The sequence below is a fragment of the Novosphingobium sp. ST904 genome, assembly GCF_001298105.1.
Lineage (GTDB): Bacteria > Pseudomonadota > Alphaproteobacteria > Sphingomonadales > Sphingomonadaceae > Novosphingobium.
In genome coordinates this window covers 1-52,869 of sequence record NZ_LGJH01000157.1, presented here as the reverse complement: position 1 = coordinate 52,869, position 52,869 = coordinate 1, and the positions used below count along the sequence as shown (strand labels likewise).

Sequence of the window (52,869 nt, the reverse complement as noted above, 5' to 3'; positions counted from 1 at the left end):
AGGCTCTTGCGGTAACGTCCGAGGCTGCGGAGACGGCGCAGAATGCCGCGGCGGCTGAGGCGTGGCGCATGAACGGCGGCGACTGGCGCCGCTTTCTCTCGGCCTATTGCGCCACTTTCGTGGCTGCGCTGGCCTTCATTGCCTGACCGGACAGAACGGCACCTGAAGGGTGCTGAACGGAACCTGCGGGCAGTTCAGGCCGGCAGGGCGGCGCGCTCGGCACGGTAGAGCAGGAAACCGAGCCAGGCCGAGGCGCCGCAGCTGATCGCCACCACGACGAGCTGCAACACAACCGGCAGTCCGAGCAGCGACATCAGCCCCGTGGCCATGGCGCCGACCACCATCGCACCCGAATTGACGATGTTGTTCGCCGCGATCGTGCGGGCCGTCTGCGACTTGTCGACGAAGGTGGTGAGGAACGCGTAGAGCGGCACCACGAACATGCCGCCGCACACCGCAATGCCGAGCAGCGTCAGCAGCAGTGGCACCGCCAGCGGCTGGACCACGAAGACCGCGACGTTCATCAGCGCTTCGGGACCGTCGTGCGGCGGCCAGATCGAGCAGACTTCCTGGAAGGCGACCAGGAACACGCCCATGCCGATCACCGAAAGCGGAGACCAGCGGGCCGAGACGGTGCCCTTGAGCAGCGCATTGATCGCCACCGAGCCGATCGCCACGCCGACCGAGAAGATCACCAGGAACAGGCTGGCCACTTCCTTGCTGGCGTTGAGGATGTTCTTGGTAAGCGGCGGGAACTGCACGAACAGCACCGTGCCGATGGCCCAGAAGAAGCTGATCGCGCAGATCGCCAGGAACACGCGGCGATCCTGCATCGTCGTGCGCACGAGATTGATGGAGGAGCGCACGACATGGTAGTCGATCGGCTCCAGCTTTCCGAGCGGAGGAGCAGGGGGAACCTGTCGCCCGGCGAGATAGCCGATGGCGGCGATCACCACGACGGTCACGGCGGCGATGTCCACCCTGATCCAGCCCGCCACGATCGTGCCCGCCAGCACCGCGATGTAAGTGCCTGCCTCCACGAGGCCGGTGCCGGAAAGCACTTCGCCTTCGCGCAGGTGCTGCGGCAGGATCGCGTACTTGATCGGCCCGAAGAAGGTGGAGTGGATGCCCATCGCGAACAGCGCCAGCAGCATCAGCGGGATGGCGGTGGTGTGAAGGGCAATGCCCTTCCATGCCAGCGCGAGGCCTGCGCCGCCCACCAGCATGATGAAGATCTCGCACAGCTTGACGATGCGGATGATCCTGGACTTGTCGCGCATGTCGGCCATCTGGCCCGCCAGCGCGGAAAGCAGGAAGAAGGGGATCACGAAGATGCCGGAAGCGAGCGCGCTGAACCGCGCCTCGGCGGCCTCCGAGTTGTAGACGCCGTACACCACGAACAGCACCATGGCGTTCTTGAACAGGTTGTCGTTGAACGCGCCGAGCAACTGGGTGACGAACAAGGGCAGGAATCTCCTGGCCCGGATGAGTTGGGTCGTCGTTGTCATGTCGGAAAAATTCGGCGGCCTCGCTTCATCGTTGCCGCGACACTTAATGCGGTGGGGCGAGGGCACAACCCCTTGAGGCGTTTTTTGCCGCCCGGCAGCGTTCTTCCGCGCCGGTGCGAAATCGTCCGGAAACAATCGGGCCCGGGAATCGGGCCATGCGAATGGGCGCGCCGGAAGGGCCGGGCTATTGGCAAGGCGGCGGGGCCTTGCTAGAAAAACGCAGCGGGATCAAGCAACCTCCCGACCAGGCGTCACCGCCCAAGCGTTGCCTTGTTGTCCGTGCTTGCGCGGACGGAAAGGCGCAGGGCAGGGTGGCGAACTCCATGACGAACTCCGTGAAATCCCATTCCGCGAACAGGCCGGAGTTTTCCGAGCTTCTCCGGGTCTTCGCGCGCATCGGTTTCCTCAGTTTCGGGGGACCGGCCGGGCAGATCGCGCTCATGCACCGCGAACTGGTGGACGGGCGGGAATGGGTGAGCGAGGAGCAGTTCCTTCACGCTCTCAACTTCTGCCACCTCCTGCCCGGGCCGGAGGCGCAGCAACTGGCGACATGGATCGGGTGGAAGCTGCACGGCATGCGCGGCGGGCTGGCGGCGGGACTGTTGTTCGTGCTGCCCGGCGCTTTCGTGATCCTCGGGCTTTCGGTGCTCTACGCCTATGCCGCCCATCTCGGCTGGTTTGCGGCGCTGTTTCTGGGCATCAAGTCGGCGGTGCTGGCGGTGGTGGCGCAGGCCTTGCTGCGCATCGCCGGACGGGCGCTGAACACCGGGGTCAAGAAAGGGCTGGCGCTGGCGGCGTTCATCGCGCTGTTCTTCTTCGATCTTCCCTTTCCGCTGGTGGTGTTGGGGGCAGGCGCGCTGGGCATGGGCATAGCGGCCGTGCGGCCGGACCTGCTGGCGATCAGGGAGAACGGCGAGGTCGCCCCCGCCGCGCCGCGTCCGTGGAAGCAGAGCATCGGCGCCGTCTGCCTGTGGAGCGTGATCTGGGCCCTGCCGATGGCCGCCGTGCTGGTCACGCTGGGCACGGGCCATGTGCTCTGGCAGATCGGCGCGTTCTTCTCGCAACTGGCCGTGGTGACGTTCGGCGGGGCCTATGCGGTGCTGGCCTACATGGCCCAGCAGACCGTGCAGGGCTACGGCTGGCTTTCGGCGGGGGAGATGGCGGACGGGCTGGGGCTGGCGGAAACCACGCCGGGGCCGCTGATCATGGTGACGCAGTACGTCGGCTTTCTGGCCGCCTTCCGGGCACCGGCGCCGTTTACGCCGCTGGTCGCGGGCATGATCGGCGCCGCTCTGACGACATGGGTGACCTTCGCGCCCTGCTTCCTGTGGATCTTCGCCTTCGCGCCGTGGATAGAGCGGCTTGAGAACGCGCGGCGCATCAGGGGCGGACTGGCGGCGCTGACCGCGGCGGTGGTCGGCGTGATCGCCAACCTCTCGCTCTGGTTCCTGATCCATGTCCTTTTCAGCCGGGTGGGCGATGCGCGGATCGGGCCTCTGCGCCTTTACCTGCCGGACTGGGGAAGCTTCGACTGGCGTGCCGGACTGCTGGCGGCGCTCTCGGCAATCCTGATCTTCCGGCTGAAGCTGAATGTCATCAAGGTGCTGGCGATCGCGGCTCTTGGCGGGCTGCTGCTGGCCCGGCTGGGATGATGTTTCGCGCCGCCGGGCGATATCCTCGCCAGAAGCGCATTCTCAAAAGCGATCATCGCGGCTATGGGCAGGAAAGCATGCTGACCCTGCCGAACATTCTCACCCTCTCGCGCATCGTCACGATGCCCTTCCTGGCTTTCCTGCTGTGGTGGCCGAAATGGGAGTTCGGCTATGCGCTGGCCTTCGGCGTCTACTGCCTGATGGGCATCACCGACTATTTCGACGGCTATCTCGCGCGGTCGAGCGGGACGGTCTCGAAACTCGGCGTTTTCCTCGATCCCATCGCGGACAAGATCATGGTTGCCGCCGTGATCCTGGTGCTGACGGCGCAAGGCGTGCTGACCGGACCTTACGTGGGCGACATGCACGTGATCGCCGGGCTCATCATCCTCGTGCGCGAGATCGCGGTCTCGGGCCTGCGCGAATTCCTCGGCAGCCTGCAGGTCTCGGTTCCCGTCAGCCGCCTCGCCAAGTGGAAGACCACGTTCCAGCTCATCTCGCTCGGCGCGCTGATTCTCGGCGTGGCCACCCCGTGGTGGAACCTCGACGTGGGCGCGATCGAGATCAATATTCCGCACACCGTCGGCCTGACCACCCTGTGGGGCGCGGCCGTGCTTACGCTCATCACCGGGTGGGACTATCTGCGCGTCGGCCTCAAGCATATGGACTGAGGCGGCGGGCTCGCCGGTTCGGGCCTCGCGGCGCGATGCTGTCGCTGCATTGCAAAATCCGCCGTCTGACGTGAATTCGTTGCGTTTGGCGCAAGCGTGATCCTGCGGCAGGGCGGGCCACGTTCGGGGGGGCTCTTCATCAAGGACAATCCCATTACCGCGCCGCTTCGCCCTTTCACCGCCCGTTTCCGCAAGCCCTCTCCGGACGCGAATCCGCGCGGGGAGCGCCCGTTCGGCCGCGCGATGGTCTTCGCGCTGGCGGCTTCGGCAGGGCTGACGGTGGCCAATATCTATTACGGCCAGCCCATGCTCGGCCTGATGGAGCGCGAGGTTCCCGGCGCCGCGATCACTTATGTGCCCACCGCCACGCAGCTCGGCTATGCCGCCGGGCTGCTGCTGCTGGTGCCGCTGGGAGACCTGCTGGAGCGCAAGCGGCTGATCGTCACGCAGTGCCTCGCCCTCTCCGTGGCGCTTGCGCTGGTCGCACTGGCGCCGAGTGCGGGTGCCGTGCTTGCCGCCTCGCTGCTGGTGGGCCTGCTGGCCTCCGTCGCCCAGCAGATCGTGCCGCTGGCCGCCAATCTGGCCCCAGAGGACAAGCGCGGCGCGGTGGTCGGCACGGTGATGGCGGGCCTGCTCTGCGGCATCCTGCTCAGCCGGACACTGGCCGGTTTCGTGGGCGGGCACTTCGGCTGGCGCGCGATGTTCTGGCTGGCGGTGCCGCTGGCGCTGCTGACGGCGGGGCTGATGGCATGGCAGCTTCCGCGCAGCCGTCCGCAGCCGGGGGGGCTCGGCTGGCTCGGGCTCATGGCCTCGCTGCGCGATCTCTGGTGCGAATTCCCGGCGCTGCGGCTGGCGACGTTCACGCAGTGCACCCAGTTCGGCGTGTTCAGCGTGTTCTGGACGATTCTCGCGCTGCACCTTCAGGAGCCGCGCTTCGGGCTGGGCTCGGAAGTGGCGGGCCTGTTCGGCGTGCTTGGCGCGGCGGGCGTGCTGGCCGCGCCGATCGCGGGCCGTATCGCCGACCGGCGCGGCCCGCATCCGGTGATCGTGGCGGCCAGCGTGCTGACGCTGGCGTCATGGCTGGTCTTCGGGTTCTGGACCTCGATCGCCGGGCTGGTGGTCGGCGTGCTGCTGCTCGATTTCGCGATCCAGGCGAGCCAGATTTCCAACCAGAGCATCATCTACGCGCTGCGCCCCGAAGCGCGCTCGCGAATCAATACGGTCTACATGGCCTCGATGTTCCTCGCCGGCGCGGCCAGTTCGGGCGCGGCCACGGTGGCATGGCACAACTGGGGCTGGACTGGCGTGACGGTGCTGGGCACGGGAATCGCGGCGCTCGGACTGGCGCTGCAGACCTTGCGTGTGAAGAAGTAGGCAGCGCCAGGCGCCGCCTGTTCCCGCTAACCGGCGCGCAGTTCGTCCGCGAGCATGCGGAATTCGTCCCCGCGCGGAGAGTTCTTGCGCCAGACCAGCGCGATCTCGCGGTTGGCGTTGGGCGAGAGCAGGGGCCGCGCGACGACATTGGTGCCGTTGAGGATGCCCGCGTCGATCGCCATTTCCGGCAGCATCGTCAGCCCCAGGCCATTGTCGACCATCTGCACCAGCGTGTGCAGCGAAGTGCCGATCATCGTCGCCGAGGCGCGCAGTTCCGGCCGGTTGCAGGCGGCCAGCGCATGGTCCTTGAGGCAGTGCCCGTCTTCCAGCAGCAGCAGGCGATGCTCGTCTATGACTTCGGGACCGACCTCGGCAGGCGGATTGCGCGGGTCGTCGCTGGGGAAGGCGACGAAGAAGGCGTCGAGCTCGATCGTCTCCTTCTCGACCTCGCCGGTGGCATAGGGGAGCGCCAGCAGCACGCAGTCGGCGCGGCCGTGGTGCAGCGATTCGATGGCGGCCTGGCTCGGCTCTTCGCGCAGGAACAGCTTGAGGTTCGGACGTTCGCGGCGCAGGCGCGGCAGCATCCGGGGCAGCAGGAACGGCGCGATCGTGGGGATCACGCTCATGCGCACTTCGCCCGAGAGCGGCTTGCCGCTGGACTGCACGAGGTCGGAGAGTTCCTCCGTCTCGCGCAGGATGCGGTGGGCCTTGGCAACCACCGCATTGCCCAGCGGCGTGAAGCGTACCGCGCGCTTGGTGCGTTCCACCAGCGTCACGCCGAGCAGCGCCTCAAGGTCGCGCAGGCCCGCCGAAAGTGTGGACTGCGACACGAAACAGGCATCGGCGGCGCGGCCGAAATGCCCGTGTTCGTGCAGGGCGACGAGGTACTGGAGCTGCTTGAGCGTGGGCTGGTAGACGGTCACTCTTCCGTTGCCGCCCCGTCGGTGTCGCCGGCATCGTCGTCGGCTCCGGCGACCGGCTCGTCTTCGAGGCGGGTCATCTTGAGCTTGCCGTTCTCCACCGCGAAGGCGAGCTTGCCTTCCACCAGGGCCAGCGCATCGCGGCCGAACACTTCGTAGCGCCAGCCTTCGAGGATCGGCAGCTTCTTGCGCACGCCGGCGGCCAGCAGTTCAAGGTCTTCGCTGCGGGCGAGCAGGCGGGCGGCCACGTCGATCTCGCGCGCGCGGATCTTGAGCAGCAGCTTGAGCAGGTCGGCGACGAGCGAACCTTCCTTGCCCAGCGGCGCGCCCTTGGGGGTGCGCGGGGGCAGTTCGTCGTCCGAAAGCGGTTCCGCCCGGGCGATGGTGTTCATCAGGCGCTTGCCGATGTCGTTGTCCTTCCAGCCTTGCGAGAGGCCGCGCACCTTGGCGAGATCGGCCTGCTGCTTGGGCGGGTGGCTGGCGATGTCGGCCAGCGTTTCGTCACGGGCGATGCGGCCGCGCGGGATGTTCTTGCCCTGCGCTTCGTGTTCGCGCCATTCGGCGATGGCCTTGAGCCTGCCGAGCATGGCGGAATTGCGCCCCGCCGCCTTGATCCGCTTCCACGCCTGTGCGGGGTCGTTGCGGTAATGTTCGGGATCGGCGAGCTTTTCCATCTCCTGGTCCAGCCATTCGCCGCGCCCGGTCTTGATCAGGCGCTTGAGCATCTTGGGGAAGATCTTGGAGAGGTGGGTGACGTCGCCGATGGCATATTCGATCTGCCGCTCGGTCAGCGGGCGCGCGACCAGTCGGTGAAGCGTGCGCCCTTGTCGATGGTGAGGCCCATCCACGATTCGACGAGGTTGGAATAGCCGATCTGTTCCGACTGGCTGATCGCCATCATCGCGATCTGGGTGTCGAAGATCGGGTGCGGGGTGCGGCCGGTGAGGTTGAAGATGATCTCCACGTCCTGCCCGCCGGCGTGGAAGACCTTCAGGACTTCCTCGTTCGCGGTGAGCAGGTCGAGCAGGGGGGTCATGTCGAGCCCCTGCGCGAGCGGGTCGATCGCGGCCGCTTCCTCGGTATTGGCGATCTGCACCAGGCAGAGTTCGGGCCAATAGGTGTTCTCGCGCATGAATTCCGTGTCGACGGCCACGAAATCGGATTTCGCAAGGCGTTCGCACAGCGCGGCGAGCTCTTCGGTCTTTGTTATCAGCGGATGGATTTTCATTTCGAGCGTGGCGGTAACGCGAACAAGGCGGGGGATCAATGTTTCCCGGCCGTCAAATTCTCCGACAAATGACGATATTGCCTATTTCTTGCGCAGGAAGGGCGTCAGCAATCGATTTGCGAGGGTCTGGAGCAGGCTGGGCGCGGCCTCGTTTTCCAGCGCGGCGATGCTTTCCCGCGTCACCAGCTGGCGGCGAAGCTGAGTGCCGGTCACATGGATTCCGGGTGGAGGCAGGTGCCACGCTTCCGCATCGTCGCCCGGCGCGGCACTGCGCGGCGGCGGGCCGCCATCGGGGGCATCGGCGGCGAGCGGGGGCGCGGGAAACGGAGGCGCGGGAAACGAGGGCGCGGGAAACGGTGAGGGCGCCGGGGCAGCGGCTTGCCCGTCCGGAGCGCCTTCCGGCCATCTCTCGTCCGTGACGGCGGCAAGGGCCGCCGCCTCGAATGCCGGGTAGCCGCCATGGCCGCCCACCAGGACGGCCATGGGCCGGGGAAGCCCCTCGGCCATGGCCTTGTCGCGAAGGGCCTGATGCGTCAGCACCGCGAGATGGCAGGCGCCCACCGTACAGGCGCGCTGTTCCTCGGCGGTGGCCATGCCGGCCGTGCAGAGCTTCCGCATGGCCGCGATCACCGCGTGCAGATCCTCCAGCCCGGTTACGCCCAGCGTGTCGTCGTTGTCCTCGAAAGCGCCCTGCCACGGCACCTCGGGCATGGCGAAGGCCTGCGCCAGGCGGGACCGGCCAGCGGTGGAGAAGGGCCATGCGCGATCGGTGTAATAGGCGGTTTCGTAGAACGGGCGGCCCGGATCGGCCGAAGCAGCTGCGATGGCGGGGCAGATGTCCATGGCGATGGCGGTGACGGGATCGCCGGGCCGGTCAAGTTCGGCGATGCGCCGGATCAGCCGGTCCCAGCCGGTCACGATCACGTCCTGCGAAGCGATGAAGCGGAAGCGGGCGGGCAGGGGCAGGCCCTCGCCGCAGAGGAACACGAGTTCGTCCTTGATCCGGCGCGCCGCCTCGTCGGCGCGGCCTTCGCGCAGCATCGCCTCGATCGCCGTGCGGAACTGATTTTCCGACATGCCGTCTATGGTGACGGCATCCGGAACCTGCGCGTTGTCCATGTAATCCATTGGCGAGACCCGTTTTGCCCAGCGGCATAGCCCCGAATTGGTTTATTTGGGGTTTATGCCGGGGCCGGAGCTTTGCCGGAGAGCCCGGGCGTCGCCCGGCCGGTCGGGGTTCGCCCCATGGAAGACATTCGTAGCTGCCCTAGCCTTGCCCGAAATAAGCCTTTCATTCACATAGAGGCATTCGTCAGAGGTGCCTATGTCGCTGCTTGAAGAGAACGCCGATATTCTTGCGGAAATGGAACGAGACGGCAGCGATCTTGGTCCCGCGCGATCAGTCGATTTTTCACACGTTTTCCCGGATCAACTTTCCGCAGAAGCGTTCGCAGCCGAGTGCGAGCGAGACGGATTTAAGATCGACATTGTGGAAATCGATCGGGAAGAAGACCCGTGGGATGTCACCGTTTCTACCGATATGCAGCCTTCCGCCGTGAACATTACCTCTTGGGAGGAGCGCTTTGATGCTCGCGCCGAGACTTACGGTGGTCGGTCGGATGGTTGGGGGTTCTTTCGAGTCTAATCGACTGTTTTCCGACAGTCGTGGCGCGAAACCTGTCGGTCTCAAATCCACCCAAGTGCGACATCGCGGTAACTGGGGCTACGTCCGTTTTTCCCGCCAGGCCGCGTCGTTGGATATCTCCTGATCGCACTGCGGGGGCAGCGGAATTCCGGGGCGGGGGCTCGTTGCAGCCCGGTTCTCCGACCCGGTGCGTGCTTGCGGGCCGATCTCTTCTGGAAATCGCCGCGCCACTCGACTAGGGGGCTCGGCTTGCAACCTCATTCCGATCAGAAGAAGCGCGAGCCCGCCATGACTCATCCCTATCGCTCCCACACCTGCGGCGCCCTGACCGCTGCCGAGGTCGGCCAGACCGTCCGCCTCTCGGGCTGGGTGCATCGCAAGCGCGACCACGGCGGCGTTCTCTTCGTCGACCTGCGCGATCACTACGGCATGACCCAGGTCGTTGCCGACACCGACAGCGCGGCGCTGGAACTGCTTGATTCGCTGCGCGTCGAATCGGTCGTCACGATCGAGGGCGTGGTCAAGGCCCGCACCGAATCCACCGTGAACCCGAACCTCGCCACCGGCGCGATCGAGGTTTACGCCCGTTCCGCCACGGTCATCAGCCGCGCCGAGGAACTGCCGATGCCGGTGGCCGGCGAGCAGGAATATCCCGAGGATATCCGCCTGCGCTACCGCTTCCTCGACCTGCGCCGCGACACGCTGCACGGCAACATCGTGAAGCGCACGAAGATCATCTCGGACATGCGCCGCAAGATGGAAGGCATCGGCTTCACCGAATATTCGACGCCGATCCTCACCGCTTCCAGCCCCGAAGGCGCGCGCGACTTCCTGGTGCCCAGCCGCATCCACCCCGGCAAGTTCTACGCGCTGCCGCAGGCGCCGCAGCAGTACAAGCAGCTGCTGATGGTCGCCGGGTTCGACCGCTACTTCCAGATCGCCCCCTGCTTCCGCGACGAGGACCCGCGCGCAGACCGCCTGCCGGGCGAGTTCTACCAGCTCGACCTCGAAATGAGCTTCGTGACCCAGGAAGAGATCTGGGAAACCATGGAGCCGGTGCTCCAGAGCGTGTTCGCCGATTTCGCGGAAGGCAAGCCGGTGACGCCTGCGGGTGAATTCCGCCGCATTCCGCACGCCCAGTCGATGCTGGACTACGGTTCGGACAAGCCGGACCTGCGCAACCCGCTGATCATCAAGGACGTGACCGAGCACTTCGTCGAATCGGGCTTCGGCATCTTCGCGGGCATCGTGGCCGGTGGCGGCGTGATCCGCGCGATCCCGGCTCCGGGCGCCGGTGCGGGCAGCCGCAAGTTCTTCGACGAGATGAACGTCTGGGCGCGCGGCGAGGGCTATTCGGGCCTTGGCTACATCAACATCAAGGACGGCGTCCCCGGCGGCCCGATCGCCAAAGAACCACGGCGAGGAAAAGACCGCCGCGCTGATCGCGGCGCTGGGTCTGGGTCCGAACGACGGCGTGTTCTTCGCCGCGGGCAAGGAAGAGCAGGCGACCAAGCTGGCAGGGCTTGCCCGTATCCGCACCGGCGAACAGCTCGACCTGATCGACAAGGACCGCTTCGAGCTGTGCTGGATCGTCGACTTCCCGTTCTTCGAATGGGACGAGGACAACAAGAAGGTCGACTTCGCGCACAACCCGTTCTCGATGCCGCAGGGCGGCATGGAAGCGCTGGAAGGCCAGGACCCGCTGACGATCAAGGCCTATCAGTACGACCTCGTCTGCAACGGCTATGAAATCGCCTCGGGTTCGATCCGTAACCAGTCGCCGGAACTGATGGTCAAGGCCTTCGAGATGGTGGGCCTCACCAAGCAGGACGTGGAAGATCGCTTCGGCGGCCTCTACCGCGCCTTCCAGTACGGCGCGCCGCCGCACGGCGGCATGGCGGCCGGTGTCGATCGCATCGTGATGCTCCTGTGCGGTGCGCAGAACCTGCGCGAAATCACGCTGTTCCCGATGAACCAGCGCGCCGAGGACCTGCTGATGGGCGCGCCGAGCCCGGCCGAATCCAGGCAGCTGCGCGAACTGCACATGCGTGTGGTGGAACCGCAGAAGAACTGAATTCGTTTCCAGATTTCCGCCGGGCAGCGGGCCTTCGCTTCGCTGCCCAACCTTCACGATCCCGGAAACATTCTGGAAACAGGATCGGGGCGTGGATAAATCGGGCCATGGCGCTTTCGCGTCGTGATCCTATCTTGCGAGCGAGGCTTGCCAGCGCGCGCCCCAGTCATTAGGGCGGCAGGCGAGATTTCACACCTCGCGAATTTTTGAAGGGGTTTATTCAATGAGCGATACCGCCGATCGGGTTAAGAAGATCGTCGTCGAACACCTGGGCGTCGAAGCCGACAAGGTGACGGAAGAAGCAAGCTTCATCGACGATCTGGGCGCAGATTCGCTCGACATCGTCGAGCTGGTCATGGCGTTCGAAGAAGAATTCGGCGTCGAAATCCCCGACGATGCTGCCGAGAAGATCAGCACCGTCTCGGATGCCATCAAGTACATCGAAGAGAACAAGGGCTGAGCCCGGCTTTTCGGCTACTCTCGCGCGGTCCGGCCATGCGCCGGCGCGCGGGCGGCTGTGATCCCGGTTCATAACCGGATTGAACTCGACAGGCTCGACCTCTAAGGGGGCGGGCCTGTTGCCGTTTCTGCAGGCTGGTTCGTGCCAGCCGCGTTTTCGGCCAAATTGCTTTTTCGGAGAGCATGAATGCGTCGTGTTGTCGTCACCGGACTTGGTCTTGTCACCCCGCTGGGTGCTGACGTGGAGACCACCTGGGCCAACATCCTTGCGAGCAAGAGCGGGGCGGGCCCGATCACCAAGTTCGATGCCTCGGACCAGAAGTGCCAGATCGCCTGCGAGGTGAAGCCGGCCGATCACGAATACGGCTTCGATGCCGGCAAGCGTGTCGACCACAAGATCCAGCGCCAGGTCGATCCCTTCATCGTCTACGGCATCGATGCCGCAGGGCAGGCACTTGAAGATGCCGGCCTCACCGACATGAGCGAAGAAGACAAGCTCATGACCGGTTGCTCGATCGGTTCGGGCATCGGCGGTCTGCCGGGTATTGAAAGCGAATCGCTGGTTCTGGCCGAAAAGGGCCCGGGCCGCGTCTCTCCGCACTTCGTGCATGGCCGCCTGATCAACCTGATCTCGGGGCAGGTCTCGATCAAGTACGGCCTCAAGGGCCCGAACCACGCCGTCGTCACTGCCTGTTCGACCGGCGCGCACTCGATCGGCGATGCCGCGCGCATGATCAAGGACGGCGATGCCGACATCATGCTGGCCGGCGGCGCCGAATCGACCATCTGCCCGATCGGCATCGCCGGTTTCGCGCAGGCCCGTGCGCTCAACAGCAGCTACAACGACCGCCCCGAACAGGCGAGCCGCCCTTACGACAAGGATCGTGACGGTTTCGTCATGGGCGAGGGCGCCGGCGTTCTCGTGCTCGAAGAGTACGAACACGCCAAGGCCCGCGGCGCGAAGATCTACTGCGAAGTGATCGGTTACGGTCTTTCGGGCGATGCCTTCCACGTCACCGCCCCGGAACCCACCGGCGACGGTGCCTATCGCTCGATGCAGATGGCGCTGAAGAAGGCGGGGATGACCCCGGCGGATATCGACTACATCAACGCCCACGGCACCTCGACCATGGCCGACACCATCGAACTGGGCGCCGTGCGCCGTCTGTTCGGCGATGCCATCGGCAGCGTTTCGATGAGCTCGACCAAGTCGGCCATCGGCCACCTCCTGGGCGGCGCCGGCGCGGTCGAATCGATCTTCTGCATCCTGGCGATGCGCGACCAGATCGTGCCCCCCACCCTCAACCTCGACAACCCGGACGAGGGCTGCGAGGGCGTGGACCTGGTGCCGCACGTCGCCAAGAAGCGTGAAGTGCGCGCGGTGCTGAACAACTCGTTCGGTTTCGGCGGCACCAACGCCAGCCTGGTGATGCGCAAGATCGACTGATCGCGAAAGGCGTAAGAGGCGATGATGTCGCGGCGCAACTGGATTCTCGTCGCGGCCATCGGCCTTGCGGCCGTGATCTCCTTATGGTCCTTCGTGGGCGGCTGGTACGGTTCCGGCCCGCTGGCGAAGGACCAGCACTTCATCGTTCCCGGCGGGGCGAGCCTTGCGGCTGTGGCCCAGCGGCTGGAGGACAAGGGCGTGATCCGCTCGGCCAGCGGCTTCGAACTGCGCGCCCGCGTGTTCGGCGGCGGCGGCGGTATCAAGGCGGGCGAATTCGCCATTCCCGCCCATGCCAGCCCTTCGCGCGTGCTGGCGATCCTCTCCAGCGACGAGGTGATCCGCCGCTTCGTCACCGTGCCGGAAGGCATGCCCTCGATCATGGTCTACGAACGCCTGAAGGCGCAGGACCAGCTCAGCGGCGAGGTGGCTTCGCCCGACGAAGGGTCGGTCCTGCCTGACAGCTACGCTTTCGAGACTGGCGAGCCGCGCGAGGCGGTGCTGCGCCGCATGCAGGCGGCCATGACCCGCACACTCAAGGAGCTTTGGGAAAAGCGCGCCCCGGGTCTCGTGGTGAAGACGCCGGAGCAGGCGCTGATCCTGGCTTCCATCGTCGAGAAGGAAACCGGCAAGCCCTCTGAACGGCGCATGGTGGCCGGGCTATACTCGAACCGGCTCAAGCAGGGGATGATGCTGCAGGCAGACCCCACGATCATCTACCCGATCACCAAGGGCAAGGCGCTGGGACGCCGCATCCTCCAGTCGGAGATCCAGGCGGTCAACGACTACAACACTTACACGATGGTTGGCCTGCCCAAGCATCCGATCACCAATCCGGGCCGCGAATCGATCGCCGCCGTGCTCAATCCGGCAAAGACCGATGCGCTCTATATGGTGGCCGACGGCACCGGCGGCCATGCTTTTGCCGACACGCTGGCCCAGCACAATGCCAACGTGAAGAAGTGGTTCGCGATCCGGCGCGAGCGCGGCGAAATCTGAACGGAGGGAAGGGCGCCCGCTATCGCAGCGTCCCGTCCGCCCGCTTGCGCCGCGCATAGATCGTGGAGGCCAGTGCGATTCCCGCGATAAGCAGCGGGAAGATCGCCGAAGTCGGCCCCTTGGCACCCAGCATGTCGAAACCGAGGAAGCTCCAGCCGAACTGGATCACCACGGCAACGAAGGAAAGCGCGAAGAGCATCCATGCCCAGCCGCGCCGGGACAGCAGCATGACCGAGCCGATGGTGCCGCTGGCCACTGCCACGGCATAGGCGGTCCATGCCCAGCCGGGCATTTCACGGAAGGCCTGCGCCTGAACCGGGTCCTGGCGGGCGATTTCGCCCGGGTCGGCGCTGGCCTGAACAAGATAGGCCACGTCCCCGGCAAGGTTCCACAGCAGGATAAGGATGGCGATGATCCAGAACTTGCGCATGCCCGCTCCCTTTCGCGCATGACGGCCGAACGGGCACTTTGCCGCAGCGTCCCTGTTCTGGCAATTGACCGTAGGGGCAAGGCAGACGGCCTCAGGGAGCAAGGCGAATGAACCGTGAAGGTGAAGTTCTGGCGGCGGATCGCAAGCGCGGCGCTCCGCTGCTGGTGACGGCCGAATTGCCCGCCGACGTGCTCGGCTGGGCCGACGGCCTGCGCAAGGCCCACTACCCGCCCGAGCGCAACCTGTTGCGCGCCCATGTCACCCTGTTCCATGCCCTGCCGCCCTCGGTGGAGGGCGAACTGGTGGACGTCCTCGCCGACCTTGCCCGCTGCGCGCCGCCGAGGGCGCGAATCGACGGGCTGATGAAGCTGGACAATGGCACCGCTCTCTCCGTCGAATCGCAGGACATGGCGCGGCTCCATGCCGTGATCGCGGAGCGCATGCATGGATTGCTGACCGATCAGGACAGCCGGCCACTGCGCCTTCACGTGACGATCCAGAACAAGGTCGCCCCGGCCGCCGCCCGCGCGCTTCAGGCACAGCTGGGGGCTCAACTGCACCCGATCAGCTTCCGCTTCCGGGGCTTTGGCCTTTATGCCTGGGAGGACGGATTGTGGCGCCCGATCCGCGTTTTACCTTTTCGTGGCTGAAACGCATTTTTGGGTGTTGACCGATGCCGACCTTGCCCCTAGAGGACGCGACCTGCCCGGCAGTGATGTGGGGCACCGGATCGAGCTGCCCGACGCGGCGGCCTTGGTTTGGCGGAGTAGCTCAGCTGGTTAGAGCAGCGGAATCATAATCCGCGTGTCGGGGGTTCGAGTCCCTCCTCCGCTACCAAAAACCACCATATAATCAGTGGTTTACGCTAGGCCCTTCGGGGCCTTTTTGCTGTCCAAAAGAGCCGGTTTACAAAGTGCTGTAAACTTTTCAGGCGGACAGGCGCTCGGCAAGGCTGATGATCACCCGAGCTTCATCGACGTAGCGGGCGCGAATTTCGGCGATCCGCTTGGCGGTCCAACCGATGATCTTCGCGATCTCCTCGTCAGTCAGTCCCTTGATAGCGAGCTTGGTCACGAACGTTCCGCGCAGGTCGTGGATCACGCGGTCAAAGCCTTCCGGCTTGCGGCGCTGCCACACGGTTTCCAGCCCGCTATCCGTCCAGGCGGTCTTACGACTGTTCTTCAGGACAGTGCCGGTCCTTTCGTCCGTGCGGGCATCGATCCATTTCCGCAGGTCGTCATAGATCGGAATAACGGCGCGGCCGCCGCGTTTGCCGGTCTTTTCGACGATGATGGCCTTGTCGCCTACGCACTTCCAATCAAGGCGGACCAAGTCTCCGAGTCGCAAGCCAGTCAGCTGGCCCAACTCCAGCGCATCCATGATGTGTGCCGGGAAGTCCTTCACCGCTCGCACGGCCTGCCAGTGCCGATCCTCCCAGACCTGATCCGCTTTATTCACGCGGTGCAGCTGCTTGATGCCGGCAGCAACGTTGATCTCGATCTTGCCGTTTTCGACGGCCCAGCCCAGCAGTGTCGCCATCATGACGGATGCCTTGTCGGCGGTCCGGGGCTGGTGCTGCCATAGATCGCGCCATTCGATGATATCGCCGCGCATGCGCCGATCCTCGAAAGCGGAGAGGGGGGTGTTACCGAATCGCTCCGAAATCCGCGTCAGCCAGCGGCGGTAGTCCCGCTTGGTGCTGTCCTTCTTCGTAGTGAAGTCGGGGCTGGCCTCATAGCCAGCAATGATCGCGTCGATATCGTCCTCGGATTGTGCACCGAAGCTGTCCTGCAAGGCGCGCTGCTGAGCGCCGAGGATCTCCGGCGTGATGACCGGCCGCGCGCCGTCCTGCTGGTAGATGCAGGGGCCGCCTCGCCAGGCGTAGACGTACCAGCGCTGGCCCGCCTTCCGGGTCTTGCTAACGACGTGCAGTCCGCTCACGATTCTGGTCCTTCGCCTTCCAGGCGTCATATGCATTCCCTGACGTTGCCGCAGGGGGGTGGATAGTCACGCCGTCGCCCCGGATGTCAACGGAGCCGATCGGCAGGCCGTAGTCCCGGAACAGGTCCAGCACGCGCCGGACCTCGCTTTCCGGCACCAGGCGGCGCTTGGTGGTCATCCGCCTTCTCCCCGATCGTTCACGGGCGCGGCGCGGTGGCGGTAGCACCCTCCGCCATCTTCGACGAAGAAGTCTGCCAGTAGTTTCGTTGCGAAGCTGGCCACGAACTCCCCATCCGTGTTCTCAACCACCAACCTTTCGGGATTGGTCGGGGTGGCGGGGTGAGCGTAGAGCGGGGTTTCGGTTTCGTTGGCACGAAGCTCAGACCGCCGGTTTTCCGCATACTCGAATGAATACGATACGACCTTGCCGTACTCGCGGACCTTATAGTGGTACGCCACCGGCTCCTCGCCCGCAGGTTCGGCGGGGTCAGTCGAAATCGCAGCGGTGGAAGTAACGCCAGCAGCAGCGGCACCAATCGAGCATTCAATTTCCTTCCTGAAATTGAGCCATTCGTAATCAGCGGAATGGAGGGTGGCGAGGTCGCGAAACTCGAACTGCATCGAGTATTTGCCAGAGCCGCTAAGCGTCGTGCGGAACGCGGTGCGCATGATGGGCAACTGTTGAGCACCGCTTAAAGGTTCGGCGCTCCGGGATTGCATTGCGGCGATGGCGGCGCGGGCGAGGCGATCGTACATGGCCCGGGCAACGTCGGAGTCGTGATCCTCGAAGTGGGCCGCTATACAGGTGTTGCTGTTGCATTCCTCGGCGTCAGTGTCGTAGCCGCAGACCTCGTCATAAATGAGCCCTTCGCCAGCAGCCATCTTCCTCGCCACCGCCTCCACATCACCGGCGGCAGGGGTGGGCATCAAGGCTTGGCGAGCGAAAAGCGCCGCGTCACGAGCAATGAACCATTTCTCGCGGCTGTAGCCTTCGCTGTCCTCGGGTACCGTTGCATCAGCTGCTGCTTTTGCCATTTCGTGCAGATCAGACATGGGAGCTCCCTTTCGCTCGCTCTTCACGCTGGGCGTTGGCGCGGGCGCGTATTTGGTTTTGGGTGCGGTAGTGGTCGGCCGGGCCGAGAAGCCGGAAGGTGAAGAGGAACGCGGCACATGCCTCCGCACGCTCTTCGTTGGTCTGGTTGGTCCAGTCCGTGGCGGGGGCGAGCAGGTTCATGTCGCGGCCCTCGTGACGGCTCCCTCGATGCGGCGGCACGCAGTGTCGAAATGAGCGGGGTTTCGCTCAATGCCGACGAACCGCTTGCCCGCCCCGATCGCCGCTACGCCAGTGCTTCCGGTTCCCATGAAGGGGTCGCAGATGCTGGTACCGGAGAGGTTCCGGATGATCTTGCTCATCACTGCGTCCGGCTTGACTGTCGGGTGGCCATGGACCTTGGACGGCATCGAGGCCGCCTCGATCCAGCGGTGCATGTCGTGGTGGCTGCCCACTGGATGGCAGCCCTCTTTCCAGGCATGGATGTAGGGCTCGGTGTCGGCGAGGTAGTGTTTGTTCCGGTGCGGCGCTGGGTTCGGCTTCGCCCAGAAGTTTACGACGTAACGCGGGAACAGCCCTGCGATGAAGGGCAGCAGCTCGTGCAGTTGATCGTTGTGGCAGAACACGACGACACCGCCGCATTGCAGCGGGTTGATGATCGAGTGGTCAAAGCCCTGGTCGAGCCCTTCCGTCACGATCTGGTCGCTGGCGCCGCGTGCCTTACGGAACGCGCCGCCGCCCGAGTTATCGAACTTGTACTGCGGATCCATCACGTCCTCGTCGAAGAACCCGAGTGTGGGTCGGATCTCGTAGGCGTCACCGAGGTAGAGCGTAGCCGCGCCGATCTGTTCGATGCGGCTCATACGAACTCACTTTCGAGGTTCGTGATGTGTTCGTACACGTTGACCATCATGTTCGGATCGATCGGGTCGTATTCCTCCCGCTCCTCGTTCCAGTCACCGGCAAAGGGATTCTCTGCGACGCTGGTCCACCAGAAACCCAGCGCCGGTACGTCGGGTTGAGAGTGCAAAAGCTTAACCAGGTGGGGCCAGTGGCCCGGCGGGTTTCCTCCGAACGCATCTCCGATGTCGTCGGCCAAACGCGGAAAATCCTGCTGCTTCACGTAAAAGCGCGTGAAAGTCAGGCAGAACACTACCCGCTCGGCGCGAGACATGCGCTGATCACGCTGAAGTTCCCAGAGGCGGCCGTCTTCGGCGCCGTTCGAGAGCGCGCCGTCATACTCGTGGAGCTTTGTGCCGTAGCGGTTCCACACCAGTTCCCAGGCGATGATAGCTCCGTGCCAACTGTTCCGGAGTTCTTCCAGGTATTCGGCTGTGCCCGTCTCGGGGCAGACAGAAAGAATAGTGAAGGTGCTCATGCAGCTTTCTCCAGGTCGGGAGTTCGGGGAAGTGCGATCGGCACAGTCTGGCCGCTCGCGAGGTTGATGAAGGCGCCGGCATGGCTGATCGATCCTCGGCCGAGCAGGTCGAACAGCAGCGCGAGCGCATGGCTGGCGATGACCCGGTTCACGAAAAGCGATTGACGCTCCAGCGCCTCGGCGACCGAGCACGAAGGCGCATCGTCTTCGGGCGCGCTGTCGTCGGCCAGCTCGGGGAAGTATTCCATCACGGTCGGCAGGCGCTGGTCCGTCTTGCCGGCGGAAGGCTCGGGGCAACCGATGAGGAATTGTCCGTCCGAAGCGCGATTGCCCAGGTCCAGCCAGTAGCGGGGGCAGCTGCGCCCTTCGACGAGCTGGGCGCCGATCGCGCGGCGCACGGCTGCGGTGTCTACGCAGGTGATGAGGATATCGATGCCCTTCACGCTGACGGCGCCGGGCACGCGGCCATGCACCGCCTTCCAATTCAGACCGTGCGCCAGGTTCACGCGCTCGGTCAGCGTTCGCGCCTTCGAATTGCCCAGGTCGCAGCGATAGAAGGGCTGCCGGCCGAGGTTCGCCTCGCTGACGGTGTCGTCATCCACCACCGTCACATCCAGCGACCGTGACGAGATGGCGCGCAGCGCCGTGTCCAGCGATGCAAGGCCCATGAGCATCTGCGAGCCGTTGCCACCGCATCCGACGAGCAGAACGCTGATCGCGCGGTCGTCGAACCCGGCCGGGAGGTAGTGCCGATTGGCTGTGTCAGGCTGCATCGTGATCTCCTGCGAAAGGGCTGCGCGGCAGGGGCAAGAACATGCCGCCGGCACACAGCGCGCCGCCATCACAGGACCGTCGGCGTGATCGATCCGGCCGAAGACGATCGAGATTTTCGTTGTGTGCGCGTCGTCCGCATCGTCGGTGGCGCTGAAGAAGGCGCGACTGCGGCCATGGCTGTGGAGGTCACAGACGACGTGGCAATCGTGCGGCAGGCTTGGCGGCCGATAGACGAGGCGCGACGGCGTGGCTTCGTCTATCGCCGGGAATTCCAGCGCGAAGGCGCTGGTCGCTTCGTTCCAGATCACGAAGGCGGCGGCCTCGTTCGGCAGCGCTGCGCGGAAATGCTCCAGAATACGGCTGCGGTATTCATGCGGGATCAGGCCGCAGCGCAGGTCTGCCCGAGGCTCACCCGCGTTGCCGTAGGGTAGATAAGCCTCGATCGGCGGGGTGATGGGCACGTCCAGTTCCAGCCAGGGGCGGCGGAGGATGAGCATCACGCCGGTGCGGCCGATCGCGAGGCCCTGCCCGGCGCGCGCGGTGCGCAGCGCATCGATGACGGGCGAACCACCGCTGGGCGGCACCGGATAGCACGGCATCGCATCGAGAACCGCGGCGGCGGTCGGGTCCAGGGCCAGCGCGCTCATGCCGAAACGCCCTTCGCGATCAGCTGGCCCACCGTCATCGGCCGGGGCGTTGCCGACTTGGTCCGAATGCTGGTGTCGAACCGCTTCAGACGCTTGACCGGAAAACGGGTTGCCTTGCGTGCCGCCAGATCATCCCAGAGCCTGACGAGTCCGCCCTTGCCGGTGACCACCAGTTCCTGCCCCGGGTTGGGATGCGTGGACCAAGAGTCGAACACGGCGCGTTCGTATTCCGCGATAGCCGCGACGTTCAGCGCCTTCGGCTTCCGGATGTTGCCCCAGCACAGCGAACCTTCGAAGAACACATTCAGGACCGGCGAGAACAGCGCGGGCGTCTCCGCGTCAGGCCGCTTGCTTTCAGGCAGGGCATAGACGCCAAGGCCGCGCGGCGTTGCGATGAAGACGTGCGCCGGGAACGGCACTTCCACGCTTGTGCGCTGGCCCAGCACCTTGAGGCCTTCCAGCGGCCGGGCAAGGTCGAAGAAGGTCCGCCGCGTCTGCGCCGGAATCCACCAGGCCAGCATATCGGGGTGATAGACCAGCACGTTGTCCGGAAGGATCTCTGGTGCGGCGTTGCGGCCCAGCGCTTCCGTCCATTGGCGCAGCTGGGCGCGGGACAGCGGTTCGCCGGCGGCGATCGTCGGCTTGCCCGCTTCGTCTTCGATGGCGTGCAGGCTGGCGAACGCTTCTTCGCCCGGCCTCGGCGCGCGGCCGCGCTGGGATTCGCTGCGGTAGAGCAGGATCGCGTTGGTCAGCACCATGCCGCCCGCGGTCGCTTCGAATTCGGTAGAAAGGATCGCCATGGTCAGCCTCGGGGTTTCGCGGGATCGAAGTCGATCAGGGTCTGGGCGGCGCGCAGCAGGTCGGCGCCCAGGCGCAGCGACGTGAACCAGGCGTCGATCATCGCCACGTCGGTAATCGGGCGCAGGCCCGCGACGTTCATGAAGCCTTCCTGCATCCCGACCTGGCAGACATCGTCCAGTTCGCGCGCGAAGTGGTCGAACGGCACAAGTGTCATCGGCGGCAGGTAGGAGACGTCCTGATATCCGGGGAGATAGTGGGCAACCTGGTCAAATTCGCAGACCCAAGCGTTGCTCGCACGATCAACATCGCTGATGGCCTCGACTGCCTTCCGCAGCGCGCGCAGCCGCATGCAGAGATCGCGGGGCAGCTGCTTGAGCGGCGCGGCATTTTCGGTGAGCATCCAATCGGGACGCTGCGCCTTCAATCCAGAAGGCATCGGCATATCGTCCAGATCGGCCGGGTCGTGCCCTCGCCATTGCATCAAGGATGCACGGGCTGCCTCGTCTTCGGTTTCGCCGTCCCAGTAGTAAGCCGAGACTTCCTCGAAGAGGTCCTCGAACGACATGACAGGTAGCGCATGCCCGATGGACTGCAGGAGCGCGCGATAGGCGGTGGCGCGCCAGGACAGCGGGGCGACCGACGAAAACAGGGCGCCCGAAAGGACGTTGGACTTCTCGATCCAGCCCATGTCGATTTGGCCGATGCTGTCGCAGATCACCGCGAGCGCCGGCGGATTGCCATTCTCTCCGATCAGGACGGTTACCTGAAGGTCGGCGAGGTCGATGCCCGCAAGGGCTTCCAGCACGGCGCTGTTGAAGGTCCGCTCTATGTGCCGGCGGGCTTCGTGCCGGGTGTAGCCGTGCGCGGTAGCTTCGCGGGTGGCCACCCATCGGCCGATCGCCTTGTGATGCGGCGCAAGCGGGGCGTCGAAGGCAGCAGGAACGCAGGCCGAGATGCCAACCGAACGACCGGCAAGATCAGCCGAGCGGCGCGAGGCGCAGTCCGGGTGGGGGCTGGATCGGTTCCCGGAGTTCGTTCCGGCCGTCATCCGGCGCGACGACGATGCGCGCGTGAAGCGCTGCGACCTGGGCGCTGGTGGCGGGGTAGGAGAGAGCGGGCGCGTTGCCATCGTCGTTGTCGATCCATTCGAGGAGGGTGTTGCGGGGTGCGGGCGGGATCGCCGCGCTGTGCGGCGGCATCATCAGCCCTTGGTGCCGACTGCGCGGCGATACTCGGTGACGTGGACCGTCCCGGTCACGCCCCGCGTCGACCATCTCGGCATTGAGGATCGCGGGGTAGAGCGTGGCGTGATAGGCGCGCAGGCCCTGGGCATCGCCGGCGAGATGGGGCGGCACGGGGCAGATCGATGCCGTCGTAACGGTATGCGCGGGTGAGCTGGTTGATTTCCATGGGAGATTCCGGGCTGTGGGGTGAAGGTCAGGCTGGTGCGGATCACCAGAGGCTGGCGGGCTCACCGGGTTTCGGTTCGGGGGCAGCCGCCTTCGCCGGCTCCGGCTTGGCCGGGGCAGAAGAGGCCTTTGCGGCGGTCGGTGCGGGCTTGGCCTTGGTCTTCGCGGCCTCGGCCTGCTGGCGCTGTTCGGCGAGTTGATCGCCAAGGGCCTTGCGCGCGATGACCAATTGGCCGAGCGCTCCAGCCTCGCCGAGCGCCAGTTCTGCGTCTATCTCGGCCGGGGTCGCGGTAATCGAAATGGCTTGGAGTTCGACGACGCTGGGTGCGTTCTTCGCGCCTTCGGATTTGCGCGGCATGATGGTGAGCGTGACCGAGCTGTCGGCACCGGCAGCAAGATCGAAGCCGAGCGAGTAGCGGGACAGCAAGGGCAGCAGGCTGGTGATCAGCATGGCGATCAATCCTTGTCGGTGGTTTCGGGAATGGGGAGGAGCGCCGGAGGGCTGCCGAACTTGCCGTCAATCGTCATGGCGCTGGGCAGGCGCCCCGCCCAATCGAAGCCGGTTGCATGCAGCATCCCGGAAATGATGCCTTCGGTGGTCGCCTGCAGCAGCTTCGCGAACTGCTTCTCGCCCATGTGGGCAACGAGGCCGCACTCCTGAGCGATGAACTTCAGCTCGTCCTTGTTGAAGCGGCCGAGGAAGCCGCGATCGACCTTCCATGAATCGCGCAGGCATGCCTCGAAAGCGGCCATGACTTCCGGGTCACCCTCTGCGGCCTGAACGAGCGCGGCGCGCCAGGCGCTATCGCGAATGTCGGTGACGCGGGCCGCAAGGCTCCTTGCAGTGACCGCCTGCTTCTTGGGCGCCGTCTTAGCAGCGGGTGCGGGCGCATCGTGCTCTGGCGCTTCGGGTGCGGGCGTTTCAGGAGCAGGCGTATCGGGAGCGGTCGGGGCGGCCTTGCCGGTCGCTTTCGCTCTGCCCTTGCCCTTCGCCGGCTGTTCTGCCTCCGGCGCAGGCTTGCTGGCTGCCGCCGCTTCGCTCTTCAGCTGGTAGCAGCCGGGATTGGTGCAGTGCCCATCGTCGACATGGGTTTCAAACAGCGCTCGCTGCGAAGCGGAATTGAACGGGCATGTCGTGCATTCGCTCTTGTCGAACGGTGCGCCGGCAAGGCTCTGTGTCACGCGCATCAGCAGCTCGCGGGTCTTGTTCACATCGAGCGCGGCGGTCAGGATCGTTTCGAGCGCCTTTTCCTGCTTGTCGCCCGGCACCGCGGCCAGCAACTCGGCATGCCCGACCTTGATCCGGCGCTCGTCGAGGGCGACCTTGACCGGCTCGCACAGGTTCGCCAGCGCAAGGCGACGTTCGAGCTTCGCTTGCGACCATCCAAGCCTGCGGGCTGCCTCGGCCCTGTCGCCCTGGCATGCTGCCAGCACGCGAACGGCGGCGTCTGCCTGTTCGGTTTCTGAGGCGTCGTCACGGCAATCGTTCTCGTCGATCGCGGCTTCCAGCGCCTCCTGATCGGACATTTCCCGGACCAGGACCGGCACGGCGTGATCCTTGCCGAAGGCTTCCAGCGCCGCGAGGTAGCGGCGGCCGCCGTTGACGATCAGGTAGCCTTCTTCACTTTCCGGCGCAGGGCGGACCAGCATCGTCTGCAACATGCCGCGCAGCCGGAGCGAGGTTACCAGCTCATCATGTGCACGCTGGTTGAAGTAGCGACGCGGATTCAGCCCCGGCCTGAGGCTGGAGAGAGGCAGCGCAACGGGCGCCGTGGGATCGGTCATGGTTGGTCCTTTCGGAATTGGTCTTGGTGTGCCTGGTGGCGGCGGGCCCGGATCAGATCCCGATCCAGCGGACTGAACCCGTAAGCATCGCCCCCACCAGGGCGGTGCCGAAGGCAATGAGCAGGCGCATCCGGGCTTTGGAGCGACCCGTTTCAGCCAGCGAAGGCTCGCCCATCGGGCGCAGCGGGCCGAAGATGCGGCGGCGTTCGGCGTCGTTCATGGCAACGCGATCCACAGGAGCCAGAACATGCCGCAGAGCAGGGGCGTGGCGCAGGCCAGATCGACGAGTTCGCGGCGCACTGCGGTAGGGGCGGAGCGCCAGAGTTCCTTCCACTGGCCAAGCAATCCCGAAACGGGACCGCGCCTTGCGCCCGCCATTTCCTCTTCGCCGATGAAATAAGCGCGCAGGTGTGCGGGGTCCTCGTGTTTCATGCGGCTTTCCTTTCGGGCCTTGCGACGGTTGGCGGCGTGCAGGATGCCAGCGTCAGCGGCACTTCCAGGGCGCGAGCCAGTCGGCAGAGGTTGCGGGCGCGGTCGATCTTCTCCGGCGTCGTGGCTTTCGCCAGCGCCGCGTCCCGAGCTTTCGAGAGCGTGGGCCCCCAAACGTTCGGTCCGCAGATGTCGCCTGCCAGCAATACGCGGGCGAGGTCCTCGTCGATCAGATGATCGTGCACGGCAGGCTTGCCCCCGCCGGGGTAGTGGACGATCGCGCGGCGCGCTTCGGCGAGGGGGAAGGCCAGTTCCGGAACGGCGGCCCACGAAAGCAGCGCAATCGACTGCCAGGGCGCGATCAGTGCGTCAGCGCGGTCCTGGGAAAGCACGCCCATTGCGACCTTGCGATCTGCGCTGGAAACGCGAAGCCGGTATTCCTCCGCAGCGATCTGGGCGATGGTAGGCAGCGGCTCAGTCATCGGCCTGCCCTCCACCGGGGAGAGGGGTTTCACTCTCCCCGGCTTCGGCTACCTTCGGGGGGATACAGGAACCCGAAGGAGATAGCAGTTGGCAGGAAACAAGCCCGAAAACCCGATGTTCGAAGTCGTACCGGTAGATGGCGAGGTGCGCCTTTCCATCGGGAAGGGCGCTGCAGCACGCTGCACGCTTAAGCCCGGAGAGGCGATCGGGGCTGCGCTCGCACTGCTGGGAGCAGCGGGCCAAGCGCTCGGGAACGGTGAGGATGACGCCATTGGCATCCCCCGATTTTCCTACAGGTTCGATCCGGAGATGCGTGAAGAAGTGGCGACGACCCTCATAATCAAACACGCGAAGGCAGCCATGGCATTTCCGTTCAGCGCAACGCAGTTCGCCGAATTCACGGCAGAGGCGATCGCGATATGCAAGAAATTCGGGTGAAGCTGCATTGATCAGTGGGTCGTCCGCGATCACTGTCGGAATGGGACGGCCTTTATGGATGTAGAAGCCGTCCAGATCAGCGCCAGACGCAGCATGACATCGCTTTGCAAAATGAGCTGCGTTTCCGATGTCAGTCATCGGGAGCCAGTTTAGGTTTTCCTCAGCCATCGGCCTGCCCCTATGCCTCGCCGCGCAAGCGGATGCCGACGCGCAGCGTATAGCCGCCGCCATTCTTCCGCGATGCGAAGCCACGGTCAGTCAGTTCGCGGCCGAAGCGTGTCTGCGGCCAGCGCGCGGGTTCGCACTGGGGCAGGCCGGTCGCCACGGCCCATTCGATGAAGTCGCGGTAGAGGTGCGTGGACCGGGTTGCCGCCAGTCGGTCGGAAACGTCGCAGCGCTGGGCGATCCAGTCCTCTACCGGGTGCGTGTTCGCCCGGTTCGGCATGATGCCGAATGCAACCGGGCAGGCCTCGCGGAAGCGGGCTTCCGCCGCTTCGACCTGCGCGGTGGCATTGCGCAGGCGTTCCTGCGCGGCGAGGAGTCCGTCACCGGCGCGGCGCCGGTTCTCCTGTGCTTCCTTCACTTCCTCGGCCAGCAGGCCCAGGCGCGTGAGTTCCGAAGAGACGTTGCCGCCGGCAGCGTCGTGGGGGGCGAGTGCGACGCTCACCGGCGGCGGCCCTTGGTGCGACCCGAGGGCTTGGGAGGGGAAACGGGGCTGGCCTGTTCGGTCGGGCGCAGCGACTGCAGGCGGACGGTGCGGTTGCCGCTGGCGATCTCGCCCGGATAACGCCGGGACTTGATCGCAACGAGAACGCGGTCCTCGGGCTTGTGCGCGAGGATGCGCACCTTTTCGACGATGTCGTTACCATCGGCATCGACATCGTCCATGTAAGCGAATGACCCGCTGTGCGGGAAATCTGCGGCAGCTTGAAGCATGAAAACCTCCAGCAGGCGGGTGTGCCTGTCGGAGGTCTTTTTACGCTCAACGCAATATTGCGCAAGACGTAAATTGCGTGACGCGAAATTTTACGTCAGGACAGTAGCTCGCCCCAAGGGATGACGCGATCAATGCGAACCACCCTGGTCATTTCAATCTTGAATGAGAGGGGTGGATTGAACTGCTGAAGCTCGACGAAATCGGAGTTGCGGCGGACCAAGCGCTTAACGACGACCGCCGAAGCGTGGTCGGGATTCTCGTCCTGAAAATCCCTTAAGTAGACAACAACGTCATCACCAATCCGCGGCGGCCTCCCGAAACGCACATCCTGAACAAATACAGTTTCGCCATCCTCGTGCCGCGGCGCCATCGAGGACCCTTGAACATAAAGGCCATAGGCGCCTTTTTGGCCATTAAGTACGGTTGGACGCGGCAAGTATCCGATAATTTCGCCAGAATTGAGCATTGTTTGTTCGATCGCAGAGCCGTCAAATTCTTCAGGAGCGCCAAGAGTTGTGCCATAAACGGGAATATCCCGTCTGAGCGCTACATCCGCAGCGCCCTCATATTGGACGACCGTAGCGTTGGAGGGCGGAACTCCTGTCGCTTCAAAGATCTCGGCACTATCGAATAGTTCGGCAACGCTTGCGCCGTAGGCCTTGACCATGGCCTCAATCCGCTGGCTCGGGATGCCATTCTTACCACTTTCCCACCGCGATATCTGAGCTACGGACACGCCCATGCGCTCCGCCATCTCTTCTTGATTGATCCCGAGCCGCTTACGAGCAGCCTTGAGCCTTTTGCGTTCCATGGATGTATTATTGCGCGCTGCGCAATCGTAATCCATGCCATCGGGCGCAACTTTCGTCTTGCGCAAGTTTGCGTAATGCGTAAAAGCTTCGATCATGATGACCCTCAAAGCCTATTTGGATGCGACCGGAGAAAAGCAGGTCGATTTCGCGGAGCGCGTTCGCACGACGCCAGCGACCGTTTCCCGGCTATGCAAGCGCAGTCTCCGACCTGCCCTTGATCTGGCTCATCGCATAGAGACGGCGACGAACGGCCGAGTGCCGACCGAGACTTGGGTCGAGGGCATCATCGAGAATGAGGTACAGGTCCATACGGACGTAAATGCCGCAACGCAGCAGGTCGGGTCCACCGGACAAACCAAAGACTTGTCCGGTGTAGAAGGACGGGCCGCGTGATGGGGGAAACCGTTATCTGTCCGCCGATGACGCTCGATGACGAGTGGGCCGACGCATATGCTGCGAGCTTCGTTTCGCTAGAGGAACTCGCCGCTTCACCTTCGACGCCGGCGGCGCTTCAGAGCGTCATCCAGCATATCCTCCAACGCGAGATCGCCATGTGCATTATGCGTTGCACATTCGTGGCAGACAAAACCCTCGTCCGCCTTGAGCCGACCGAAACGTATCTTCAGGACGTGGTTGCAGCGGTAACACGCTATTTCCACCAGTTCCCGATCACGGTCAATTTCCGCCATTCCTGGCCCATCCTTTCGCTTGGTTGTGTGGAAGCGCCAAGCATGGCCGAAGCGGCCGGGGCGTCAAGCCTCGGCCGTGGAGGTGCTGCATGATCCCGGCCCTGGGGCGCATCAAGCGCGCGGTCCGCACGGCGATCGACAGTTGCGGCGGCGTGGACGGCGCCGGGATCACCGCCAATCGCGGCAGATCGGTGGCGGGCGACTGGAACAACCGCAACAAGGTCGTCTTTCCGCCAATGGACTGCGGCCTGGCGCTGGATGAAGTTTGCCTTTCGCGCGGCGATGGTGCGCCGATCCTTCAGGCCTATGCGGCCGAGCTGGGCCACGTGGTTATCCGCCTGCCCGACGTCGGTGTTGCAGCGATGAACCTGAACGAGGCGCTGGTCGATGCGAGCGCCGAGTTCGGCGACATCGCAGCGGCCGTGCGCGAAGCCGGGAGGGACGGCAAGGTCTGCGCAAAGGACTGCGACCAGATCATGACCCAGATCGACGAGGCGCAGGCGTCTTTGGCACGCCTTCGCGCGCTCTATGCCGTACTGCCGCGGGGGACGTGATGATGTCGGGCCGGATCAGCCATGAGAAAGCGCATTACCGCATCCCTGCGCTGACGACTTATGTTGATGCGTGCGAGCTGGAGCGAAAGTTCCAGTGCGCGCGGCCGGGCGAGCGCGTGACTTATGCGTTGGGCCCTGCGGTGAGCCTGAATGCGGCGACGGCGGCAATGGTGCGCACCTGGCACGACCAGGGACTGTGCCTCCTGCTGCGGGAACGCGAGGAAGGCGGACGCGGATTTCGGTACTTCGTGCAAAAGCGCGCCCGTGAAGCGGCGCATCGGCAGGAAACCCCGGCCGATCCAATCGCCGGAAGGCCGGAAGCCAAGCTGCTGCAGGTGCTCGTGGCAATCGCGGGGCGCGGCGGCGTGCTGCCCAGCCTCGATGTCCTTGCAGATCGCGCCGATCTGCCAAGCCGCAATGCCGCCGATTACCGCCTGCGCCTGCTCGTCAAAGGCGGCTTCGTGCGCATCCGCCGCGAAAGCGAGCATCGCTACGTTGAAATCATGAATTCGGAGGCGGGCCAGTGACGGCCGCCGCCCGGCGCCAACCCGAACCGCTGGTCCCATTCTGACCTGCCGGCAATCGCCGGTCTCAATTGCAGTCTGAAATGATGAGGTGAGTATGACTACCAACCGTAGTCCGAAGACGCACGTCCAGGCTTCGCTTCCGAAGAGGGCGCAATGGCCTGTCTCGATGAAGGTGCCGGCGTGATGTCGGCGCATTCGGAACTTGGACCGCAGGGGCCGACCCGCATGGAGGTCTGCCTGCTGGCGACGGAAGTCATGCGCATGGCGTCGTTGGCCCGGGAGCTTTGCGGCACCGGGCCCGGCCTGGACGTGGCCCGTGCTGTCAGGACGCTGCGCAAGGCGCATGATCTGCTGGACCAGATGATCTCCGATCACGAGGCGAGCGATGCCGACGGTTGATGAACGCAAAGCCGAGGTCCGCCGCCGGCTGACGATCGGCGCCGTGATCGAGCGGCATGTGAAGCTGACGGGATCGGCCAGCAGCGACCGCCGGCGTGGCAAGTGCGAGTTCCACGGGAGCACTTCGCTGAGCTTCTCGGTCAAGGGCGCGCATTCGGGCGACGGATATGGGCATTGCTTCGGCTGTGGCTGGCATGGCGACATGTTCACGTTCCTGATGGACCTGAAGGGATGGCCCTTCATGGAAGCGCTGGCCGAACTGGAGCGATTGGCGGGCATCAGCGACACCGGGGGTAGCGACCGGGCCGCGCAAGGCACCGTGTTGCGGCAGAAGGCGGACAAGCCCAGTCGCCCGCGCCGCGAACGCGAACCGGTCGAACCGATCGACATGGGCCGGTGGATATGGAAGCACGCCGCGCGGGATGATCGCGCCGTGCGCCGGTATTTCATGGGGCGCGGCGTACCGGTTGCTCAGTTAGGCGCGGAGCGCCTCGCCAATTTTCGCTACATGTCGAACTGTCCTTGCGTCAGCTGGCCCCAGGGCACCGACCCGCGCAAGGCGCTTCACGCGCCCGCAGTCATCGCCTTGGCCTGCGTGCCCACAGTGATGGGCCGCGTTCCCGGGCTGGAATGGGTGCCGGTGGGGGTTCACGTGACCTACCTCAACCCGGAAGGCACCGGGACGATGAAGCGGCGGGCGCCCTGGGCGGCGGCCGATGCCGCCGATCCATGGTTGCCGAAGCGGCGGATGCTGGGGCCGGTCGGGCGCGGCTGCGTGGTGCTGGGCGAATACCGATCCGACGCCCGCCTCTGGATCGGCGAAGGTAACGAAACCGTATTTTCCGGCATGGCGATCGGCGGCGCCGATCCGACCGACGTCGGCATTGCCACGCTTAGCCTGGACAACCTGCAAGGCGGGATTGCCAAGTGGCGCGGCAACGTCTGGCCTCTGTTCAACGTCAAGCCCGATCCGGAGCGGCCGTGCTTTCTGGTGCCGGGGCATCGCGCCCGGTTACGGGCCTGATCGATGCCGACATGAAGCCGCTGCGAGGCGTGCTCAATCCCCGGACCGGCCTGCGCAGCGGCGAAAGCGTGGTCGAGCGCCGGGGCGGGCCGATCGTCCGCCGCGACATCACCGGGGCCGAGCGCGCCGACATTTGCGGTCAGCTGTTCGTCAAAGGGTGGCGGGCGACAGGATGCGAGGCCGAGGCCGTTCGCGCGCGCATCGGCCAAGATTTCAACGATGCAATTCAGGAGGGCATCCAGTGACAGACGATCGTCTGCGCGGCCTTGTCCGCGCCATTCAGGCCTACAACTCCGAGATTGCTGACGCGATGGAGGGGCGGCGCGGAGTTTACGAGCAGGCCTCCGCCATGGGTTACGATCGCAAGACGATCCGCAACCTGGTCCGCCGCCTTGGCATGAATCCTGCCGACCACGACGCGGCCGACGACCTGCTGGCGCAGTACGAAGCGGACATGGGTGTAGCCGGCCAGGCCACGGCGCATGCCGATGCCGGCCCGGCCCCAAAACGCGAAAAGTTCGTGGCGCCGCCGAATGCTTCCAGCGAGCAGCAGCTGCGCGCCATCATCGGCCGCATACTGGAGCTGCGGGCCGACCGCGTGGAAGTATCGGCCACGATCCGCGTCGAGCTGAAAAAGGCGAAGGCTGCCGGGTTCGACCCGCGCAAGATAACTGAGGCCTGCTTGTGGCTGGAGAAGTGCGACAAGCACGGCCGCGACCTGATGCTGGCCAGCGAAGAGCTGTTTCAGATCTACCGAGACATTGGCGACGGGCCGCAGCCTGCGCCCAAGATCGAGGGCGACAGCAAGCTCGTCGCCATGTTTGCCGGTCCATCACCCGCCGAAAACGGCGCGAAACCGGCTTCGCAGAAACTTCGCCAGGTCAACGATGCCCTGGCGGCGGCGCAGATCAGCCGCATGATGAGGGGGAACTGAGGTGAGTTCAAACAATGACGGGCCGATGGTTCCGGTGCCCGTGGACGATCCCCTGCGCCTCGCATGGTACGAGTGCAACGATTACGGCAACGGCCGCCGTCTGGAGGCCATTGCCAAGGGCCGGTTGAAGTGGGTCGACGACAAGGCCTGGGTAGCGTGGGACGACAAGCGCTGGTCAGAGCGTGAAGGGCCGCATCGCGCGCGCCAGCTGGCGCACGAGGTGGCGATGCATCTGCACGACGAAGCGGCGGCGCTGGGCGAGTTGATCGGCGATCCGAAGGCGCCGGACGGCGAGGCCCTGCGCGAGCGCTTTGGCGAATGGTGCACGCCGGCGCGTGCGCTGGACAGGCTGACGCAACTGCATCGCCACGCGATCAAGTCCGGCAACGCCAATGCGACGACCAATATGCTGCTTCAGGCCCGGGACCTTGTCAGCATGCGAGCCTGGTCGGAGGACTTTGACCGAGATCCGCTGACGTACAACGTGCTGAACGGCACGCTTAGGTTCCGACAGAACGACAGCGGGCGCTGGATCGTCAAATGGCAGCAGGGGCACGAACCGCGCGACATGCTGATGCAGATCGCCAATGTCGAATACGATCCCAAGGCGACCTGCCCCCAGTGGACCGAGCGGCTTGAGTTCGTGCAGCCGAATCCAGAGGTGAGGGCGGTGTTCCCGCGCATGTACGGGCAGACCTTGACCGGGCTGACCGATTGCGAGGAATTCTACGTTCACAAGGGCCGCGGCGGTGATGGCAAGACGAAGACGCACGAGATCCTTTGCGATCTGCACGGCGATTATTACCGGCACAGCCCTGTGAAGACGTTCCTTCAGGCGAGCTTCCAGAAATCGGGCAGCGAGCATCGCTCCGACCTGGTTCGCCTGTCCGGCGATATCCGCTTCGTGCTCTGTGATGAGCCGCCGCCCCGGGTGACGTGGGACGGCGAGACGATCAAGCAGGTGACCGGCGGCGGCACTTTGACGGCGCGCGGTTCTGGCGAGAAGACGGAATTGACCTTCAAGCCCAGGTGGAAGCTGTTTGTCGAGGTCAATCCGCTGCCATCGATGCCGAGCGACGACAAGGGTTTCCGGCGGCGATTCCGCCTGATCCTGTGGGACGTCGATATCCGCCTGACGCCCGCCGGGTTCGAGCCACCCGCGCAGCTGCGTGAGCGCCTGCTGCGTGAAAAGAGCGGCATCCTCAACTGGATGATCGCCGGATGTCTCGAATGGCTTGGCGACAGGCGCGTGCCGATGCCGGACGTTGAAACCGAAGCGCTGACCGACTTCTGGGCGCAGGCGAGCCCGCTGGGCGAATGGATCGACGCGCGTTGCGATCTGACCGACCGCGATGCGGTGACGCCCTCGAAGGTGCTGCTCGACGACTTCAAGGCGTGGATGGAGCGGAACGACTTCGATGAAGAGCAGCGCAAGAAGTGGAACGCGACGAAGTTCGGCCGCGACCTGACCCAGCGGCAGATCATTGGCACCAAGGACAGGCGTGGCAACAAGGTTCGCCGCGGCATCAAGTTCCGCGAGGAAGACCCGTTCGCGGCCGGTGGGGCTATGAGCCCTGCCGATAGGCCAAGCGGTGGGTCGGCGGAGCCGACCGCGAATTTCGGCGGCGATCAGGGCATGGCTCGTGGCAGTGCAGATGACTTCCTGAGCCACGATGACGACATCGATCCGCTCGGTGATGACTGAGATGCGGCCCGCGACGGACGGTGCGACGGACTGTGACGGATGGTTGGCTTTCAACAGTCCGTCATTGCGGGGTGCGAGGCCATTTGCCAGAATGGGTGTGTGGCGTTCCTGCAACACTTCGGCGCCGCGCCGGATGGTTGGGACGGAATGTTACCGGATTGTTCGGACCTGCAACAGTCCGTCGCTCGACACGGCAGAAACGTGCGGTTTCTGCAAAATGACGGATGGTGACGGACGGTTGACATAGGACGTGATGCCCATGCGCTCCCACGCGCGCATGCTCTTCGGACCTATGCACCCATTTACCGTCCGTCACTCTCTCAATTCAGATTTCAGGTTCAAAGTAAGATGGGGAAAACTATGACCTTGGTGACGTGGCAGGATGCAGAGGACACGCTCACGGCCGCCTTGGAGTACCTGGGCGCGATGCCGGATCGGGAGCGCGCTTACCTCGCTGCCGGGCAGCGCACGGCTTGGCCTGCCATCGTGCGCGATCTGCAGTCGGACTATGCCGATACCGAGATCAGCCCTTCGCCGCAGCTGACGCGGCGCTGTGCCAACCTCGTGGAGCGCATGCTGACCGGCGATCGTCCGCTCGCGAACATCATCCCCGAAGGGCACCGCCCCCTCGTCGGGCGTGTGGTCGTGATGAAGCGCTGGCCCGGGCCGGACGGCTTCGGATGGGACCGCGTGTTCCGTGCGCTCGACGGCGAGCTGTACAACCTCGCGCGGCGGAGCGTGCTGCCGACTTCGAGCGACGGGATGCGCAAGGCCTATGAGCGGGCGATAGGGCGGCTCGCCGTGGCCATGGAGCGGGTAGCCGGAGCGGTTTGAACACGCATCGCCGTTCCGACTCGTGGGTAATCCTATGTTCAATCGTCAAGACTCCTAGATTTTGAACACGAAAATAAAGGGTGTCCGTTTGAACAGGATCGTGGGGTAAGCCAAGGGCACGCTGGAACCGGAACGTCAGCGTGACCTCTCCTGAAACTGCGGGCGCAGTGGCTTCGGCCTCTGCCGCCCGTCGTCGTTTGGAGCCTGTATGGGCCGCCTCAAGTCTATGCCGTCTCGCCTCGGCTCCCTCCGCCCTCGGGTGGCTGCGATGCCCAAGGTGGCGGATACCTTCTACCAGTCGCCCGAATGGGCTGCTGCGCGGCGCGCTCAACCGAACAAATGGTGCGCGGTCTGCGCTTCCACCAAGCGCCTGATCCTCGACCACAAGGTGGAGCGGAAGGACGGCGGCGCTGATCTCGATCCGCTCAACCTCGAATGGCTCTGCCAGCCCTGCCACAACCGCAAGACGGCGGAGGCGCGGGCGAAGCGGGCGCGAGGCGGCCGGTGACCGGCGGGCGCAGGCCTGTTCAGGTCGAGAGCGGTCAATCTGAACGAAACCATCGTTCATCCGGCGGGCCAACAACCTGAATGGGGGGTGGTCGAAAGTTCGGGGGTCTGACGGCCTCCTGACCGCCACTCGTCCCATTCGGAGATTTTTTTTGACGCATGATGGAATTTCGGAGGGTCAGACCGACATGTTCGGCCTGCCGCTGCTGCCTGAAAAGGGGCGTGGTCGGCCTGCACATGTCTGGACCGCCGAAAACTCCAACAAAGTCAGTCTCTTATTCGCTTGCGGGCACAAGCCTGCTGACATCGCCAAGGTGCTCGGCATCACTAAGCCCACGTTTTACAAGCATTATTTTAACGAGATCGCCCGGGCTGGGCATGCGCCCTTGATGATGAAAGCGCGGCAGCTCGAACGGCTCAACCAAGCTGCCGAGGGTGGCAACGTCGCGGCAGAGAAGGCGCTGGCCGGCATGATCCAGGCCGAACAGGTCCGAACGTTGGGCGAGAAGATCAAGGATCGCGGACGGTCCGATGCGGCACCATCGCCCCGTCTGGGGAAAAAGGAGGCCGCGAAGGAAGCAGCTGCAAACGCCAGCGGCAAATTCGCCGCCCGCACTCCGCCGCCGCTCCTGCTGAATTGAAGCGATGGCTGCGCCGAAGTGGTCCACTGCCTGCCTGGATTGGCAGGAACGGATCGTCGCGCGAAAGAGCCTGGTGCCGTGCCCGCCTCTGTTTCCCGGAAAGGCTGAGGATGCACTCGGCGTCTTCAAGTCCTTGCAGGTCGTCGATCTGCCGAAGGTCGTTGTCGGCGAGGGCGAGCGGCACCCGACGTTAGGCGAGGTCTGCGACGACTTCGTATTCGACTTGGTCGCCGCGATCTTCGGCGCCGAGGATCCGGAAACAGGAAAGCGGCTGATTTCGGAGTTCATGCTCCTGATCAGCAAGAAGAATGGCAAGTCCATGATCGCCGCTGGCATCATGGTGACGGCTCTGATCCTCAACTGGCGGCCGAACGCCATCCTGCAAATCTTGGCGCCGACGCTGGAAGTTGCGAACAACAGCTTTGAGCCGGCTATGGGCATGGTCCGCGCCGACCCCGAGTTGTCGGTCGTCTTGAAGGTGATCGAGCACCAACGCAGATCAAACATCTGGACACGGGTGCGGTGCTAAAGGTGATCGCGGCGGACAGCGACACCGTCGCTGGCGGCAAGGCTTCGATCACGCTGATTGAAGAGCTGTGGCTGTTCGGAAAGAAGCCGAAGGCGGCAGCGATGCTGCGAGAGGCGCTGGGTGGCGGCTCCGCCCGCCCTGAGGCCTTCACACTCTACATTACGACCCATTCGGACGAACCGCCGAGCGGTGTCTACAAAACCAAGTTGGCATACATGCGCGACGTGCGCGACGGCGTCATCGATGACCCCAAGACCATGGCCATGCTTTACGAGTGGCCGGTGGAAATGCTGGACGCCGAAGCGTATCTGGACCCGGCATTCTTCTACGTTACGAACCCTCATATAGGCCGATCGGTAACTGTCGAATGGCTCCAGGCCGAGCTGGGCAAAGAGCAGATCGGCGAAGGCGAAGGGCTCCAGGTGTTCCTTGCGAAGCATCTGAACGTCGAAATCGGGCTTCGTTTGCGGCGCGATCGCTGGCGCGGGACAGATTACTGGGAAGCCTGTGCCGATAAGTCGCTGACGTTGGCCAGCCTTCTCGCTCGCTCGGAGGTAGTGGTGGTAGGCGTCGACGGCGGCGGCCTCGATGACCTTTACGGATTGTGCGTTGCCGGCCGCGAACGCGGGACTGGGCGCTGGCTGTATTGGTTCAAGGCCTGGTGCTGGCCGGACGTGCTCACTCGGCGCAAGGAAATCGCGGCTCAACTGCACGACTACGAAAGCGACGGCGATCTGGTGATTTGTTCGGAGGTCGTGTCGGAAACGCTCGGCTTGGATGCAGATGATACCGCCTACGAGCGCCCCCAGGACATTCGCGAAATTGTCGCCGTCATCGAAGAGGTCAAGGCTAGCGGCCTTCTACCGGAACGCGGCGCGGTTGGCCTCGACCCCCAAGGGGTAAGTGACCTGGTCGACGCGCTGGCAGAAATCGGCCTGGAAGATCCGCAGGTGGTGTCGGTCGGTCAGGGGTTCCGTCTCATGTCAGCGATCGTCGGCCTTGCCCGGAAACTGAAATTCAACGGCGCGGTCCATGACGGGTCGCGCATGATGGCGTGGTGCGTGAGCAACGCGAAGGAAGAGTTAGGACGGCAGACGGTGATGATCGTGAAGAACACCCAAGGGACGGGTAAAATCGACCCGTTCATGGCTGGGCTGAACGCCACCAAGCTGCTTGAGCTGAACCCCGTTGCTGCGAATGACAACGGCGTCTCGGTCTATGAAGATCGCGGACTGGTAGTTTTCTGATGGGCTGGGCTGAACGCTTCTTCGGTTGGGCAGGCGCCGGCGCGGACAGTGCGTCGTCAGCCGTAAAGGCCAATGGCTTCCTCGACCGCGGGAGCCTGCCCGAGGGCTTCTTCGGCGAAGGGTTTGCGAGAGGCGCGGGTCGACCAGTTACGGAACGGTCGGCGCTATCCAATGCTACGTTCTTTCGCGCGGTGAACCTGATCGCGTCCACCATCGGCATGTTGCCATTGAACCTTCACCGCCGTGTCGGCGAGAACATCGAGAAAGCCGACAATCACGCGGTGTGGAAGCTGCTCCGCGTAAAACCGAACAGTTGGCAAACGCCGTACCAATTCAAGAGCTACATGCAGGGGCGGGCGCTGCTGCGAGGAAATGCCTACGCTTACAAGGTGCCAGGCCTGCTCGGCATCAAGGCGCTTGCGCCGCTCGATCCTGTGCGTGTGAAGCCGGTTCTCAGCGAGGATTTTGCCTTGGCGTACGACTACCAGGCGAAAGACGGCACGACTCGCCGGTTCGAGGCTGACGAAGTGTTTCACCTCCGCGCGCCCTGGTCGAGCGATGGGATTTCAGGCGATGGCCTGCTGAAGGTGGCAGCCGAAGCACTGGGCTTGGCCAACGTTGCCGACGAAGCCGCGTCGCGGATGCTCAAGAACGGGGCTTACGTAGGCGGAATCCTGCAGCATCCGAAATCCCTGTCCGAACAAGCCATTTTGAACCTGCGAGCGCAGTGGGAAGAGCGTTTTGTCGGATCGGAAAACGCGGGCCGCTGGGTCGTTGCCGAGGAGGGCATGGAGGCAAAGCCGTTCGGAGCTACCGGCAAAGACGCTGAAGGTCTGGCGCAGCGCAAGCACCAGGCCGAGGAAGTCAGCCGATACACAGGCGTCCCGCGCCCCCTGCTGATGTTCGACGAGACCAGCTGGGGCAGCGGTATCGAACAGCTCGGCCTCTTTCTTGTGACCTACTGCCTGCTCCCTTGGTTCAACGCCTGGGAAGAGACCATCGCGTCGTCCCTCCTGAACGACCGAGATCGGGTGAACCATTATGCAAAATTCAACGAGGCCGCATTGCTGCGAGGCTCCTTGAAGGATCAGGCAGAATTCTTCGCCAAGGCGCTCGGCGGACCCGGCGCCGGCGGCTTCATGGTGCCAAATGAGGCCCGCGACAAAATGGACATGAACCCTGAGGAATGGGGCAATACCCCCGCCTGGATGCAAGGACAGCCCGATGCGTAAGATGCCCCGAGTGATGGCGATGGCGCGGCCTGCCGCCCTGCCTGTTCCTGCCGATCGCCGCGTGTCTGCTTTCTCCCCTCTGCCGGTCATGGACCGTTGGGGGGAGGATGCAGCTGGCATTCGCCCATCGGCCCTTGAGCAGGGGGACAACGTCATCACCATGTTCGATGTGATCGGCGAGGATTGGTGGACGGGTGGCGGCGTTACCGCAAAAAGGGTTGCTGCTCAGTTGCGCGCCATCGGTGATCGGCCGATCGAAGTTCAGATCAACTCCGGTGGCGGCGACATGTTTGAAGGCCTCGCCATCTACAACGTGCTGCGCGAGCACCCGCAGCCCATAACCGTGAAGGTAATGGGCATGGCCGCGTCTGCAGCGTCAGTGATCACCATGGCCGCCGACACCATCGAAATTGGCGCGGCGTCGTTCCTCATGATCCACAATTGCTGGGTCGTGGCGGCGGGCAACCGTAATGACTTCGAAGAGGTCGCAGCGTTCCTGGCCCCCTTCGACCAGGCAATGGCAGACGTTTATGCCGCTCGATCCGGGCAGGAGGCCAAGACCTGTGCTCAATGGATGGACGACGAAACGTGGATGTCAGGCTCCATGGCTATCGAACGGGGCTTCGCCAACGCGCTTTTGGCAGCCGATCAGATGAAGGTCGATGAGACGGCGAAGGCGTCTGACCGCGAAGCCAATGAGGTTCGCGCCATGGAGCTGACCCTCGTAAACTCGGGCATGACCCGCGCTCAAGCGCGCGCCCGGATCAAAAGCATCAAAGGCAAGCCGGACGCTGCCGATGACACAGCCACGCCTGGCGCTGGCTCCACCGACTGGATGGCTTCGGCCGCCGCTCTTTTGGACAGCCTGCGGGCTTAACTACCGAGGAAAACATGAAGCCAAACCACCTCATCCTTGGGGCGTCGTCGTCGTGCGCCCTTATCACTGCCGCCGCCGCACCTCGCGCGCTGCTCGGCGCCACCATCCGCGCCGATGGCAACGATCCCAAGGCTCTCTTCGAACAGCTGAACAAAGCTGTCGGGGAAATGCGTGCGAAGCATGAAGAATCGCTCAAGTCCAAGGTCGACGACGCGGTGCTTCAGGAGCACGTCGAGCGCATCAATACTTCGATCGGCAATATCGAAGAGGCGATGGACGCCGCTCTGGCCAAGATTGCTGCGGCCAAGATCGGCGGCAAGGAAGATCCGCGCGACCCCGAGTATACCGAGCAGTTCAATTCCTATTTCCGCCGCGGCGTCAGCTCGGATCGGCTCGAAACGGTGAAGGCCGCCGCGACGAAGACGGATGGCGAAGGCGGTTACCTGGCGCCTGTGGAGTGGGATCGCACCCTCGCAAGTCGGCTCAAGCAGGTGTCGTCCATCCGTCAGTACGCGACTGTCATCTCGATCAGTGGCGCTGGCTTCAGCAAGGTGTTTTCGGATCGCAATGTCGGTTCGGGCTGGGTCGGTGAAACTGCCGCTCGACCTGCAACCACCACGCCGGGGCTGACCTCGCTCGGTTGGGGCCTCGGTGAGCTCTACGCCAATCCTGCTGCATCGCAGGGCCTGATCGACGACGCGGAATTCGACGTCGAAGCCTGGTTGGCCGACGAAGTCGAAACCGAGTTCGCCCGTCAGGAGGGCATCGCCAACCTGTCGGGCGATGGCAACAACAAGCCTCACGGCATCCTGACCTACGTCACCGGGGGCGCAAATGCTGCTCGTCACCCTTGGGGCGACATCAAGGCTGTGAATTCCGGTGCGGCGGCCGCGCTCACGGGCGATGGTCTCATGACGCTCATCTATGAGCTTCCGGAGGAGTATGAGGCCAACGCGCGTCTCTTCCTCAACCGGACGACTGCCGGTTCCGCTCGCAAGTTGAAGGATGGGCAGGGCAACTACCTGTGGCAGCCAGCCTTCGAGGCTGGTCAGCCTGCCACCATCGGTGGGCAGCCGGTGGCCCACCTTCCGGGCATGCCCTCCGTGGCCGCTGGCAACATCGCCGCACTCTACGGCGACATGCGGGAAACCTACCTCGTGATCGACCGCATCGGCATCCGTGTGCTGCGCGATCCCTACACCAACAAGCCGTTCGTCCACTTCTACACCACCAAGCGTGTGGGCGGCGGCGTCAAGAACCCGGACGCGATGAAGGCGCTAAGCGTGTGGGCGGCGGCGTCAAGAACCCGGACGCGATGAAGGCGCTGATCATCGGCGCTTGATCCAATCGGCGGGTGAAAGCCCGCCGGTTTCCCCAGTCGAACTATCGAAGGAAATCGACATGACTGCTGCGAAAAAGACCGTGGATACCAGCGATGTGAAGCTGTCCGACGTGCCCGGCGTCCCTGACACCGCCCTGTCGCCGCTGGCAGACCTAACCCCCGCCACTGACGTTGCGGCATCGGGAGCCTTGATCGAACCCGAGATCGTCAGCGGAATCGATACCGATCACCCGGCCGTCGATAACACGCCGCGCAAGGGGCAGACGGTGTCGGCCAATCAGATCGACTTCAACGATCCCACCTTGTCGCCCGACGCCGCTGTGGCAGCCAACCTTCAGGCCTCCCAGGCCGACTGATAGCCGGACCCGCAGATGATCTTCGAACTACTCCACGCGCCGTTTCCGGAAGGCTACGGCGACGCGATCCTGTCGCTGGAGGCGTGCAAAGAGCATCTGCGGGCCGATGGTGACGATGAAGATTTCCTGATCGAGGCGCTGCGCGACGCGGCGATCGACTTCGTGGAGGGGTACTGCTCGCTGAAGCTGGGGCCTGCCTCCGGCATCGAATGGTCAGCCGCCAGCTTTCCTCGCGGCTCCGAGGTCCTGACCCTCAGCATGGGGCCGGTCACGGCGATTACATCCGTGGCATGGCTCAACCGCTCCGGCCTGCCGGTTCAAGGCAGCCCGGCCGACTACCGCATTACCGCCCGCGGTGATGTGCTTCCCAAGATCGGTGGGCGCTGGCCGGGAGACGTTGGCGGAGATCTCCGCATCGTTTTCTCTGCCGGGTATCCCGATGGAAAGGCGCCGCCCTCGCTCTTGGCGGCGGTTCGGCTGTTCCTTGGCCACCTGTACAAGAACCGTGAAGCCGTGACCGATCGCGGCACCGAGGCAGAAGTGCCCTTCGGTGTCCGCCAGCTCTGCGCGCCGTTTCGCCGGGTGCTGATCTGATGGCCGCAGCCGGAAAATACGATCGCCGGATCCAGTTCGAGCGGCGGGTGGAGACGCGCGTGGGACCGCACAACCGGGTCACCGTGACCTGGGAGCCGGTCCTGCCGAAGGCATGGGCGCAAGTGCAGGACGTGCTGCCGTCGCGAGGGGAAAGCGTGGTCGAGGGCATGTCGCTGGCCAAGCGGCCCTGCCGCATCCGGTGCCGGTACCGCGAGGACGTTAGCGGCGACATGCGGATCGATTACCGTGGCCGCAAGCTGCGCATCGTGTCGGGGCCGGTCGAAGTCAGCCGGCGCGAGGAACTGGAAATGATGGCCGAGGAATGGTCGACCGAGGGGGCAGCACCGTGAACAAGAAATATCCTGTCTCCGGCACCAAGGAACTCGACGCCTTCCTGTCCGCGCTGCCGAAGAACCTTCAGAAGGGCGCATACCGGGCCGGGCTGACGGCGGCGGCGCGGCCGGTGCGCGACGAGGCCCGCATCCAGGCCACCAAGTCGTCCGGCAAGATGGCCCGCGCAATCAAGAGCGGTTCGCCGCGGCAGAACCAGGACGGAACGTTTTCCATTCAGGTCCGTCTCGATCCCAAGTCGCCGCACGCCTATCTGGGCGTGTTCGCCGAGTACGGCGTATCGGCGCACCTGATCGCCCGCACTGGGGCTGGACAGGGCCGCGTGACGGTGCGCCGCGCCGCAGAGGGCAAAGGCAAGGTGAGCGCCGGCGTGATGAAGATCGGCGACGAGTTCCGATCCGGCATCATCCATCACCCCGGCCATGCCGCGCACCCTTTCATGCGCCCGGCGCTGGATGCGATGGCCGATAACGCGATCAAGGCCTTTGCCGACCGTATCCGCAGCTACATCGAGGGCAAGACCGGCTTCGCCGCGCCCGTTCCCGAGGACGATTGATGGACGGTACCGCCGCGCTTGTAGCCGTGACCACGGCCGATGCCCGCATGACGGCGCTGGTACCGGCGGCACGGATCATGGCCGGCGTTCTGCCGCAGGGCACGCTGCTGCCGGCGATCTCGATCATGCGGGTTTCGTCCGTCACCCGCAAAACGCTTTCCAAGCAGAGCAAGACCCGCGTTACCCAGCGCGTACAGGCCACCATCCATGCCGCGACCTATGACGAACAGGCCGCCGTGCAGAAGATGCTGGTGGCGGTTGCCGATGCGACATTTCCGGACGTGGACGGAATCACCGAGGTGACCGTGCATCACGACGGCGGCGGACCGGACTTCATGGACGAGCCGGCCTCGCTCTACCTCGGAACCGAGGATTTCCGCATAGCCTACAACGAGGAACGCTGACATGGCCACCACCGCGATTGCCAACCGCAATTTCCGCCGCAACGGGAAGTCCTTCAAGAAGGACGAGAAACTGGAACTGACCGCCGGCGAGATCGCCGAGCTGGAGCCGGTTGGCCTGGTGACGAGGACCACCGGCAAGGCCACCAGGGAAGACGATCCCGCCTGACCGATTGCCGTTCGGCAATGCCCCGCCCGGCCGTGAGCGGGCTTTCGAACAATGGAGTAGAACATGACCTCTCGCACTTCGGCGGGGACCACGCTGGCCATTTCGGCCGGGCGGCCCGCCACCTTCGATGCCGCCGGCTTCGGAGCCCTGACCAAGACCCTCATCGGCGAAATCACCAACGTCGATGGCGACCTTGGCCGCGTCTACAACCTCGTCACGCACAATCCGCTCGCCACCCGCGCCACGGTGAAGAAGAAGGGCTCGTACAACTCGGGCTCGCTGAACCTCACGCTGGCGATCGACGAGGACGATGCCGGGCAGATCATCGCCGAGGCTGCCCTGAAATCGGATGCAGACTATACTTTCGAACTGACGCTGCAGGACGGCGCGAAGCGCTACTTCATGGCGCTGGTGATGAGCTTCCCGACCACTGTCGGCACCGTCGACGACATCACCACCGGCACCATCAACCTCGAAATCACCGCCAACGACGACGGCGATGACTTCGTGAAGGTCGCCGCGCCGTAACGCACTACCCTTTACCCGTGAGCTTTCGCCCGCTTCGTGCGGGCTTTTTTGTCTCTGCCGGCATCACGGGGCCGGCAGGGGCGCCACTTCCGTGAAAGGTGACCAATGCCCGTCAATCTCCTGTCCAAGCAGGTACCCACCACTTACCTGCTCCCGCTCAAGAATGCCGATGGCTCCCCCATGCTCGATGACGACAACGAGCCCGCAGCCGTGCGAATCCACACGCCCGCCTCGAAGGTCTATGAGGTCGCCCACGCGGCCATGCGCCGCAAGACGATGAAGCGCGTGCGCGTAAGCGGCGGCCGGATCGAGGCTGCGGCCGACGATATCGAGGACAAGCAGGCGTTTCTTGTCGCGATCACCGAGGAGTTCGTGAACGTCTCGCTTCCCGAGGTCGGCCCCGGCGCCAAGACGCTGGTGCGCGCGGTCTATGAAAACCCGCAGCTGGGCTTCATCCGCGATCAGATCGAAGGAGCTGCCAGCGACTGGGGGTCTTTTCCCGACAGCTCGGCGACCGGCTGAGCCTGTGGGTCAAGCAGCTGGCATGGCTGCACGCCGTACCTGAGATCAAGAACGGCAAATCGACGAAGCGGGGCACGAAGTCCCGCTTCGAACTGAAGAAGGGGCGCAGCGAGCCGGACATGATGCCGGACAATCCCGCGCCGTACCTGACCGACTGGCTGATCGAGATCGGCCCGGCGGCACCCGGCGGAGATCCGCTGGGCTGGCGCGACCTTGCCGCCTGGCAGGACATTACCGGTATCGAACTGGAGCCTTGGGAGGGCCGCCTGATCCGGCGGCTGTCCACCGACTTCGTTTCGCAGCGGCACAAGGCGGAAAAGGCTGACTGCCCGCCGCCATATACCGGCATCGAGGACGACATTCCGGCCATGCGCCAGCGCGTGTCGGCGCAAATAGCAGCCATCTTCGGCTAACCGGGCGGTCCATTTGGGCCGCCCTTTTCACAGGGTGACTTATGGCAGGTGTGCAGGCCGGGCGGCTCAATATCGAGATCGTCGCGGAAGTGGCGCGCCTGCAAGCGGACATGGACCGCATCAAGAAGCTGGTGAAGGCCGGCTCCGACGATATCGCCAAGTCCGCCAAGGCTGCGAACGACAACATTGCCAGCCTGGGCGACGGCGTGACCAAGATGGGGAACAACGGCAGGCTTGCCGGGCACCAGGTGCAGAACCTCGTCTACCAGTTGCAGGACCTTGGGGTTCAGATGGCCGGGGCGGCGGCCAGCTCGAAGCCGCTGAAGTTGGCCTTCTTGGCGCTGATGCAGCAAGGTTCCCAGATACAGGGCATCATGTCGCAGGCCGGGATCGGCGTGAAGGGCCTGGCGGCGGAGCTACTGGCGCTGCTGGCCCCCTTCGCCCCCATCATCATTGCTGCCGGACTTCTGGCTGGCGCCATCGGCCTGCTGACCAGCGACATCAACGAGAACAGCAAGGTCCACGTGACGTGGATGGACACGCTGCTGGGCATCTATGACGCCATCAAGTCCTACGTCTCCGGCGCACTGACCGACGCCTTCGCCTATTTCGGCACCACCTCGGGCGACGTGTGGAACACCGTGGTCGAATGGACCAAGTGGGCCGCCAACAAGATCATCGCCCTGCAGACGGTCGTACCGATCGCGCTGCGCGATAGCTGGAAGCAAATCCCCGCAGGGATCGCGGATATCTTCATCAGCGGCGCGAACATGGCGATCGACGCGATCAACGGCCTGATCCGCAAGGCTGTGGACGGCGTGAACGGGTTCGTCGGGCAGGCGAACACCATCCTCGACAAGTTCGGCCTCCACATCGGCACGCTGGGCGCGCCGCAGGTGGAAAAGCTGGCCAACAGCTATGCCGGGGCGGGCGTGAAACTGGGCAACACGCTGGCCAAGTCCGTCTCCACGACGATGCAGCGTGATTTCCTGGGCGAAATGGCCGGTGCGATCAGCCCGTTTGCGCAGGCCCGCGCGGTTGAGCGCATGAAGAAGGACGCGAAGAAGGCGGGCAAGGAAACCGGGGCGGAGCACGGAAAGGCGGCCGGCAAGCAGGCCGCCGAGGATTTCATCTCCGTTTGGCGGCGCGAGCTTCAGGGCAACGTGATCGCCATGCTGATGAACAACCAGGCTGCGGACTGGGCCGAGTTCACCAAGAAGGTCGACAATCTGGGGCAGGCCGCATGGGACGCTAACAAGGAAGCGCAGGGCCGCGCGCGCGAGGCGCCGAGGCCTATAACGATGAGCTGCGCCACACCATCGGCCTGCTGGGCGATATCGGCGGGCTTGGCCAGGGGGTGGGGGCGCTGCTGGGGATCGTGTCCGGCAACACCTCGGCCGTGGGCGGGGCGCTGGGCGATTTCCTGAACCTGGGCATCGGGATGACGACCGACGCCAACGGCAAGCCGATCGCCAAGACCATCGGCGATGAACTGAGCAAGGTGTTCAAGCCCGGCAGCGATTTTGCGAATACCATGAGCGGCGCGCTCCAGGCCGTGGGCTTCGGCGTTCAGGTCGGATCGATGACGGACTCGCTGTTTGATTCGCTCGGCGTGGAAAGCAGCAAGCTCGGCTCGCAGATCGGCGGCGCCATCGGCAGCGCCGTGCTGGGTCCGCTGGGCGCCATCGGCGGCTCGATCGTGGGCGGCCTGGTGGGCGGCATGTTCAAGTCCACCAAGTGGGGCCGCGTGGACGTGTCGTCCTCGGGTGTTTCCAGCACCGTAGGCAACAGCGGCGCGTCCGAGCGCGCGGCGGCGACGGCAGGCAATAGCTTCTACACCGGCCTGCAATCCGTGGCCGATGCGCTGGGCGGCACACTGGGCGATTTCGGCACGATTTCGCTGGGTCAGCGCCACGGCGACTACCGCGTCAACACCGGCGGCACGAGCCTGAAGGTGAAGAACGGCGCGGTAGACTTCAACGACGATGCCGAGGCGGCCATTGCCTATGCCATCCAGCAGGCGATCAGCCGGGGCGCGATCACCGGCGTGCGCGCCAGCACGCAGAACCTGCTCAAGGAATCGGACGATCTGCAAGCCAACATCGAAAAGGCGCTGAAGTTCGAGGGCGTGTTCACCGAACTGCAGAGCCTGACGGACCCGCTCGGCTACGCGCTCGACACGGTGACCAAGGAATTCGACCAGCTTCGCGACATCTTCAAGGCCGCCGGCGCGAGCGCGGCAGAATACGCCCAGCTCGAAGAACTGCTGGCCATCAAGCGGCAGGACGCGATCGACAGCGCGATGAAGGACATGGTGGAACAGTATAGCGACCAGAACGGGCTTGAGGTCGATATCCTCAACCTGCTTGGCCGGTCCGAGGAAGCGCTGGCAGCGCAGCGCCTTGCCGAGCTGGCGGCGACGAAGCAGTCGCTTCAGCCGATGCAGGCGCTGGTCTACCAGCTTGAGGACCTGAACGACGTGGTCGACACCTTCGGCCCGCTGGCGGACGACCTGAAGGCGTTCAAGAAGGAACTGCTGGGCGGGGACACCGCCGCCGGTTTCGCGCAGCTTGCCGCCACGTTCCGCTCCACCGCCGATCTGGCGAAGCAGGGCGATGCGACGGCGCTGGGCAACCTGCGCGGGGTTTCGACCGACTATCTCGACGCCGCGCTTCAGAACGCCGGCAGCGCCATCGAATACCAGCGCGCGCTGGGCGAAGTGCTGGCTGCCGTGGATCAGGGCATCTTCGCCGCCGACGAACAGGTCGATTACGCACAGGCCCAGATCGACGCGATCAACAAGAACTTCGATCTGACCGCGCAGATGAAGGAAGAGCTGGCCACTTATCAGAAGGCCATCGTGGAAGGCATCAACTACACGAACCGGCTGTGGAGCCGCTTCGAGGGCGATGGCCTGCCGGTGCGGACCGACAGCGATACGCCCCTTCAGGTCGAGGTTGTGAGCTGATGCGCCTTGTCCGCCCCATGAAGGTCGGCGAGGCGCTGACGCTGGCACAGACCAATGTGCCGGAAGCGCCGCCGGCCGCCTACGCACCCGGAACGACCTATGCCGATGGCGCGCAGGTTTCCGATCTCGATGCCGACGGTTTCACATACCGTGTCTACCAGAGCCTGGCCGATGGCAATCTTGGCCACCCGCTGGACGATGGGGCATGGTGGTTCGCGCTGGCCGATACCTATGCCGCATGGAGTGAGGGCACCACTTATGCGGCCGGGCACCGGGTGATCTCCACGGACACCCATCACGCCTACGAAAGCCTTGCTGCCGATAATCTCGGCAATGCCGTGACGGACGTGACCAAGTGGCTCGATCTGGGCGCGACCAACGCTTACGCGATGTTCGACCAGTTCAACTCCACCCAGACCGCTGCCGCAAGGTCGGTGTCCTTCGAGGTCACCGTGGCAGGCCGGGCGGACGCGGTGGCGCTGCTCAACCTCGTCGCCGCCAGCGTCGATATCGAGATGAGCACGGCGGGCGACGGCGTGATCTTCTCCCGATCCTACAACCTCGTTTCCAACAGCGGCATCAACTCTTGGTACGAATACTACTTCGAGCCGATCATCCGCCGCGGTGACCTGGTGGCTTACGATCTGCCGAACTACGCCAATCCCACCTTCCGCATCACGATCCACGAACCCGCCGGCACGGCGAAGATCGGCGTGGCCGTGATCGGCCAGTCCAAGCAGCTGGGCGATCTGCTGATCGGCGCCAAGACCGGCATCCAGGATTATTCCCGCAAGGAAACCGATGATTTCGGCAACTTCACCATCGTCCAGCGCGCCTATGCCAAGCGCGCGACCTACAAGCTGCGCGTGGACAACACCCGCATCGACGCGCTGTCCGCACTGCTGGCCAGCTACCGCGCCGAACCGATCGTGTGGGTGGGGGCGGATACCTACACCTCTACGTGGGTCTACGGCTTCTACCGCGACTTCTCGATCGAGATCGCCTTCGCGCTCGATTCCTATCTCTCGCTCGAACTCGAAGGTCTGACCTGATGCCCTTGCAGGAACTGACGCCGCCGCCCCCGGCGCCCCAGCGCTCGGACGATGCAGATACGTTCATCGAGCGGGCCGATGCCTTCGTGGCCTGGCAATCCACTTTCGCGGCCGAAATCGGCGTGCTGACCGCCCAGCTCGAAACCACGGCCGCGCTGATCGCTGCCGCGCCCGCCTATGCCGATCCGGGCCTTGTGGCGATGACGGGCAAGGTTCCGGCGGCCGATCGGCTGATCTACTTCACCGGTGCCGCCACTTCGGCGCTGGCCCAGATCACGGCACGCGCCCGGGATTGGCTGGCCGGTGCCGATGCGGACGATATGCTGGACGCATTGGGCCTGATCGCCGGGGTAAAGGCCATGCTTCTGGCCGACGATGCCGCCGCCGCGCGCGCCGGGATCACGGCAGCGCGATCCGGTGCGAACGACGATATCACCTCGATCCGGCAGGTTGCCACGATCGAGGAAACCGGAACCGTCGCCGCCAATGGCCTGGGCTTTCGCGGGCTGCCGCAGAACACAAAGACTGCCGCGTACCAGATCGCGCTTTCGGATGCGGGAAAGCAGATCGCGATCACCACGGGCGGTGTCACCATCCCCGCCAATGCCGCCGTGGCCTTTCCCATCGGCACCACGGTTGTGCTGTTCAACAATTCGGGAGCGAACCAGGCGGTGGCGATCACCACCGATACCCTGCGGTTCGCCGGCACGACGCTGACCGGCGCGCGCACGCTGCTGCCTTATGGCCTTGCCACGCTGGTGAAGGTGGACGCGGTGACCTGGGTGATCTCCGGGAGCATCGGGTGACCGGCGCGCTTTGCATGCTGGCCGGAGCTGGCGGGCCGCCGCCGGTGACCCTGGTCAATGGCAATGTCACCTCGTCCGGGACCACAAGCCAGACGGCAACCTATCAGATCAGGCCCGATCACGGGATCTACCATTCCACCACCAGCGGCGGCGCCGTGCGCCAGTATGACTGGCTCGAAGCCTGGGCGAACCCGGCTTATTTCGAATCGCGCGCAGCCCTTCAGCTTGGAGCGCTCGCCGCCGGAACGGTGGGCGCCTGGGAGGCGCTCGACGCGGTACGGTCATGGGCCGTCACTGATCCCTCTGCCGATGGCGAGCCCACCGAGGCGGTGCTCACCATCGAAATTCGCAACATCTTCAGCCAGCTCGTCCTCAAAAGCGCCATCGTGACGCTGACGGCGAGCCGAGGCTGACCTTCCTGCCCCAACTGGAGCGAACCGAATGGCTGCCCCTGAAATTGATCCGCTGCCCGATCCGCCCCTGCGCTCGCAGGATTCTGCTACCTTCTCCGGCAAGGCTGAAGACTGGGTAAAAGCGCTTCCGGACTTCGGCGCGCAAATGCAGGCCGTTGGCGATTTTGCCGAGGGAAAGGCGGGCGAAGCGCAGGACTATTCGGAGGCCTCTGGCGAAAGCGCGGACCAGGCGGAGCAGTTCGCACTCCAGAACAAGGCGTTCATGGAGGCGCTCGGGACCTCCATGTCGTACAGCGCACCAGGCTTTGCGGTCGCCTTTCTCGATGAAACCGGCCTGATCGCGGGCGGCGTTGCGCAAGACGGGGCGTTGAAATTCGCCATGGTCGAGGCTCCATCGATCAACGGCGTGGAAACCTTTAACGGCGCGTCCGCCGAGGGCATTGCAGCCGCCGGCGCCTCTCTGTCGCTTACCTACAACGTCGCCGGCTTCGACGTAGCTTTCGTCGATGCGCGGGAGGCGGTTGCCGGGGGCGTCGAATCCTCCGGTCGCTTGGCGTTCGCGGCTGCCAAGCTTGGGGTCCTGGAAGGCGTCAAGTCGATCAACGGCGTGGCAATGTCGGATATTCTGGCCGGTGGCACGCCCGGCACTGCGGATGCAGCCAAGTATGGCTCCCGCAACATGGCCAACCTGTCCGCTTCGATGGCGCAGGCGGGGACGGTCAACACTTACACCGCCGGGCCGATCTGGACGTACAACCTGTTCACGGCGAACGGGCAGAGCAACGAGGCGAACTGGGAGGCCTGGCCCGCACTATCCAAGACGCCGCGTTTCGCCTCCAACCTGATGATCGGGGGCAGCGTGCGGCCGTCCGTTGATGACAGCACGAATTTCACGCCAACCGGAGGCGCTCTGGCGTTCAACCCGCTTGTCTCCGTGGTGCAGAACGACGGCGGCGTGATGGACGACGCGGCGGTTGCAGCGCTTCCTGCCGGCAATGCCGCGCGAGGCGAGAGCATCATCGTGGGCGCTGTGAACTTCGCCAAGCACATGCACAACCAGGCGAAGGGGCTCGCGGACGATCCCGGCCGCAAGTTCGTGGCCACCTCGTCCGGCGTGGGCGGAAAGACCATCGAGAACATGCGCGGCGGGCGCTTCGGCCGCCTGACCGGCGTTGTCGATGCTGCCTACACGCTGGCGGCGGCTGACGGCGGAGCATCCATCGGTCACGTCGCGCACTTCTGGAACCAGGGCGAGTTCAACTACAACGCCTCGTTCGGCTCGACCGACACCAAGGCAGGGTACAAGGAACAGCTCGACCTCTACTATGCGCAGGTGCTGGCGGGCACCGTCACCGGGAAGGGCCAGACGGCGATCCCCGCATTCCTGCTCATGCAGACCACGGGTCATTTCACGGTCGATACCAACGATCTCGCAATCGGCATGGCGCAGTGGGAATGGTCGATGGCTGGTCCCGGCCGCTACTTGGTCGGGCCGATGGGCGTTGTCACCGACAAGGTCGAACACCTCGACGCCAACGGCTCGCGGTGGCTGAGCATGCAGGTCGGGAAGGTGCTGCATCGGGTGTGCGAGCAGCGCAAGGAATGGCGGCCGCTCATGCCCCGCAAGGTGACGCAGGACGGGCGCCTGATCGCGATCGACTTCCTCGTGCCGGCTCCGCCGATCCAATGGCTTTCGACCTACGTCGTCAACACCGCGACCGACTACGCGGCCAAGGGCTTCCGGGTCACCGATGGCAGCGGCGAGGTGCCGATTACTTCGTTGCGCATCGTCTTCGACACGATCGTTGAACTGACCCTGGGGCGTGACACGGTCGGCACCGTCAAGGTCTGGTACGCCAGCAAGACCACCTCAAACGGGAACGGCAACCTGTTCGACAGCGACCAGACGCGCGCGAGCGAACTTTACGAATATCTCGCCGACAGCGGCATGTACGCTAGCGCGAACATCCCCGCTCTGGTGAACAAGCCTTACCCGCTACAGAACGGCTGCATCGCGTTCTGCCTCAATCCCGGCTTCAGCCTCTGACGGAGCGCGATTATGTCGACCCTATCTTTCAAGTCCGCCGCGACCTTCACGCACTTTCTGGGCGCAGCAACGCCCGGCGTGGATGCCTTCCCATATCCAGACGATCTTGTCGGTCTCTACTACTTCGGTGGCGATCAGGATCGATCCATTATCAATCACGGCTCTGGCCCTGACCTCACGGTCACAGGAACGCCCGTTTACAACGATTTTTACGTATCGCTGGCCAGCGGTTCGTATTTCGACACCGGTATCCTCGATCAGAACAACATGACCGAGGTTCTGATCATGAAGCCGATTCCGACAAACGGCATGGGCGCCTATCAGGATGTCGCGGCGACTCCGACGACCAACAGCGATGGTCACTTTATCGTTGTCACGGGAACTACGGCCCGGCTTGGCGAGGGGCGGGGAAGCGGAACCTGGTCGCAGTGGGGGCTGACCATTTCGTCCTACATCACCGATCGGCGACCGAGTTCTTCATGCTGGCAGGCACCGTCGATCAGACCACCGGGCAGCGCCGCGTCTTCTGGGGCGCTGACGGCGTTCTGCAGCAAAGCTCGAATGCCAGCACTGCCATGGTCGCCGCATCGCCGGCCCGGTCCGTCAAGATTGGCGGTTACAGTGCCATCCTGGCGTCCCAGCCCCTCCAAGCGGTTGGCGCGATGCTTTATCATCGCCCGCTCACTCAGACGATGCTCGCACCGGCGCTTGCAGTGTGGTCGGCATACTGCTCGGGCAAGGTGAATAACGGCATGGACTTGCCCGCCTAGTCCGCTCGGTCGGATAAGCCTCGGAGGACAGCGTCATGTACGACACACCTGATCCGGCCTCAATGAAGGCCGTTATTGACAGGCTCGAACGGGGGGACCGCAAGTTCGACGAAATGGCCGAGTTCAATCATGCGACCGACGCGAAGGTAGAGGCGTTGGCCGCCGCGATCGCCAAGATCAGCGAGGCGGTTCAACCGATCCAGGACATCAAGACTGACGTCGAGAAGATGAAGGGCGACGTCGAAAAAACCAAGGATATCGTGGAAGCCTGGTCGGCGGTGAAGACGCTGGGCAAGTTTCTCAAATGGGTGGCCGGCCTTATCGCCGCTGCCAGTGTCGTGCTTGTCGCCATGAAGGCCGTGGGGCTGCACATCTTCCGGGGCTGAGGCCCCACCATCCGAAAGGTCTGAAATGAAACTCACGCTGGTCGCGCACTGGCGCCTCTGGTGGCGCCGGTGGTCGACGTGGCTTGCCGGTGTCTGGGGCGCGCTCGTTACGCTCGTGCTGAGCGATCCCCAGGCGCTGGCTGCTGTCGGCCGCCTGCTTCCCGAACGTCACCGCCCGCTCTGGGCCATTGGCGTCGGCCTGCTGAC

General features: G+C 64.5%; 68 protein-coding genes, 1 tRNA gene and 3 pseudogenes (1 of these 72 only partly in view). 47 read left to right on the top strand and 25 right to left on the bottom strand.

Annotated elements, in window-relative coordinates; translation table 11 throughout:
- Positions 1–146, top strand: partial view of a hypothetical protein gene (locus tag ADT71_RS20200; RefSeq protein ID WP_054439694.1) — the 3' portion only. The gene continues 79 nt to the left of window position 1, outside the view; the window shows 146 of its 225 coding nt (coding positions 80–225); its start codon lies beyond the left edge, outside the window; it ends in the stop codon at positions 144–146.
- Between the two features lie 48 nt (positions 147–194).
- Here the strand turns inward: ADT71_RS20200 and ADT71_RS20195 are convergent, their stop codons facing one another.
- Positions 195–1,508, bottom strand: coding sequence for an MFS transporter (locus ADT71_RS20195; RefSeq protein ID WP_054439692.1), 1,314 nt, complete (start codon positions 1,506–1,508; stop codon positions 195–197).
- 323 nt (positions 1,509–1,831) lie between these two features.
- On the opposite strand from ADT71_RS20195, the gene chrA reads away from it, so the two are divergent.
- The 3 genes from chrA (at position 1,832) to ADT71_RS20180 (ending at position 5,205) form a co-directional block, all read left to right on the top strand.
- Complete coding sequence (gene chrA, locus ADT71_RS20190) at positions 1,832–3,160, top strand: chromate efflux transporter (RefSeq protein ID WP_054439871.1); 1,329 nt, start codon at positions 1,832–1,834, stop codon at positions 3,158–3,160.
- 77 nt (positions 3,161–3,237) lie between these two features.
- The gene (gene pgsA, locus ADT71_RS20185) at positions 3,238–3,831 is read left to right on the top strand and encodes a CDP-diacylglycerol--glycerol-3-phosphate 3-phosphatidyltransferase (RefSeq protein ID WP_054439868.1); all 594 of its coding nucleotides are present in this window, start codon (positions 3,238–3,240) and stop codon (positions 3,829–3,831) included.
- Between the two features lie 243 nt (positions 3,832–4,074).
- Entirely contained in the window at positions 4,075–5,205 is a 1,131-nt protein-coding gene (locus tag ADT71_RS20180) for an MFS transporter (protein ID WP_054439866.1), read from the top strand.
- 26 nt (positions 5,206–5,231) lie between these two features.
- Here ADT71_RS20180 and ADT71_RS20175 read toward each other — a convergent pair whose 3' ends face one another.
- From ADT71_RS20175 to ADT71_RS32325, 3 genes and pseudogenes are all read right to left on the bottom strand, one after another.
- Positions 5,232–6,128, bottom strand: coding sequence for a hydrogen peroxide-inducible genes activator (locus tag ADT71_RS20175; protein ID WP_054439690.1), 897 nt, complete (start codon positions 6,126–6,128; stop codon positions 5,232–5,234).
- Positions 6,125–7,353, bottom strand: a pseudogene (rnd, locus tag ADT71_RS20170) (ribonuclease D). Before rnd ends, ADT71_RS20175 begins: the two are co-directional and overlap by 4 nt.
- An 81-nt stretch (positions 7,354–7,434) precedes the next feature.
- On the bottom strand, positions 7,435–8,481 hold the full coding sequence (locus ADT71_RS32325; protein ID WP_197283092.1) for a hypothetical protein: 1,047 nt from the start codon (positions 8,479–8,481) through the stop codon (positions 7,435–7,437).
- Between the two features lie 196 nt (positions 8,482–8,677).
- Here ADT71_RS32325 and ADT71_RS20160 point away from each other — a divergent pair, with 196 nt between their 5' ends.
- The 5 genes and pseudogenes from ADT71_RS20160 (at position 8,678) to mltG (ending at position 13,974) form a co-directional block, all read left to right on the top strand.
- Entirely contained in the window at positions 8,678–8,998 is a 321-nt protein-coding gene (locus ADT71_RS20160) for a ribonuclease E inhibitor RraB (protein ID WP_054439689.1), read from the top strand.
- 288 nt (positions 8,999–9,286) lie between these two features.
- Positions 9,287–11,072, top strand: a pseudogene (aspS, locus tag ADT71_RS20155) (aspartate--tRNA ligase).
- 223 nt (positions 11,073–11,295) lie between these two features.
- Entirely contained in the window at positions 11,296–11,532 is a 237-nt protein-coding gene (locus tag ADT71_RS20150) for an acyl carrier protein (protein WP_007013838.1), read from the top strand.
- Between the two features lie 186 nt (positions 11,533–11,718).
- The gene (gene fabF / locus ADT71_RS20145) at positions 11,719–12,978 is read left to right on the top strand and encodes a beta-ketoacyl-ACP synthase II (RefSeq protein ID WP_054439687.1); all 1,260 of its coding nucleotides are present in this window, start codon (positions 11,719–11,721) and stop codon (positions 12,976–12,978) included.
- A 21-nt stretch (positions 12,979–12,999) separates the two neighbouring features.
- A complete protein-coding gene (gene mltG / locus ADT71_RS20140) occupies positions 13,000–13,974 on the top strand; it encodes an endolytic transglycosylase MltG (RefSeq protein WP_132469082.1) in 975 nt (324 codons plus the stop codon).
- 19 nt (positions 13,975–13,993) lie between these two features.
- Here the strand turns inward: mltG and ADT71_RS20135 are convergent, their stop codons facing one another.
- Positions 13,994–14,404, bottom strand: a complete 411-nt coding sequence (locus tag ADT71_RS20135) for a hypothetical protein (RefSeq protein WP_054439685.1) — start codon at positions 14,402–14,404, stop codon at positions 13,994–13,996.
- Between the two features lie 107 nt (positions 14,405–14,511).
- Here ADT71_RS20135 and ADT71_RS20130 point away from each other — a divergent pair, with 107 nt between their 5' ends.
- On the top strand, positions 14,512–15,054 hold the full coding sequence (locus tag ADT71_RS20130) for a 2'-5' RNA ligase family protein (protein WP_054439683.1): 543 nt from the start codon (positions 14,512–14,514) through the stop codon (positions 15,052–15,054).
- Positions 15,055–15,164: 110 nt separating this feature from the next.
- Positions 15,165–15,241 (top strand) — tRNA-Met (locus tag ADT71_RS20125).
- Between the two features lie 90 nt (positions 15,242–15,331).
- On the opposite strand, the gene ADT71_RS20120 is transcribed toward ADT71_RS20125, so the two are convergent.
- From ADT71_RS20120 to ADT71_RS20050, 16 genes and pseudogenes are all read right to left on the bottom strand, one after another.
- Positions 15,332–16,345, bottom strand: a complete 1,014-nt coding sequence (locus tag ADT71_RS20120) for a tyrosine-type recombinase/integrase (protein WP_231636060.1) — start codon at positions 16,343–16,345, stop codon at positions 15,332–15,334.
- Entirely contained in the window at positions 16,323–16,523 is a 201-nt protein-coding gene (locus tag ADT71_RS31565; protein WP_054439681.1) for a hypothetical protein, read from the bottom strand. The genes ADT71_RS20120 and ADT71_RS31565 overlap by 23 nt, the downstream gene beginning before the upstream one ends.
- A complete protein-coding gene (locus ADT71_RS20110; RefSeq protein ID WP_132469084.1) occupies positions 16,520–17,398 on the bottom strand; it encodes a hypothetical protein in 879 nt (292 codons plus the stop codon). Before ADT71_RS20110 ends, ADT71_RS31565 begins: the two co-directional genes overlap by 4 nt.
- Positions 17,391–17,579 carry a hypothetical protein gene (locus tag ADT71_RS20105; RefSeq protein ID WP_054439678.1) on the bottom strand — a complete coding sequence of 63 codons (189 nt, stop codon included), beginning with the start codon at positions 17,577–17,579 and terminating at the stop codon, positions 17,391–17,393. Before ADT71_RS20105 ends, ADT71_RS20110 begins: the two co-directional genes overlap by 8 nt.
- Positions 17,576–18,259 carry a DNA methyltransferase gene (locus ADT71_RS20100; protein ID WP_054439676.1) on the bottom strand — a complete coding sequence of 228 codons (684 nt, stop codon included), beginning with the start codon at positions 18,257–18,259 and terminating at the stop codon, positions 17,576–17,578. The genes ADT71_RS20105 and ADT71_RS20100 overlap by 4 nt, the downstream gene beginning before the upstream one ends.
- Complete coding sequence (locus ADT71_RS20095; RefSeq protein WP_054439674.1) at positions 18,256–18,774, bottom strand: hypothetical protein; 519 nt, start codon at positions 18,772–18,774, stop codon at positions 18,256–18,258. Before ADT71_RS20095 ends, ADT71_RS20100 begins: the two co-directional genes overlap by 4 nt.
- Positions 18,771–19,547 carry a PRTRC system ThiF family protein gene (locus ADT71_RS20090; RefSeq protein WP_054439860.1) on the bottom strand — a complete coding sequence of 259 codons (777 nt, stop codon included), beginning with the start codon at positions 19,545–19,547 and terminating at the stop codon, positions 18,771–18,773. The genes ADT71_RS20095 and ADT71_RS20090 overlap by 4 nt, the downstream gene beginning before the upstream one ends.
- A gap of 141 nt (positions 19,548–19,688) precedes the next feature.
- A pseudogene (locus ADT71_RS34160) lies at positions 19,689–20,045 on the bottom strand (PRTRC system protein A); the annotation flags it as partial.
- Positions 20,046–20,191: 146 nt separating this feature from the next.
- Positions 20,192–20,995, bottom strand: coding sequence for a PRTRC system protein B (locus ADT71_RS20085; protein WP_054439672.1), 804 nt, complete (start codon positions 20,993–20,995; stop codon positions 20,192–20,194).
- 2 nt (positions 20,996–20,997) lie between these two features.
- Positions 20,998–21,882: a hypothetical protein gene (locus ADT71_RS20080; RefSeq protein WP_054439670.1), complete on the bottom strand. Its 885-nt coding sequence runs from the start codon at positions 21,880–21,882 to the stop codon at positions 20,998–21,000.
- 91 nt (positions 21,883–21,973) lie between these two features.
- Positions 21,974–22,351: a hypothetical protein gene (locus ADT71_RS34155; RefSeq protein WP_231636059.1), complete on the bottom strand. Its 378-nt coding sequence runs from the start codon at positions 22,349–22,351 to the stop codon at positions 21,974–21,976.
- 97 nt (positions 22,352–22,448) lie between these two features.
- Complete coding sequence (locus ADT71_RS20065; protein ID WP_054439857.1) at positions 22,449–22,856, bottom strand: PRTRC system protein E; 408 nt, start codon at positions 22,854–22,856, stop codon at positions 22,449–22,451.
- Positions 22,857–22,861: 5 nt separating this feature from the next.
- Positions 22,862–24,190: a PRTRC system ParB family protein gene (locus ADT71_RS20060; RefSeq protein WP_054439668.1), complete on the bottom strand. Its 1,329-nt coding sequence runs from the start codon at positions 24,188–24,190 to the stop codon at positions 22,862–22,864.
- Positions 24,191–24,242: 52 nt separating this feature from the next.
- Positions 24,243–24,410 (bottom strand): hypothetical protein, encoded by a 168-nt coding sequence (locus ADT71_RS31560; RefSeq protein WP_156336706.1) that lies wholly within the window; start codon positions 24,408–24,410, stop codon positions 24,243–24,245.
- Entirely contained in the window at positions 24,407–24,622 is a 216-nt protein-coding gene (locus ADT71_RS20055) for a hypothetical protein (protein WP_054439666.1), read from the bottom strand. The genes ADT71_RS31560 and ADT71_RS20055 overlap by 4 nt, the downstream gene beginning before the upstream one ends.
- A complete protein-coding gene (locus ADT71_RS20050; protein ID WP_054439665.1) occupies positions 24,619–25,101 on the bottom strand; it encodes a hypothetical protein in 483 nt (160 codons plus the stop codon). The genes ADT71_RS20055 and ADT71_RS20050 overlap by 4 nt, the downstream gene beginning before the upstream one ends.
- Positions 25,102–25,216: 115 nt before the next feature.
- On the opposite strand from ADT71_RS20050, the gene ADT71_RS20045 reads away from it, so the two are divergent.
- Complete coding sequence (locus ADT71_RS20045) at positions 25,217–25,540, top strand: hypothetical protein (protein WP_132469087.1); 324 nt, start codon at positions 25,217–25,219, stop codon at positions 25,538–25,540.
- A gap of 178 nt (positions 25,541–25,718) precedes the next feature.
- On the opposite strand, the gene ADT71_RS20040 is transcribed toward ADT71_RS20045, so the two are convergent.
- The 3 genes from ADT71_RS20040 to ADT71_RS20030 form a co-directional block, all read right to left on the bottom strand.
- Entirely contained in the window at positions 25,719–26,207 is a 489-nt protein-coding gene (locus tag ADT71_RS20040; protein ID WP_054439661.1) for a hypothetical protein, read from the bottom strand.
- Complete coding sequence (locus tag ADT71_RS20035) at positions 26,204–26,476, bottom strand: hypothetical protein (RefSeq protein WP_132469088.1); 273 nt, start codon at positions 26,474–26,476, stop codon at positions 26,204–26,206. The genes ADT71_RS20040 and ADT71_RS20035 overlap by 4 nt, the downstream gene beginning before the upstream one ends.
- Before the next feature lie 95 nt (positions 26,477–26,571).
- Positions 26,572–27,384, bottom strand: a complete 813-nt coding sequence (locus ADT71_RS20030; protein ID WP_132469089.1) for an XRE family transcriptional regulator — start codon at positions 27,382–27,384, stop codon at positions 26,572–26,574.
- Here ADT71_RS20030 and ADT71_RS20025 point away from each other — a divergent pair.
- The 32 genes from ADT71_RS20025 to ADT71_RS19880 all read left to right on the top strand — a co-directional run bounded on the left by ADT71_RS20025 (position 27,383) and on the right by ADT71_RS19880 (position 51,506).
- Positions 27,383–27,682, top strand: coding sequence for a helix-turn-helix transcriptional regulator (locus tag ADT71_RS20025; protein ID WP_132469090.1), 300 nt, complete (start codon positions 27,383–27,385; stop codon positions 27,680–27,682). The genes ADT71_RS20030 and ADT71_RS20025 overlap by 2 nt on opposite strands.
- The gene (locus tag ADT71_RS20020) at positions 27,679–28,071 is read left to right on the top strand and encodes a hypothetical protein (RefSeq protein ID WP_132469091.1); all 393 of its coding nucleotides are present in this window, start codon (positions 27,679–27,681) and stop codon (positions 28,069–28,071) included. The genes ADT71_RS20025 and ADT71_RS20020 overlap by 4 nt, the downstream gene beginning before the upstream one ends.
- Positions 28,068–28,532, top strand: coding sequence for a phage regulatory CII family protein (locus ADT71_RS20015; RefSeq protein ID WP_054439652.1), 465 nt, complete (start codon positions 28,068–28,070; stop codon positions 28,530–28,532). Before ADT71_RS20020 ends, ADT71_RS20015 begins: the two co-directional genes overlap by 4 nt.
- A gap of 2 nt (positions 28,533–28,534) precedes the next feature.
- A complete protein-coding gene (locus ADT71_RS20010) occupies positions 28,535–29,059 on the top strand; it encodes a hypothetical protein (RefSeq protein WP_132469092.1) in 525 nt (174 codons plus the stop codon).
- Between the two features lie 153 nt (positions 29,060–29,212).
- Positions 29,213–29,458 carry a hypothetical protein gene (locus ADT71_RS20005; protein WP_054439644.1) on the top strand — a complete coding sequence of 82 codons (246 nt, stop codon included), beginning with the start codon at positions 29,213–29,215 and terminating at the stop codon, positions 29,456–29,458.
- Entirely contained in the window at positions 29,445–30,482 is a 1,038-nt protein-coding gene (locus ADT71_RS20000; RefSeq protein ID WP_054439643.1) for a CHC2 zinc finger domain-containing protein, read from the top strand. The genes ADT71_RS20005 and ADT71_RS20000 overlap by 14 nt, the downstream gene beginning before the upstream one ends.
- Positions 30,440–30,727 (top strand): hypothetical protein, encoded by a 288-nt coding sequence (locus tag ADT71_RS19995; RefSeq protein ID WP_054439641.1) that lies wholly within the window; start codon positions 30,440–30,442, stop codon positions 30,725–30,727. Before ADT71_RS20000 ends, ADT71_RS19995 begins: the two co-directional genes overlap by 43 nt.
- Positions 30,655–31,416 carry a GapR family DNA-binding domain-containing protein gene (locus ADT71_RS19990; protein WP_231636058.1) on the top strand — a complete coding sequence of 254 codons (762 nt, stop codon included), beginning with the start codon at positions 30,655–30,657 and terminating at the stop codon, positions 31,414–31,416. Before ADT71_RS19995 ends, ADT71_RS19990 begins: the two co-directional genes overlap by 73 nt.
- A gap of 1 nt (position 31,417) precedes the next feature.
- Positions 31,418–33,121 carry a phage/plasmid primase, P4 family gene (locus ADT71_RS19985; RefSeq protein WP_132469095.1) on the top strand — a complete coding sequence of 568 codons (1,704 nt, stop codon included), beginning with the start codon at positions 31,418–31,420 and terminating at the stop codon, positions 33,119–33,121.
- Between the two features lie 360 nt (positions 33,122–33,481).
- Positions 33,482–33,955 (top strand): hypothetical protein, encoded by a 474-nt coding sequence (locus ADT71_RS19980; protein WP_054439635.1) that lies wholly within the window; start codon positions 33,482–33,484, stop codon positions 33,953–33,955.
- Between the two features lie 268 nt (positions 33,956–34,223).
- The gene (locus tag ADT71_RS19975; protein ID WP_197283091.1) at positions 34,224–34,463 is read left to right on the top strand and encodes an HNH endonuclease signature motif containing protein; all 240 of its coding nucleotides are present in this window, start codon (positions 34,224–34,226) and stop codon (positions 34,461–34,463) included.
- Between the two features lie 187 nt (positions 34,464–34,650).
- Positions 34,651–35,103, top strand: a complete 453-nt coding sequence (locus ADT71_RS19970; protein WP_054439633.1) for a hypothetical protein — start codon at positions 34,651–34,653, stop codon at positions 35,101–35,103.
- Between the two features lie 4 nt (positions 35,104–35,107).
- The gene (locus ADT71_RS35120; protein ID WP_255351675.1) at positions 35,108–35,632 is read left to right on the top strand and encodes a terminase large subunit domain-containing protein; all 525 of its coding nucleotides are present in this window, start codon (positions 35,108–35,110) and stop codon (positions 35,630–35,632) included.
- Positions 35,626–36,879: a terminase TerL endonuclease subunit gene (locus ADT71_RS19965; RefSeq protein ID WP_255351674.1), complete on the top strand. Its 1,254-nt coding sequence runs from the start codon at positions 35,626–35,628 to the stop codon at positions 36,877–36,879. Before ADT71_RS35120 ends, ADT71_RS19965 begins: the two co-directional genes overlap by 7 nt.
- On the top strand, positions 36,879–38,111 hold the full coding sequence (locus ADT71_RS19960) for a phage portal protein (protein ID WP_054439631.1): 1,233 nt from the start codon (positions 36,879–36,881) through the stop codon (positions 38,109–38,111). Before ADT71_RS19965 ends, ADT71_RS19960 begins: the two co-directional genes overlap by 1 nt.
- Positions 38,104–38,988 (top strand): head maturation protease, ClpP-related, encoded by an 885-nt coding sequence (locus ADT71_RS19955; protein WP_197283090.1) that lies wholly within the window; start codon positions 38,104–38,106, stop codon positions 38,986–38,988. Before ADT71_RS19960 ends, ADT71_RS19955 begins: the two co-directional genes overlap by 8 nt.
- 14 nt (positions 38,989–39,002) lie before the next feature.
- Complete coding sequence (locus ADT71_RS19950) at positions 39,003–40,307, top strand: phage major capsid protein (protein ID WP_054439629.1); 1,305 nt, start codon at positions 39,003–39,005, stop codon at positions 40,305–40,307.
- Between the two features lie 82 nt (positions 40,308–40,389).
- Positions 40,390–40,686: a hypothetical protein gene (locus tag ADT71_RS19945; protein ID WP_021235574.1), complete on the top strand. Its 297-nt coding sequence runs from the start codon at positions 40,390–40,392 to the stop codon at positions 40,684–40,686.
- Between the two features lie 15 nt (positions 40,687–40,701).
- On the top strand, positions 40,702–41,280 hold the full coding sequence (locus tag ADT71_RS19940) for a head-tail connector protein (RefSeq protein WP_054439627.1): 579 nt from the start codon (positions 40,702–40,704) through the stop codon (positions 41,278–41,280).
- Positions 41,280–41,630 carry a phage head closure protein gene (locus ADT71_RS19935; protein WP_054439626.1) on the top strand — a complete coding sequence of 117 codons (351 nt, stop codon included), beginning with the start codon at positions 41,280–41,282 and terminating at the stop codon, positions 41,628–41,630. Before ADT71_RS19940 ends, ADT71_RS19935 begins: the two co-directional genes overlap by 1 nt.
- Complete coding sequence (locus tag ADT71_RS19930) at positions 41,627–42,187, top strand: HK97-gp10 family putative phage morphogenesis protein (protein ID WP_231636057.1); 561 nt, start codon at positions 41,627–41,629, stop codon at positions 42,185–42,187. Before ADT71_RS19935 ends, ADT71_RS19930 begins: the two co-directional genes overlap by 4 nt.
- Complete coding sequence (locus ADT71_RS19925; protein WP_054439622.1) at positions 42,187–42,591, top strand: DUF3168 domain-containing protein; 405 nt, start codon at positions 42,187–42,189, stop codon at positions 42,589–42,591. The genes ADT71_RS19930 and ADT71_RS19925 overlap by 1 nt, the downstream gene beginning before the upstream one ends.
- 1 nt (position 42,592) lies before the next feature.
- Complete coding sequence (locus tag ADT71_RS31555; RefSeq protein WP_156336703.1) at positions 42,593–42,757, top strand: hypothetical protein; 165 nt, start codon at positions 42,593–42,595, stop codon at positions 42,755–42,757.
- A gap of 63 nt (positions 42,758–42,820) precedes the next feature.
- A complete protein-coding gene (locus tag ADT71_RS19920) occupies positions 42,821–43,285 on the top strand; it encodes a hypothetical protein (protein ID WP_054439620.1) in 465 nt (154 codons plus the stop codon).
- 105 nt (positions 43,286–43,390) lie between these two features.
- Entirely contained in the window at positions 43,391–43,807 is a 417-nt protein-coding gene (locus ADT71_RS19915) for a hypothetical protein (protein ID WP_054439618.1), read from the top strand.
- A gap of 119 nt (positions 43,808–43,926) precedes the next feature.
- The gene (locus ADT71_RS19910; RefSeq protein WP_054439617.1) at positions 43,927–44,220 is read left to right on the top strand and encodes a hypothetical protein; all 294 of its coding nucleotides are present in this window, start codon (positions 43,927–43,929) and stop codon (positions 44,218–44,220) included.
- Between the two features lie 41 nt (positions 44,221–44,261).
- Positions 44,262–45,647, top strand: coding sequence for a hypothetical protein (locus tag ADT71_RS19905; RefSeq protein WP_054439614.1), 1,386 nt, complete (start codon positions 44,262–44,264; stop codon positions 45,645–45,647).
- Positions 45,578–47,188: a hypothetical protein gene (locus ADT71_RS19900; protein ID WP_054439613.1), complete on the top strand. Its 1,611-nt coding sequence runs from the start codon at positions 45,578–45,580 to the stop codon at positions 47,186–47,188. Before ADT71_RS19905 ends, ADT71_RS19900 begins: the two co-directional genes overlap by 70 nt.
- Positions 47,188–48,240: a hypothetical protein gene (locus ADT71_RS19895; protein ID WP_054439611.1), complete on the top strand. Its 1,053-nt coding sequence runs from the start codon at positions 47,188–47,190 to the stop codon at positions 48,238–48,240. Before ADT71_RS19900 ends, ADT71_RS19895 begins: the two co-directional genes overlap by 1 nt.
- On the top strand, positions 48,240–49,046 hold the full coding sequence (locus tag ADT71_RS19890) for a hypothetical protein (protein ID WP_054439610.1): 807 nt from the start codon (positions 48,240–48,242) through the stop codon (positions 49,044–49,046). Before ADT71_RS19895 ends, ADT71_RS19890 begins: the two co-directional genes overlap by 1 nt.
- The gene (locus ADT71_RS19885) at positions 49,043–49,459 is read left to right on the top strand and encodes a hypothetical protein (RefSeq protein ID WP_054439607.1); all 417 of its coding nucleotides are present in this window, start codon (positions 49,043–49,045) and stop codon (positions 49,457–49,459) included. Before ADT71_RS19890 ends, ADT71_RS19885 begins: the two co-directional genes overlap by 4 nt.
- A gap of 28 nt (positions 49,460–49,487) precedes the next feature.
- The gene (locus ADT71_RS19880) at positions 49,488–51,506 is read left to right on the top strand and encodes a hypothetical protein (protein WP_054439606.1); all 2,019 of its coding nucleotides are present in this window, start codon (positions 49,488–49,490) and stop codon (positions 51,504–51,506) included.
- 21 nt (positions 51,507–51,527) lie between these two features.
- On the opposite strand, the gene ADT71_RS31550 is transcribed toward ADT71_RS19880, so the two are convergent.
- Positions 51,528–51,869 (bottom strand): hypothetical protein, encoded by a 342-nt coding sequence (locus ADT71_RS31550; RefSeq protein WP_156336697.1) that lies wholly within the window; start codon positions 51,867–51,869, stop codon positions 51,528–51,530.
- Between the two features lie 116 nt (positions 51,870–51,985).
- Here ADT71_RS31550 and ADT71_RS19875 point away from each other — a divergent pair, with 116 nt between their 5' ends.
- The 3 genes from ADT71_RS19875 to ADT71_RS19865 form a co-directional block, all read left to right on the top strand.
- Positions 51,986–52,276 (top strand): hypothetical protein, encoded by a 291-nt coding sequence (locus tag ADT71_RS19875; RefSeq protein WP_054439605.1) that lies wholly within the window; start codon positions 51,986–51,988, stop codon positions 52,274–52,276.
- Positions 52,277–52,311: 35 nt separating this feature from the next.
- On the top strand, positions 52,312–52,662 hold the full coding sequence (locus tag ADT71_RS19870) for a hypothetical protein (RefSeq protein WP_132469099.1): 351 nt from the start codon (positions 52,312–52,314) through the stop codon (positions 52,660–52,662).
- Between the two features lie 25 nt (positions 52,663–52,687).
- Positions 52,688–52,869: hypothetical protein (locus ADT71_RS19865; RefSeq protein WP_197283089.1), on the top strand; the 182-nt coding region annotated here is incomplete at its 3' end.

What these genes read in the sequence shown, in the direction of transcription:
- ADT71_RS19975 (WP_197283091.1), top strand. Translation starts at nt 34,224, where the DNA reads ATGCCCAAGGTGGCGGATACCTTCTACCAGTCGCCCGAATGGGCTGCT.
- chrA (WP_054439871.1), top strand. Translation starts at nt 1,832, where the DNA reads ATGACGAACTCCGTGAAATCCCATTCCGCGAACAGGCCGGAGTTTTCC.
- ADT71_RS20000 (WP_054439643.1), top strand. Translation starts at nt 29,445, where the DNA reads ATGCCGACGGTTGATGAACGCAAAGCCGAGGTCCGCCGCCGGCTGACG.
- ADT71_RS20035 (WP_132469088.1), bottom strand. Translation starts at nt 26,476, where the DNA reads ATGCTTCAAGCTGCCGCAGATTTCCCGCACAGCGGGTCATTCGCTTAC.
- ADT71_RS19990 (WP_231636058.1), top strand. Translation starts at nt 30,655, where the DNA reads ATGCGAGGCCGAGGCCGTTCGCGCGCGCATCGGCCAAGATTTCAACGA.
- ADT71_RS19920 (WP_054439620.1), top strand. Translation starts at nt 42,821, where the DNA reads ATGACCTCTCGCACTTCGGCGGGGACCACGCTGGCCATTTCGGCCGGG.
- ADT71_RS19935 (WP_054439626.1), top strand. Translation starts at nt 41,280, where the DNA reads ATGGCCGCAGCCGGAAAATACGATCGCCGGATCCAGTTCGAGCGGCGG.
- ADT71_RS20045 (WP_132469087.1), top strand. Translation starts at nt 25,217, where the DNA reads ATGTTCGAAGTCGTACCGGTAGATGGCGAGGTGCGCCTTTCCATCGGG.
- ADT71_RS19890 (WP_054439610.1), top strand. Translation starts at nt 48,240, where the DNA reads ATGCCCTTGCAGGAACTGACGCCGCCGCCCCCGGCGCCCCAGCGCTCG.
- ADT71_RS19950 (WP_054439629.1), top strand. Translation starts at nt 39,003, where the DNA reads ATGAAGCCAAACCACCTCATCCTTGGGGCGTCGTCGTCGTGCGCCCTT.
- ADT71_RS20050 (WP_054439665.1), bottom strand. Translation starts at nt 25,101, where the DNA reads ATGACTGAGCCGCTGCCTACCATCGCCCAGATCGCTGCGGAGGAATAC.
- ADT71_RS31555 (WP_156336703.1), top strand. Translation starts at nt 42,593, where the DNA reads ATGGCCACCACCGCGATTGCCAACCGCAATTTCCGCCGCAACGGGAAG.
- ADT71_RS19925 (WP_054439622.1), top strand. Translation starts at nt 42,187, where the DNA reads ATGGACGGTACCGCCGCGCTTGTAGCCGTGACCACGGCCGATGCCCGC.
- ADT71_RS20015 (WP_054439652.1), top strand. Translation starts at nt 28,068, where the DNA reads ATGATCCCGGCCCTGGGGCGCATCAAGCGCGCGGTCCGCACGGCGATC.
- ADT71_RS20150 (WP_007013838.1), top strand. Translation starts at nt 11,296, where the DNA reads ATGAGCGATACCGCCGATCGGGTTAAGAAGATCGTCGTCGAACACCTG.
- ADT71_RS19875 (WP_054439605.1), top strand. Translation starts at nt 51,986, where the DNA reads ATGCTGGCAGGCACCGTCGATCAGACCACCGGGCAGCGCCGCGTCTTC.
- ADT71_RS20030 (WP_132469089.1), bottom strand. Translation starts at nt 27,384, where the DNA reads ATGATCGAAGCTTTTACGCATTACGCAAACTTGCGCAAGACGAAAGTT.
- ADT71_RS19970 (WP_054439633.1), top strand. Translation starts at nt 34,651, where the DNA reads ATGTTCGGCCTGCCGCTGCTGCCTGAAAAGGGGCGTGGTCGGCCTGCA.
- ADT71_RS20110 (WP_132469084.1), bottom strand. Translation starts at nt 17,398, where the DNA reads ATGTCTGATCTGCACGAAATGGCAAAAGCAGCAGCTGATGCAACGGTA.
- ADT71_RS20010 (WP_132469092.1), top strand. Translation starts at nt 28,535, where the DNA reads ATGTCGGGCCGGATCAGCCATGAGAAAGCGCATTACCGCATCCCTGCG.
- ADT71_RS32325 (WP_197283092.1), bottom strand. Translation starts at nt 8,481, where the DNA reads ATGGATTACATGGACAACGCGCAGGTTCCGGATGCCGTCACCATAGAC.
- ADT71_RS19905 (WP_054439614.1), top strand. Translation starts at nt 44,262, where the DNA reads ATGGCAGGTGTGCAGGCCGGGCGGCTCAATATCGAGATCGTCGCGGAA.
- ADT71_RS19945 (WP_021235574.1), top strand. Translation starts at nt 40,390, where the DNA reads ATGACTGCTGCGAAAAAGACCGTGGATACCAGCGATGTGAAGCTGTCC.
- ADT71_RS20160 (WP_054439689.1), top strand. Translation starts at nt 8,678, where the DNA reads ATGTCGCTGCTTGAAGAGAACGCCGATATTCTTGCGGAAATGGAACGA.
- ADT71_RS20090 (WP_054439860.1), bottom strand. Translation starts at nt 19,547, where the DNA reads ATGCAGCCTGACACAGCCAATCGGCACTACCTCCCGGCCGGGTTCGAC.
- ADT71_RS20085 (WP_054439672.1), bottom strand. Translation starts at nt 20,995, where the DNA reads ATGGCGATCCTTTCTACCGAATTCGAAGCGACCGCGGGCGGCATGGTG.
- ADT71_RS31565 (WP_054439681.1), bottom strand. Translation starts at nt 16,523, where the DNA reads ATGACCACCAAGCGCCGCCTGGTGCCGGAAAGCGAGGTCCGGCGCGTG.
- fabF (WP_054439687.1), top strand. Translation starts at nt 11,719, where the DNA reads ATGCGTCGTGTTGTCGTCACCGGACTTGGTCTTGTCACCCCGCTGGGT.
- ADT71_RS20060 (WP_054439668.1), bottom strand. Translation starts at nt 24,190, where the DNA reads ATGACCGATCCCACGGCGCCCGTTGCGCTGCCTCTCTCCAGCCTCAGG.
- ADT71_RS20095 (WP_054439674.1), bottom strand. Translation starts at nt 18,774, where the DNA reads ATGAGCACCTTCACTATTCTTTCTGTCTGCCCCGAGACGGGCACAGCC.
- ADT71_RS20195 (WP_054439692.1), bottom strand. Translation starts at nt 1,508, where the DNA reads ATGACAACGACGACCCAACTCATCCGGGCCAGGAGATTCCTGCCCTTG.
- ADT71_RS20130 (WP_054439683.1), top strand. Translation starts at nt 14,512, where the DNA reads ATGAACCGTGAAGGTGAAGTTCTGGCGGCGGATCGCAAGCGCGGCGCT.
- ADT71_RS19955 (WP_197283090.1), top strand. Translation starts at nt 38,104, where the DNA reads ATGCGTAAGATGCCCCGAGTGATGGCGATGGCGCGGCCTGCCGCCCTG.
- ADT71_RS19880 (WP_054439606.1), top strand. Translation starts at nt 49,488, where the DNA reads ATGGCTGCCCCTGAAATTGATCCGCTGCCCGATCCGCCCCTGCGCTCG.
- mltG (WP_132469082.1), top strand. Translation starts at nt 13,000, where the DNA reads ATGATGTCGCGGCGCAACTGGATTCTCGTCGCGGCCATCGGCCTTGCG.
- ADT71_RS20025 (WP_132469090.1), top strand. Translation starts at nt 27,383, where the DNA reads ATGATGACCCTCAAAGCCTATTTGGATGCGACCGGAGAAAAGCAGGTC.
- ADT71_RS19960 (WP_054439631.1), top strand. Translation starts at nt 36,879, where the DNA reads ATGGGCTGGGCTGAACGCTTCTTCGGTTGGGCAGGCGCCGGCGCGGAC.
- ADT71_RS19940 (WP_054439627.1), top strand. Translation starts at nt 40,702, where the DNA reads ATGATCTTCGAACTACTCCACGCGCCGTTTCCGGAAGGCTACGGCGAC.
- ADT71_RS31560 (WP_156336706.1), bottom strand. Translation starts at nt 24,410, where the DNA reads ATGAACGACGCCGAACGCCGCCGCATCTTCGGCCCGCTGCGCCCGATG.
- ADT71_RS35120 (WP_255351675.1), top strand. Translation starts at nt 35,108, where the DNA reads ATGGCTGCGCCGAAGTGGTCCACTGCCTGCCTGGATTGGCAGGAACGG.
- ADT71_RS20005 (WP_054439644.1), top strand. Translation starts at nt 29,213, where the DNA reads ATGGCCTGTCTCGATGAAGGTGCCGGCGTGATGTCGGCGCATTCGGAA.
- pgsA (WP_054439868.1), top strand. Translation starts at nt 3,238, where the DNA reads ATGCTGACCCTGCCGAACATTCTCACCCTCTCGCGCATCGTCACGATG.
- ADT71_RS20105 (WP_054439678.1), bottom strand. Translation starts at nt 17,579, where the DNA reads ATGAACCTGCTCGCCCCCGCCACGGACTGGACCAACCAGACCAACGAA.
- ADT71_RS19895 (WP_054439611.1), top strand. Translation starts at nt 47,188, where the DNA reads ATGCGCCTTGTCCGCCCCATGAAGGTCGGCGAGGCGCTGACGCTGGCA.
- ADT71_RS20135 (WP_054439685.1), bottom strand. Translation starts at nt 14,404, where the DNA reads ATGCGCAAGTTCTGGATCATCGCCATCCTTATCCTGCTGTGGAACCTT.
- ADT71_RS20180 (WP_054439866.1), top strand. Translation starts at nt 4,075, where the DNA reads ATGGTCTTCGCGCTGGCGGCTTCGGCAGGGCTGACGGTGGCCAATATC.
- ADT71_RS19915 (WP_054439618.1), top strand. Translation starts at nt 43,391, where the DNA reads ATGCCCGTCAATCTCCTGTCCAAGCAGGTACCCACCACTTACCTGCTC.
- ADT71_RS19870 (WP_132469099.1), top strand. Translation starts at nt 52,312, where the DNA reads ATGTACGACACACCTGATCCGGCCTCAATGAAGGCCGTTATTGACAGG.
- ADT71_RS20065 (WP_054439857.1), bottom strand. Translation starts at nt 22,856, where the DNA reads ATGCTGATCACCAGCCTGCTGCCCTTGCTGTCCCGCTACTCGCTCGGC.
- ADT71_RS19910 (WP_054439617.1), top strand. Translation starts at nt 43,927, where the DNA reads ATGATGCCGGACAATCCCGCGCCGTACCTGACCGACTGGCTGATCGAG.
- ADT71_RS20100 (WP_054439676.1), bottom strand. Translation starts at nt 18,259, where the DNA reads ATGAGCCGCATCGAACAGATCGGCGCGGCTACGCTCTACCTCGGTGAC.
- ADT71_RS20055 (WP_054439666.1), bottom strand. Translation starts at nt 24,622, where the DNA reads ATGAAACACGAGGACCCCGCACACCTGCGCGCTTATTTCATCGGCGAA.
- ADT71_RS19980 (WP_054439635.1), top strand. Translation starts at nt 33,482, where the DNA reads ATGACCTTGGTGACGTGGCAGGATGCAGAGGACACGCTCACGGCCGCC.